Raw genomic sequence first — 57,671 nt, forward strand, 5'->3', positions numbered from 1 at the left:
TGGTCGAATGAAAATAGGAATGATTGGTATTGGTGATATTGCAAAGAAAGCTTATCTGCCTGTACTAACAGCAACAAAATCTATTGAGCTTCATGTATGTACTCGAAATAAACAAACGTTAAAAGAATTGAAAAATACCTATGGTATAGCACATACATATTCACAAATGGATGAATGGATTGCGAGTGGAATAGAGGCAGCGTTTGTTCATTCTTCAACAGATTCACATGAATATATTATCGACAAATTACTAGATAATCATATTCACGTCTATGTGGATAAGCCTATCACTTATTACGCGGACTCATCGAAACGACTAATGGCAAAAGCTAAAAGTAAGGGTTTAATTTTAATGGTCGGTTTTAATCGTCGACATGCTCCACCCTACCAAAAATTAAGGGAAATAACGGAACCAAACATGGTTATCATGCAAAAAAATCGAGGAAACCAGGCTGCTAAAGCTAGAACCTTTATCTTCGATGATTTTATCCATGTGATTGACACATTACTTTACTTATTTCCTTACTCAATTGAAAATGTTCACATTAATGGTAAACAACAGGATGGTAATCTACAACACGTAACTCTTCAGTTAGAAGCGAAACAAGGAACAGCTATCGCTATTATGAACCGTGAAGCAGGTACAACTGAGGAAAAGGTAGAAGTTTTTAGTCAAGAAGAGACACGCAGGGCTACTAATGTTAATGAGGTGACTTCTCACAAAGATAGGAATGTCTTGATTTTCGGTAACAATGACTGGGAACCAATGCTTCAAAAACGAGGGTTTACTGGAGTCGTTTTAGCCTTCTTGGAATCAGTCAAAAATGGATCTATTTCAGATGAGAATTACAATCGGGATTTAGAAGGACACCTCATTGCAGAAAAAATTGTCCAACATTTAGAATAATTATCAGGGGGACGGTTCTTTTGATGATAAAAATACACAAAAGAACCGTCCCCGTGTTTACGGGGGTCTTATACATATGAAAAAGAAAATGATGATTATTTTAACTATAGTGATTGTCGTCTTGGTCGCAGGCTACGGGGCTGTTGGCAATTACTTTTATAACTTCGCTTTAGATGCAAACGATGAAAAAGAATTTTTGGATGATAACCCTCATTTAGAGGAAAGTGAAGCTGTTATGGCTATGGCTGATGTAACTGAAGCCGCAGAACTAGCTGATAGTGAATTTAAAGAGAAATATCCTCCTTCAAGCTTATCGGTTGTTTCAGATGATGAATTACAATTAAAATTACATGCAGACGTCTACGAACATCATGAGGACAACCCTAAATGGGCCGTCGTAGCACACGGGTACACAAGTAATGCAGCTGGGATGACTAGATATGTTCGTAATTTTCATGAACAAGGCTACAATGTGCTTGCCCCTGATCTTCGCGGTCATGGAAAAAGTGAAGGAGATTATATTGGCATGGGATGGCATGACCGGATGGACATGCTGCTATGGATTGATGAAATCGTCAAAATGGATCCAGATGCACAAATTGTATTATTCGGTGTCTCCATGGGTGCTGCTACCGTGATGATGACTTCGGGGGAAGAACTACCGTCAAATGTACAGGTTATTGTAGAAGATTGCGGTTATTCTTCTGTCAGTGATGTATTCATTTATCAGTTAGACGATTTGTTCGGATTACCGGAGTTTCCGGTATTAAGTGCAGCTAATACAGTTACAAAAATGCGTGCAGGTTATGATTTATATGAGGCCTCGGCTGTAGATCAACTTGCAAAAAGTGAAACCCCAATGCTGTTTATCCATGGCAAGGAGGATACTTTTGTGCAATATGAAATGTTGGATGTAGTCTTTGAAGCAGCACCAGTGGAAAAAAATAGGATTGTGATTGATGGTGCTGGACATGGCGAAGCAGAAAAGGTAAATCCAGAATTATATTGGAGTACGATTTGGAGTTTTGTGGGGAAATATATTGAGTAGGATCTACTGAATCTTTATATACTGTAATTGTTTTTGGCTAAGACTTTTTAAATAGGTAAAAGTTGAAAAAGAAAAAGGCACATCGAACAGAAATTAACTGTTTGTCGTGCCTTTTTGGGTACATAACTTTCGATTGTTTTTTTCGGGCTTCCAATCACATTTTCCCTTGATACTCAAAGATTTCTAATGAAAATAGAAGCATTAGAACCGTCCCTTACACTTTTAAACGAATACGATTTCCAGAGGGATCTGTAGTCAACGTGTTACCATTTTCTTCAGTTATCGGAGCACCTATGTCCTTTAACTGTGCAACTATTAATTTTTTCTTTTCCTCATTTGGAAGCATTAAATCAAATGATTTAAGTCCAACACTATTAGATGGAGGTGTAGGTGCTCCTACCCCATTCCAAGTGTTTAAACCAATGTGATGATGGTATTTGCCATCTGAAATAAAAAGTGCTTGAGCTCCATACCGTTTTACTACATCGAATCCTAGCCCTTTAGTGTAAAACTCTTCAGTATTTTCTAACTCGGATACATGTAAATGAATATGTCCCATAACAGTGCCAGCTGGTAGACCTTTCCATGGTTGATGATTCCAAGTAGATAGGAGATCAGGAAAATTTAAGGGATCAACGGACATATCAACTTCACTGTTATTCCAATACCACTCGGAAGGGTCTCGGTCAGTATAGACTTCAATGCCGTTACCATCTGGGTCTGATAAATATAAAGCCTCACTGACAAGATGGTCTGAGGAACCTAACTGAACCCCATTTTCTATAAAATGTTGGACGATTTGAGCTAAATCAGATCTTTCAGGTAAAAGTAGGGCAAAGTGATATAAACCTGTTGTTCTTCCTTGCTTTGGAATAATGCTATTGGGCTGCTCAATTGATAACAAAACTGTCTTTCCATCCGCAGTTAGATTAGCTTTTCGCTCAGTTTGCTCTAAAACTTTAAATCCGATTATTTCTTGGTAGAATGCTATTGAACGTTCTAAGTTTTGTACCTTTAAGTTTACTACGCCTACGAATGTAATAGGTTCACGATGAAAATTCATTTTGGCTACCTCCTGATTTATACTTAACACTAATTATTTTTAGTAGGTTACTTTATGTAAGTTAGTATAAAATAATAAGTAATGTTAGTCAAGCTGGGGCATGGGGTTTTTGGTCTCATATTTTATTAACGTTTGCAAACTAATAAACTCCACAAGAAAAAAGACAGAAAATTAAGAAAGTAGAAAATGTAGGAAAGGATTTAATCGTTTATTGTCGAATTAGTGAAAGAAACTTCTTTAAATTGGAAGGGGATGTTATTGAAAAAGAAAAAAATTTGTAATGATCTTGGCAGTGATTGGAGTAATACTTTCTTTTTCACCAGCAGTAACTGCTCATGAAGGTCATATTGGAATTCATTTAGTTGAAGGAGCCGAAAAAAATTAGCTAGTTGCCGATCTAGTACTGATGAATTTAAGGAAATGAGAGAGGAATTGGAATCTCTTGGTTATCATTGGAATGGAGTTAATGGTGTTGAGGTGGAGTATAATGACTTTGTTGGTGAAACCCCATATTTGAGGCAATTCCATTATTAACTTCCGATCACTCTGAAGAACGCTTCATGATCTATATAGTTGGTTTTGGTTTTGTAACAAATGAGCCAATTTCACGTTTTCATTAATTGTCTCTTAATTAAGTAACCTTGAAACGTCACACTTTGAAAATGATTAACCGGCATCCGATAATGGATGTCTTTTTATTGCGGACAGTTCAGTCGGATAGCGGTTAACTCAAATACTAAGTGGTGGAATCACAAGAAAACAAATATTTATTTTTGTGCGGAGTAAATATAGGATTTAATACTCATCTCACCGAAAAAAAAAACAAAAGAACCGTCCCCCTGATTCTAAAAAAACTATTGTACGTGTAACTTTTGTTGAAGTCATCTGTCTATATGGATAGAGAGGGGAAAATGACATGTCGGATCCAAGGATAGAGATATATGAAAAATATAAAAATGCGATTTATTTATATCTATATCGATCTACTCTAAATCAGCATATTGCCGAAGATCTAACTCAGGATACCTTTCTCCGGGCTTTCCAATCTTTATCCAGCTTCCGAGGCGAGTCATCACTGAAAACTTGGCTATTTAAAATTGCGAGAAATACATATATAAATTTTAATCGAAAAAAACAAAAACAATTAGAAATACATACAGATGCTGTCGATCAGGAATTTGTTGTTCAACAGGATCCCTTTAAACGTTTTGATGACAAAATTTTAATCCAACAGGTACTAGTAAAACTTCCGGAAAATTATCGAACTTATATTATTTTACGTGATGGAAATGGGCTAACCTATGAAGAAATTGCAGTAATTACAAATCAATCAATCGGCCAGGTAAAGGTGGGGTTATATCGGGCAAGGAAGAAATTCAGAAATCATTATAAGCAGGAAGTGGGGGAGGAAAGATGAAATTAGATCATGCGGTGGTAAAGGATTTATATCCAGTATATATAGAAAATGAATTAAGTCCTGAAGTGAAACAGGCAGTTGAGGAGCATTTACAAATTTGTGAAGGATGCAGAAATAGTTATGAAACGGGTGAAGGTTTCTTTGACCAACTAAAAGAAATCGTAGAACCTGAAGCACCTATTTCAATGGATGAAAAATTATTGTTGAAGGTAAAATTAAATCGGTTAAAATGGGTAGCTTTTTTACTAATTGGCATTATTCTTTCTATGGTGATAACGGATTATAAAAATGACCGAGAAAAACTATTCTTGGCATTAACTGATTACTATAGCACGCAAAGACACTTGCCAGACCTATTCGAGGTTGTAAAAAATGAGGAATATAGTGACTTAGATGATGTTCATGCAGTTGTTCATCAGTTTTTTGAAAATAAGATTGCCCTTGAAGAGCATTTTAATTTTATTGAAAAACGTTCTCTGAATAATACAACGTACTATTTAAGCATGAACACCTCTAGATTTACCAACATGCTAGAGGTTATGAAATACCGTTATGATCATGGATTGTGGTCTGAAACAGATGAAGCGGCATACCAACAAGTCCAACAATATTTTAATCATTTAAACCAAGTAATGACAGAGGAGTATAAAGAAATGCACCATGGGTATAGCTCTTACTTTGAGACACTAAATGTTAAGGAAATGGATGAATTTTACGAGAGCATAAATGAATTAAGTGATAGCTACACCCGTTTTCATAAGCTATCAGAACAATTACACCCTTTAGAAAAAATGGAACTAAATCAAAAAGTAGCTAATATTATAGAAACTGATATGAAGGCCATCACATTAGAAAAAGAAAGTCCCTTAAACGAAGATCCTTACACGTATAATTATAGATCGAAAGGGGATTATTCAGGTTTAATTGATGGGATAACTGGTCAAATTCTTGAACTTCATGGCAATCATGAGCTTACATCTGGTCCAATAATGAGTGAAGAAGAAGCAGAGGAGACAGCTAAGGATCATCTTGAAAAAATTTATGGAGATGAAGTGCAATTTGATTTAGTATCGCTAGGATTTAATTATAACTATAGTGCCAATGACTCGCGTTTTAAGGTGTACAGCTATAGACTAGTTCCTTATGCAGGAGAATATAGGCTCTATTCACCATTTGAACGTGGAACAATCCTACACTTAGATGCGCGTACTGGTGATTTAAATATGTTCCATCATAATCCGCATGTACCGAACTTTGATGAGTTGAACCAAACTGAACTCGATATAGAGGTATCAAAAAAAACACTGCAGGAAAAGGGATTGAACGTATCAGAAACGGTGATCATTTATTCAGCCCTATCTGGTGAATTTGAACTTGTCCATATGGATTCAACCCTAGAAGACTTTGAGGAAGGTAAATATTATTCAGCAGAGACCGGAAACGAGGAGTGGATTTATTTTAATGATAGGTAGAAATTAGAGGAGTGAAATTTGGTAAAGCACTGGACTTAGCCACTTTAAACACCAAAAAAATAACTAAATGTGGTCTAACGATCCATATCGTAGATAAACAAGTAAAATTTTTCGCGAAATTTACACATATATTCCAATAATCAACTCGATTGTAGTAAAAAAGGTAGATTTGAAAGTTCCTAAGCAAATAGTAAACTAATAGATAAGAGAGAGCTACGACGGGTGACTCCCCTGTAGCTCTTTTTGATCGTACTTTTCTGTCAAAAAAATATTGAATTAGGATAATCGACAATCGAAGCGGCCTTTAATGATTTAGGGTGATTTAGTTAAACTCTTTCATAGTTAATGAAGGATAAAATAGATTATTAAAGAATAGTAGTGATATATGATTTTATATTTATAGTCAAAAATTGATTGGATTTGAGGTATAATATGGCGAAAGGAATCATTTTAAGTATATTGCTGGAAGTGCTTCCAAGCCAAAATCCTGTCCGGCGAATACTATAGCGATTCCATAACTATTCTATATTAACCAACTGCTTATGAATGGAAACATAAGAACCGTCCCTATGGGTCACCAAACCGTCCCCATGAAGCGCTTGAAAGGAGCAACATGTTATGAGGAAGATCGCCACTTTTGTAATCGCTATCATTTGTGTTGTGCTATTTTATTTTACATTCGATTCGGCGTTTGATGTGTATCGTGCTAATTGGCAATTGCCGAAAGAATCAGACCAAGAATCTTTAGATAATCGTCTGGTGTTAATTACTCAAGAACTGGACACTCCTTTTTGGGACAAGGTTAGTGCCGGGGCGAGGAAGCAAGCTGAAAAAGAAGGGGCAACAATTGAAATATGGGGCAGCTACGGGAACAATCAGGAAAACTTTTTAGAGCAAATTGAACTAGCTATCTATTCAAAAATGGACGGCATTATTGTGCAAGGGTTGGACACAGATGAATTCAAGGAATTAACGAAAGTGAAGGCGGCTTCTTACGGAATCCCTATTATCACCGTCGCAAATGATGTTCCCTCAGCAGAAAGCCTTCGTAAAACCTATGTTGGTTCTAACCAATATTTAGCAGGGGAATTAATCGCGGAGCAACTTATAGCGGATATGGGAGCATCAGGGGAAGTTATTCTTATGCTGGACAGCAAACAAGAATTTTATCAGAAGCAACGATTGAAGGGTATTCAAGATTATCTAAAGGATTATCCGAACATCGAGATGATAGAAGCAACAACGGAAGATGCTGGAGAGCATGGGATCGCTCTGACAAAAGACTTACTGAATCGCTATCCTAATGTTGATGCTTTTATTGCAGTTAACTCAAATTTTACAGAAGATATTATTGAGGAAATAGAGAGGCGCTCAAAAGTAATACCATATCATATTTATTCCTTTGATGACAATCGTGCATCACTTTCTCTACTAAAACAAGGGAAGCTTGATGGGATGATTGAACAATCTCCTCAAAAAATGGGGGAGCGGAGCGTAAAGCTAATGATGGAATGGTTGAATAATGATACGGTTCCATTAAATCTGGATGGGTATCTTACTGATATTCGGATGGTGAAAGCGACGGACCTACAATGAATATACAAAAGAAAATCTGGTTACTTGCTGTAGTTGTATTACTGATTATGGCTACGATATGGATGTCGCTCACCTTTTACAATCAAAAAATGCAAGACCAATATAATAACATTCTCGAACGCTATTTAGTAATGAACGAATTAACGAGTACAAGTCAGCAAATGGTAACAGCATTAAACAATTATTTGCTTATCCCTGTTGCCGAAAATCTAGAAACAATTGACAATAGTAAAATGCAAATTCAAGAGATGAAAGAAGAGGTTGCTGATTTTAAAAATACAGAGAATGAGTTAGCATTAACTAGCTATATTAACTTAATCGATAGTCTTATAGAAACAACAGATCGTTCCCTTGTGTTTCATTCAGAAGCTGGAACTGAGAATGCAAGGAGGGCACTTAATGAAGCGACGTATATTTCTAATTATATTTCTGAAATGACACTTACTTTAATTGATACAGAACTAAAGACATATGATCGATTTTATCGGGGGATTATTAACCAATCGGAAGAGCTGAATCAGCTTGGAATTTGGGTATTGTTGTTAATCACATTTCTCTTATTGCTTTATACCTACTGGTTTTCCTTAAGAATTACGAAGCCAGTCGAACAACTGACACGAGCAGCAAGTGAATTGTCTAAGGGAAGGTTTGATTTAAAAATTGAGGTTGATTCGAAAGACGAAATAGCCTTTTTGGGAAAGATGTTTGAACATATGAGAAATAATATTAATAACTTGATTTCAGAAATTCAACAGAAGGCACAGCTTGAAAACGAGCTTCAGCAAAGTAAGCTTCTTTTAAAAGAGAGCCAGCTTCGCAGTTTGCAGAGTCAAATCAATCCGCATTTCTTGTTTAATACACTTAATACTGTTTCGAAAAAGGCATATCTGGAAGGTTCTGAGGAAACAAGTGATTTACTTGTCAGTGTTGCTGGTTTATTGAGATACAACTTAAAGCATTTAGACAAGTCTATGACACTTTATGATGAAGTCAACGTTTTAAAACAGTATATTAATATTCAGAAAGCTAGATTTACAGATCGGTTAACCTTTCATACAGAGATTGACCAAACTTGCCTCCATATTGAAATACCTGGCCTAACTCTACAGCCGATTGTAGAAAATGCGATGATACATGCGATTGAACCAAATGAAGATGGTGGTGTTATCTGGTTTCGTGTAAAAGATGAAGGAGACCGGGTCACAGTTGAGGTAGAAGATGATGGTCCTGGAATGCCTAAAGACAAAATTCAGCAAATCATCGATGAGGAACAACAACATGACACAATGGCTGGTCACGCATCTGGAATTGGGTTAAGTAACGTGGTGAAACGCCTTCGTCTTTTCAATGGTTGTGAAGATGTAATTAAGATTGAAGGTAACAAGGGAAATGGGACAAAAGTAATCCTACATATTTTTAAGGAGAGGGGAGTCGATAGAGATGATAAAGTTACTACTGGTTGATGATGAGCAAATCGAACGAGATGCACTACAAGTAATTTTGGAGAAAAATTTCGCTAATCTCGAAATCAGGCAAGCGAAGAATGGTAGAGTTGCCATTGAGGTAGCGGCAGAGTTTCAACCGGATTTAGTGTTAATGGATATCCAAATGCCAGGCATTGGTGGTTTTGAAGCAGTAGAAAAAATCAAACTCGACTATCCTCATACTAAATTCATTATGGTTACGGCTTATGCAACGTTTGACTATGCGCGATTAGCAATGAAGCAAGGTGTTGTTGATTATATGGTGAAACCGAGTAAGGTTGCAGACATCGTAGATATAATTGGTAGGGTCTTCAACCAGATTGAAGCAGAAAGGAAGACGCAGGAGAAAGATAAATACCAACAGGACACATTGCAAAAAGCGTTGTCTGTCTTTGAAACAGACGTCGTTACACAGCTGTTGTTCGATCATGTCCATGAAGTGCATTTAAATGAGTTGGTTGAGATGTTAGACATGGAGATAACGGAAGAAAAATTCGTTATGAGTCTTTTGCTTCCAATCGGTTCGGAAGTCTATTATCCTGCAATCAGAGAAAAGGTTAGGAAAGCAGGAAGTGGGTGGATTGGCGCTTTATACGGTCGCCAGCTACCAATCATTGTTTTCAGAAACAAAGACTTATCGTTCCGCTCACAGGCTATCTTTTTAGCGAGAGAGATCTTGACACTGGCAAAATCGAATGATGATGCCGGATGGTTTATTGGGATTGGTAACGTTTATAGTTCATTAGATCAAATTCGTCAGTCCTATCAAGAATCGTTACTAGCAACTCGGGATACGATGCTACCGGTTAAATATCGTTTTTATTCTGATTTGCCTACACTTGTTCCCGGTATTGATAACCAAACATCAAAGCAATATGAACAACAATTTTTTGAACATATACGTAGTGGACAATGGGGAGAAATTAATGCAACTGTGACTGACTTAATTAATCGTTATGAAAAGGAAGGAACCAATTTACTGCAAACACAGCAACATTTGATGGAGCTCCTTTGGCTTGTATCCCAAGTACTTAATGAAATGGGAGTAGAAATAGAATCACCAATCTATCCTTTTCAATCTACTGATTATCGACAACTACGATCTGAAACAAATCATTTACTAGAAAGGTTACAGCAGTCGTATGAGGAGCGTCATGCTAATCTCGAAACAGACACAATTGAACAAATCAAACAATATATCATAGAAAACGCTCATCAGGATATATCACTAGATGAAATTGGTAGGGTCGTAGGCCTTAGTCCAATTTATATTAGCAAAATTTTTAAAGAGCAGCTCGGAGTAAATTACATCAACTTTTTGACGGAGTGTCGGATTGAAAAAGCAAAGAAGCTGATGCGAGATCCAGAGAAAAGCTTAAAGGAAATCACTTTTGAGGTTGGTTACCATGATCCAAACTATTTCAGTAAGGTGTTCAAAAAAATGTGTCATGCCTCACCAACAGAGTATCGAAGGAACATCCATGCATAGATAGAATGCCGAAGCCTTGTTATTAGTTAGGAGTATAAAATGTGCTATGAGGTCTAGCTCCAGAGAAAGTAATTCTCCGTTGAATTTACTTCGAAGCTTGCCAAGTATTACATTAAAAAAAGCTGCTTAGAATTGTCATCGCGCAGAAACAAATGGTTTTCTTGTTTCGATTGGCTTTTCTTATAGGAAGGAAGCGAGACAAATGAAACGGTGTTTTTTCCAAGCTAGTTTTGTGCTAATCATACTCGTGTTGGTGCCGATTATCTCTGCCTGTGAGGAACAGGAAAGTGCTAGTATAAAAGGACCATTAGGAAATGTCACCTATACGCCTGCCGAAACCGGAACTACTGATGACACAATTAAAATCGGCTTTGCAATGGGTACGTTACTCGAGGAGCGTTGGCTAAAGGACCGGGATCTGTTCAAAAAAGCAGCCGAACAGCTTGGTGCAGAGGTGGAAGTAATGTCTGCTGATGGTGACGACGCATTACAAATATGGCAAGCAGAAACGTTAATTAGCAACGGTATTGACCTACTTGTTGTTACACCACATAATGCCGAGTCAACGGCTGCAATCGTGGAAAAGGCTCATTCAGCTGGGATCAAGGTATTATCTTATGACCGGTTAATTAATAATGCTGAAGTGGACATGTACGTTTCCTACGATAATGAGAAGGTCGGCGAACTACAAGCGATGGCGATTACAAGCTTAGTTCCTAAAGGTAAATATGTTTATATCGGAGGTGCAGAGACCGATAATAATGCGCACTTGGTTAAAAAAGGTGTGTTTAAGGTGCTACAGCCACTGATTGATAAAGAGGATATCACTGTTGTATTTGATCAATGGACAAAGGATTGGTTACCATCAAATGCAAAAGCAAATATTGAAATAGCTCTAGATGCAAATGATAATCAGATTGATGCAGTTATTGCCGCCAACGATGCGACGGCAGGTGCTGTTATTGAGGTGCTTGAAGAACGAGGCCTTACCGGAAAAGTCGCAGTCACGGGTCAGGACGCCGATCTTGCAGCAGCTCAGAGAATTGTTGCTGGGCTCCAGACAATGACCGTATATAAGCCAATCAATGAGTTAGCAGAAAAAGCGGCTGAACTTGCCGTTAAACTTGCCAAAGGAGAAGATGTTGATAATAATCTGAAAGTAAATAACGGTAAGGTTGAAGTTCCATCAGTTCTCCTTACGCCAGTTGCCGTCGATAAAACTAATATCGACGAGACTATTATTGCAGACGGCTTCCATACCAAAGAAGAAGTGTACCAGTGGGACACTAACTAGTTTTATTCGTTATTTCGTGAAGGAATCACATCTGTTCTTCAACTATATAGGGGGTCAGGTTTATAAAGATAAGGGAAGAGATAGATGACAGATAGTAACAAAATACTCATATGGATACTGCTTCCTCTTATCTATGGATTTATATCGAACACCTTTATGCTGATATTTCCTCCATTTTTGAGCCAACTAGTCTTAGCAGTTTTTTGGTTCTGGATAGGAATCAAGTTTTCCAGTTTTAGTGGTAACAAAGTGAAGAGTTTCTTTATTGGTAATAGTATTTGGTTACTGACATTTATATTATATTTAATGCAATTTGTTCTTTTGGATGATGAAAGCAGAAATATGACTATAGCAATTATTAGTCAATATTACATGCTTTCATTTATTTGGTCGGGTACAAAATTGGCATTATTATTTACAGACGCATTGAATGGAACAACTATTATAATCATTTCATATCTTTTTATGTTATTGATATTTACGATTGGTTTTTTAGTTGGATGGACAAAAAAACATAATAATTAATTATGAAAAATTGTTGTACTATAGGATGGATAGTGTGGTTAGGTAAGAACTGACTGTACCAAATTCAAGTGGTTGTCCTCTCCTTGTAGGATGAGGAATGGCATAGGTGACTGTTCAAGCCCAAAGAGGCATAGCATATATATAAGGAGCGTGATACCTTGCAGATTAAATTACTATTGTTGGCTTTCATTATTTTCATAGTTATATCGACCCTGCAATCACATCCGCACGAGGAAACCTTAGCCAAAGTTAAGAACCAAGAGGATGAAACGTCCAGTGATCACCTTCACGAAAACAGAAAAAATAGTTCTCCTTAAAAATGGTTTATTGCCATTACCTAATGGAGAACCAATAGTAATCACACCTATCCTCTTCCAAAAAACACACCTCATTTTCCAGAACCGATGCCAAATAAGAAAGTAAACTTAGATGAACAAGCTAAACATAAATAAAGTTTGTTAGAGTTAACAAAAGGATTGACAATATGGCGATCTTTTTTTCTTTCTTTAAAAGATAAATTGGGATTTTATGTTAAAATTTACATAATCTTAAACTCTATCCGTGGAAGAGTTGAAAAAGAAATATTAAATTAACTGTTTGTAAGATTTAACTAAATAACTAGAAAGGAAAAAATATGAGACAATTTAAAATTCCGTTACTACTTGTAATATTTTTGTTAACTGGTTGCCAGTTGTCTGAAACTCTTTCGTTTGTTGGGGAGAGCCAGAGTTGGTCAGCACAAGTAATATTACATCAAGCATCTGGAAAGGAAAGCGAGGATGTAGTATTAAAGTATAAGGGGGACAATCTGGAGGATGTTGGGATTTTTAAGTATTATATAGATGGACCTCAATGGGGAACTGGGCTAGATGGAGTTGAACTAAATGAAGCAGGGGTTTTTAAAGAAGTAGGAGCTAGTATTAATGAGAAAAAGACACCTGAAAATGCAGAGTTGGCTATTAAAATTGAATGGAATAATAAGTCAGAAACTATTTTACTAAAAAGAGAATGATGTTTTTAAGTATTAACTGATACGAGAGCATTCGATCTTAATGGTTCACTTATTTACTAACAACGCAGTTTTAAGGTATTCTCATAAAGAGATTTTGGAGAACCATCCAATAAAAATGAGATTAAATGATAGTGAAATTTTTATAGACCGTTGTAAAGCTAACGTAAGTAAGTGGATGGAAGAGGAGGAGTTGTGTGTTCTGGATAAAATTTGGTTTGATCTCGGCAATTGTTTTAGTGACTGTGTTAATTATTAAGTTTTTTCTGAGAAAGATTCTTAAAATAGAGAAGGTTGAAAAAGAATTTTTTTCCTTTAATTATATAAACGAACTCCATCGGAAGGTTGACAACCGGATAAGAAATATTTCTGCAATCACTCTATTCATTCTACTTTTTGTTTTGTTGTATTATTATGAAGGTGTAATCTACCTATTTTCACTTGCACTAATCTTTTTTCTGGCATTGGAAACTGTAGTAAGAGCTTTTTTCGAGTGGAATTATTCATCATACCCGAAACAAGCTATTTTAACGATAGCTGAAATGTTTTTAATTTTAATTGCAATAACAATTGTTGTTCAATTTGAATTACTTGGTTCTTATTAAAACCTTGTTAAAATAAAGCAACAAGCTATTCCTATGGAAATTATTATAGGTTATAGTTTAGGTTTTATCGTCTTAATCCTATTCTTGATTTCGTTATTCAAAGGAATATCAACAAGAATTAAAAGTTCATGCAATGTATTAAGTGATAGGATAGCTAAACTAGAGAAACGCGTTAAAGATTTGGAAAAGAACAGTAAAATACTTCAACTTTTGTATGGACTGCAATTGTGGTTTTCAAAGTAGTTTAATTACTAAACCTGCGATGAGTGAGAAAGGCAAGCTAAATACAGATCTACCAGATGGATTTGTTAATTCTGCTCAATAGTTATTTTACTAAAGAGGTGAAAGATTAAAGATGAGGACATTTCTAGAACTACTACGAATTATTATAATTTTCGCGCTACTTGGTGGGTTTGGATGGGCAATTTTAGGCAACATTTATACGACAAATGAAATAACTCAAACTTATTCTTGGCTCGGTGCTGTCGCTATTTTATTGTTACTTTTTGTTTTGTATAGAAACAAGTTGCAATTTTCAGGGTGGTATAAAGGAAAAGGTAAATTAAAACTTCCAAATTCAGTAACCTTAGCACTAATTTTGAGTTCTATATTGCTAATCATATTGCCCTTTATATTAGGTTCTTTGTTAGGATAATAGGTGTTTAAGAGATGTAATTTTGTTAGATGAAGTATTACTGAAGGAAGTAGTTAGTATTAGAGTATAGGAGTGAGTGCTATTACTAAATCACTTTCTTTAACATCACTTGCATTTTTAGTTTTATTCTTGATTGCAGGTTGTGGGGTAGCTGACGGTGGTAAAATAACTGCCAGAGACATATTAAAACAAAATAAAGATGCAGACATTATTCAGTATGACGGACATATTTTTAGCAATGTGACAAATCTAGAATGGTTTGAAGATGATAAGGAGGAAATTTCATTTTCTAAAAACAACTTCCAAGCCGAAATAAAAAAACAGACAACTAGTACCTGGTTTTTTAATGACCTTAGTGCAACCAAATTACCGAAAGGCACAAAGGTTTATTCACTTGATAGAACACGTAGAGGGATGTTGATTGTAGAATACGAAGGAGAAATACTATATTATATGGAGCTTCTTAAAGGATAGTAAAACTACTAAGCTGCTAATCTTGATTAAGAAAGTATTTGATTTACAATTTTCTATCTGTGACGTTAAAAGTGTAAGGGAAAAGTACAGAAAACTAACGAGGTGATAATATGTATTGGGAAACACTTCCTAGCTGGGTTTGGTTAATATATTATCTGTTGATTTTTACAACATTGGGAGCTGCAATTATAAGTGTAATACAAAAGAAGATTGTAAGTCTATCAATTGTTACGATTGTTTTAACAATCACTGTTCCTATTACCGCTATAAATAATAGTATTGGGAGATTAGTGGATGTAAATGAATTTGAACATTTAATTAGTCAGTTACAACAAGGTTCAATTTGGTCTATTTATGTAGTGTTAGGTTATCTATACTTACTAATTTACTTGGTTATTTTTATAAAGAATAAACTGAATACTGAGATAGCTTAATAAGCTAAAGGCTGTTCAACGATCAAACATGGCATTTGGTAATGTAAAGTTATTTATAATCTTGTGTGAAATGTTAGCACCTGAAACAACCATTTCATTTTACTGTTATTAGATTGATCAATCTAATAGGTGCTTCTGATAAAACTACTATAAATTTTGATAGAGTTGTCCTATTTTTCTACTTGAATTCATAGAGTAGAAGTAGGAGGTGTTTTTAATGGTGGCATATGGTAAAGAATTGTTTTTGGATAACGTTAACCAACTGACAACGATTATTGTTAGTTTAGCTTTAGCTATTTGTGCACAAAAAATTGCTGGAGATATAGCAAACATGTCTTTAATAAGTTTTATAATGGATGGTGGGTATAGTTTAATGTCAACAAGTGAACATTTTAGTATGTTCCGTAATGTTTTGTTACCTTTCATCATGTATTTACTAGCTTGTTCATTTCTACTTTGGATGGGGATAACCAATTTAGCTACATATGACGAAAAGGGTGACCAATCCGTTATGTTTTTAAAAATCCTTTTAGGTTTTTTTCAACTAATGCTATTTGGACTTATATTTGTTGGAGCAAAATTATTTTCTTATTTTTTACTATTAGTTTTCACTGTAATAATTTTGATTGAGATTCTCAACTATGCATCATCTTTTGATGAGATGCGTAGAGAAACATAAATTGTTCTGTTAACAAGAACAAACTAATGCAAGGCTTAGAGATAAAATTTCTTTAAGCCTTTTTTGATGCTATTAGTAGCGTGGATGGTGATATGAAAACTCAATGAAGCATTGTCCAAAAAATTGCCAATATTAAAAAAGTACAGACGAATAATAAAAAAATGCTATAAGAAAGCGTTTTCAATGTCTGCCTCCGATGATATATTTGGCTTGTAAGTAAATAAAAAAGGTTTTGAGAGGGGTTACAAAGTTGAAAAAAATTATTCAGGTTTTATTAGTTGCCATTATGTTCGTCCTAGTTGCTGCAGGTTGTAGTAGCGGTGCTGGAGGAAGTGGCGATCTTAGCGTAGGTATCGTATTACCAACTAAAGATGAGCAAAGATGGGTACAAGATGAAGAAAGATTTAAAGATGCAATTGCTGAATCTGATTACTCAGCAGAAATTTTATTCAGTCAAGGATCTTCCGCTAAAGAAAAAGAAAATGTTGACACTTTAATCAGTAAAGGTATCGATGTGTTAATTATTACTCCTGTTGATGGTGATTCAGCTGGTGGTACAGTAGAAGCTGCTAAAGAAGAAGGAATTACAGTTATTTCTTATGACCGTCTAATTACCAATACAGATGCTGTTGATTATTATGTGACATTTGACAGTATTGCAGTAGGTGCAGCACAAGCGCAATACTTAGTTGATCATTCAGAAGGATCTGGAGTGCCGTTATTCTTATATGCTGGTGCAGCAACCGATAACAACGCATTTTTATTCTTTGAAGGTGCATGGAATGTACTTCAACCGAAAATTGCAGATGGAACGTTTGTCATTGCAAACTCAAGTGAGGCAGAAACATTACAAGATAAAGCAGAATTAACTCGTGAGGAAATGAGTGCAATCATTAGTCAGCTAACTACTGGTTGGGATCCAGCCGAAGCTAAAAATAAGGCTGAAACACACTTAACTGCAGCAGGTGCTGACATGAAAGGTGATGTAGCTATCCTTGGACCAAACGATGATACCGCTCGTGCAATTGCTGACGTATTCTCAGGAGACCCAGCAATTACAAGCTATGTTATATCAGGTCAAGATGCAACAACCGCTTCTATACAGTACATCATTGATGGTAAGCAATCAATGACTGTGTTTAAAGATGTTCGTACTCTAGTAAAAGATGCTATGGATATGGCACTAACAATCCTTGACGGAGAAACACCTGAAACAACTGGTTCTTACGATAATGGATCAATTGAAGTACCAGCAAAACAATCAGATGTTATTAGTGTTGATGCAGACAATGTAAAAGTAGAAATAGTTGACTCTGGATACTATGAAGCTAGTGAATTTACTGGATTGGAATAAAGAATAGTTTGAGGTGGAATAGTGATAGATTTTCTATCACTATTCCGTGATTGTTAAGTGGTCTGGTTAAGGGAGGCATAACATGAGCGATTATATTTTAGAGATGAACCAGATATCAAAAGAGTTTACAGGTGTGAAGGCGCTCTCTAATGTAAATTTTAAGGTGCAAAGAGGAGAAATTCATTGTCTCGTAGGAGAAAATGGTGCCGGAAAGTCTACATTGATGAAGGTACTTAGCGGCGTCTATCCTTTTGGAAATTATGATGGTGATATCGTATTTAATGGCGAGGTGCAAAAGTTTAATAAAATACCTGATAGCGTTGATGTTGGTATCGCAATTATTTATCAAGAGCTAGCCTTATTTCCTGATCTCGCTGTTTATGAAAATATATTTATAAACAATGAAATACAGAAAGGTGGTATTTTAGACTGGAACGAAGCAATCGTTCAATCAAAGGATCTTCTTGAAAAGGTTAAATTAAAAGTAAATCCCGAAACATTAATAAAGGAATTAGGAGTAGGTAAACAACAATTAATTGAAATTGCCAAGGCATTGAGTAAGGAAGTAAAACTACTCATTTTGGACGAGCCGACAGCAGCACTAAACGAGGACGATAGTGAGAATCTATTGAATTTGTTGCGAGCCTTAAAAGAGCAAGGAATCACAAGCATTATGATTTCCCACAAACTTAAAGAAGTAATCGCCATTGCAGACAAAGCAACGGTACTCCGGGACGGGGAAACAATGTGTACATTGGATGCATCCAAAGGAGAAATTACCGAAGCTGCCATTATCAAAAACATGGTTGGTCGAGATATCGGAAATATATATCCTAAAAGATCTAACAAAGAGTTTGGCGAGAAAATATTAGAACTAATTAACTGGTCTGCCTATGACTCTACTTTAGGCCGTAATGTGGCCAAAGATGTTAATATTCATGTTAATCGCGGTGAAATTATCGGCCTTGCAGGCCTTATGGGTGCTGGGAGAACGGAGCTCGCACAGAGTATTTTTGGAAATGCAAAAAATTATAAGTTGCAAGGTGATTTGTTTGTTGAAGGTATGATTGCCTACTATAAACACACTAGTGATGCGATTAAGGCTGGAATTGCCTATGTTACTGAAGATAGAAAAGGCAATGGGCTGTTTTTACTTCAGGATATTAAACAAAATATTTCTGCAGGGAATTTAAAGGGTATCTCCTCTAATGGAATAGTAAATGAAAACGAAGAAATCAAAGTTGCTGAAGAATATAGAGCATCATTAGGAATTAAAACACCATCGATCTTACAGATGGCTGGTAACTTGAGTGGTGGTAATCAACAGAAGGTTTCCTTAGGAAAGTGGCTTTTTGTGAGTCCGAAACTATTGATTCTGGATGAACCGACACGCGGTATTGATGTTGGTGCTAAATTTGAAATTTACTCTGTCATGAATGAACTGATTGATAAAGGAATGAGCATTATCATGATTTCATCGGAGCTTGGTGAAATTTTGGGAATGAGCGATCGTGTTTATGTAATGGCTGAAGGCGAAATAAAAGGTGAGATGTCAGCAGAGGAAGCAAGTCAAGAAAAGATTATGCAGCTTGCGACGCAATAGGAGGTAAAACACGTGAATTTGTTAAAAGAAGCAAAGCAAGTCATTAAACATAATATTCGTGATTATGGGATGTATATTGCCTTATTTGTCATTATGATCACTTTTTCTATTTTGACAGATGGGTTATTTATGTCCTCACGAAATATAAGTAATCTATTAGATTCAGCAGGTTATATTGCTGTGCTTGCTGTCGGTGTAATGCTTGTAATTGTTATACGCCATATTGACTTATCGATTGGATTTTTAGCTGGTTTTCTTGGTGCGATTTCAGCAATTTTACTTTTGAATGGGATTCCAGTATATATTGTCTTTCCAATTGTACTAATACTAGGTATTGTTGCTGGTTCCATTACAGGCTTTTTGGTAGCAAAAGTTGGAATTCCTGCCTTTGTTGCGACATTAGCTGGATGGCTTATCTATCGAGGTGCAATCCTATCAGTAACAGAACGATCTGGAACTATCAATGTGGATAACGATGTTTTTAATGCAATAGGTAATGGATATATTCCTTCAATCATGGAAATCGGTGGATTACATTTACTATCGTTGCTTGTTGGTTTGGTTGGAATCCTACTTTATATTTATAGTGCCATATCTAATCGAAGAAATAAAATGAAATATAATTTTGAAGTGGTTTCAAAACAGATGTTTATTCTGCAGATAGCTTTTGTTTCAACGATTATAGCTTATTTCACTTGGCTTTTAGCCGGTTATAATGGTATCTCTTGGACGGTTGTTATTATCCTATTAGTGGTAATTGTTTATCATTTCGTTACTACGAAGACAGTAATAGGACGCCATATTTATGCTGTTGGTAGTAATCCTGAAGCAGCCCACCTTAGTGGTATCAATGTTAGTAAAATAACCTTTCTGGTATTTGGTTCAATGGGTATGCTTTCAGCCTTGTCAGGTATTTTGTTCACAGCACGTTTGCAAGCCGCAACAACAACTGCTGGAACCCTATTCGAACTTGATGCAATTGCAGCAGCGTTTGTTGGTGGTGTATCCGCTGCAGGTGGAGTTGGTAAAGTAACAGGAGCCGTTATCGGTGCGATAGTTATGGCTACCCTAACAAACGGAATGAACTTGATGGGAGTGGGAATTGCCCCGCAATATATGATCCGCGGTGGCGTATTAGCCTTAGCAGTAATATTTGACGTAATGACTCGAAGACAAAAAGCATAATCATGGGGACGGTTCTTTTGTTTCCTTTTCATGATGCGTAATAAAGAAGTTAAAGTGTCAGGCACTACTTATGGACAGAGGTCCATTTTAGTGCCTGACACTTTTTTGTATTGGGAATTGATTGACGCAAAAGAACCGTCCCTTATACTATAAAAAAGAGGAGGTAGTTAAATGAAACAGCGGTTCCGTGTCGGGGAAGTGGCAAAATTATTTCAGCTTTCCGCATCGACACTTCGTTATTATGATGAGGTCGGAATTTTCCAACCTAAATTCACAGATCCTGACAGTCGATATCGGTACTATAGCATTGAACAATTTTTTGTACTCGACACAATTATTTTCCTTAAGAAAAATGGATTTACTATTAACGATATTAAACAGCAGTTAAAGCAGCGAACCCCTGAGAACACGAAAGATCTTCTAGAAAGAAAACTAGAAGAAGTGGAGGAAGAAAGGGAAAGGTTGAAGAAGGTTTCTGAAAAAATCCAAAGCAAAATTGCCACAATTGAAGAGGGGCTTTCCCTCCGTGTCAATCCTTCATTGGTGTATCGCTGGTTTACGGAACGTGCGATTGATTATATTTATAATGATGAACCGATTGATTTAGGGATAGAATCAGATGCATTGTATTTAAAGGACTTAGAGGATCTCTCTCTAGCAGGAGTCGATTATGATGGATTTTTTACAGGTGATTTTGGAACTATAGTTGATATAGATAGTCTCACAAAAGAAGGTCCTGTGAAATATCGAGCTGTCTTTGAATTACTACATAATATGGAAGCTATTGAAACATCTAGTTTAAATGCGGGTTTATATGCATGCTATCCTCATCTTGGACCGTATGAAAAAATTAAAACTAGTTACTCCTTTGTCTTAAAACAATTGGAACATGATGGTTACTTTGTGGCCGGAGATCCGCTTGAAATAGCAATGCTTGATGAGTCGGTCACACAGGATAAAACAGCATATATAACCTTGATTCAGATTCCAGTGAATAAAAAAGATTGACCTTCAAGTAACTTGAAGGTTTATACTTTCTCTTGTAAGAAGTTACTGGAGGAATAAAAGATGACTGAAACACATGAAATCTTAAAACATCAATCAGTTAAAAAGGTTTTTTTAAAATATTTTTTCCCATCGTTATTAGGGATGATGCTGATGTCGGTAAACATTCTTATTGATGGAGTATTTGTTGGTAACGGGGTAGGATCGGAAGGGCTTGCTGGTGTTAACCTTGCCATGCCAGTATTCTCACTAATATTTTCGATTGCACTTTGGATTGGTATTGGTGGAGGCACTATTTATTCGCACTATATTGGAGGCGATGATCCTGCCCAAGCTAGAAGTGTGTTTTCACTGTCTGTTGCTAGTTCGTTGCTACTCTTGTTTATTGTTGGGGTCGTTGGTTATTTTAACGTAGAGATTGTAGCAAATCTGTTAGGAGCAAACGCTGACACACTTTTTTATACAGTCGAATATTTGAGGATTCTATTTCCGCTTGGTTGGCTGATTGCTTTGCAGCAGCTACTCAGCATATTTGTTCGAAATGATGGTAGTCCGACTTTATCGATGGTAGCCCTTGGTGTTACTGCAATTGTAAATATTGGCTTGAATTACTATATGATTTTTGTCCTGGAGTTAGGTGTATTTGGTGCAGCACTTGCCACTGTCCTCGCAAGCTTCGTTGGGCTACTTGTTTTATTGCTCCATTTTTTAAAAAAGCAATCGAATTTACGGAAGGCTTCTTTCCAATGGACATGGGGTATGCTGGGAACTATTTTTTTGATCGGATTTCCAAGTTTTCTTGCAGAAGCAGGAGTCCTTGTGTTTGTTGCTGGCTACAACTTAGCGATTGTCAGTTTACTTGGCACAGAAGGAGTTGCTGCCTTTGCAGTGATTAATTATTTGCATGGTTTCATGTTCTTATCATTCTTTGGCATTGAATCAGCACTGCAGCCGATGATTAGCTACTATCACGGTGCAAAAGAAAAAGTCCGTGTCGAAGAAAGTTTGAAAATTGGTGAGAAAGCTTCATTCATGCTTGGCGGAATCCTACTAATCATCGGACTGTTTGCTGCTCCTTTACTCGTCTCACTTTTTGGACTAGAAACAGAGGAAGTTCGTAAGTTGGCGGTTCAGGGGATTCGATTCTTTTTCATCGGTTACCTATTTTTAGGGTTTAATTTCGTTTACATGACTTATTTTCAGTCCATTGGTCAAATTCGTCAATCAATCACTATTATTCTCCTAAGAAGTTTTGTTTTTATTCTGGTCCTATTATGGGTGCTGCCAAAATTCTTTGGTATCGTTGGTATCTGGCTTGCATTACCGATGTCGGAAATGATAGTTGCTTTACTGCTCGTCTTCTTCACCAGAAAACATGTAATAAGATCAACTTGATGACGGTAATCAAGGGGACGGTTCTTGTGCATCCTTTCAATCATTTATTATAAAAACATTGAAGATTTTTATGAAAATGAGGAGGTTGGTTTGAATTTTGTAATCTTGAATCTTATAGTTATCAATAATGATCAGAAACAGGGTTATCAGTTCTATTGTCATATTTTGAACGATTAAATTCAGATATGCTTCTGTTCAATCTTCCTAGTTGGAGATGAACAAAGGTGGAAAAATAATTTTGCCAGATTAGACAGGAAGGAAGCAGGATAACCGTCCCTACGCTTCCTAGATTGGAGTTAATATTATGAATGATCCTATTATAATTGTGGGGGCTGGTTTAAGTGGTCTTCGCGCGGCGTCATTACTTAGTTCACAGGGCATCGAGTGTCGCGTTTTAGAGGCTCGAGGCCGAATTGGAGGTAGAGTTTTAAGTAGATCGGCCGTGGACAGTCCTGACCTCGGAAAATATGACCTGGGACCAACATGGTTCTGGCCACAACATGAGCGGGTTATCTCAGGTCTCGTCCAAGAATTTGGTTTACAAACCTTCGAACAGTACACAGAAGGAGCAATGCTTTTCGAGCAAGCTTCATCTATCCAGCGACATGTGCTACCAGAAGGAGCTATTCAGAAGTCGGTTCGGCTTGGTGGGGGTATGCAATCCTTGATTGATGCTGTTGCGGCCACTCTTCCTAGTAGGACAGTTGAACTAGACATGCGTGTCACATCAATCCTTATGGATGAAAAAGGGACGATTACTCTTGAAGCAGACCGCCTTGATGGCAAAAAGAAAACTATACGCGCGGAAGCAGTAATCTTAGCATTACCACCCCGAATTGTGGCTAAGAGCATAGCGCTTTCGCCTTCTCTTCCTACTAATCTTATGAAAAGCTTGGAGGACAAGTCGACATGGATGGCAGGACAGGCTAAGGTAGTTGCGATTTACGATCGTCCCTTTTGGCGAGAAGATGGACTTTCAGGTCAAGTAACGAGCTGGAGTGGACCTTTGCAGGAAATCCATGATGCATCACCCGGTACAGGTAGCGGTGCACTGTTTGGTTTCTTCGGGATACCTGCAAAGACGCGCCGAGACCTTGGTGAGGAAAGAGTTCTTAAACTTGTCATGGAGCAGCTGACACGTCTTTTTGGTCCGTCAGCTGAAATAACAACCTCTCTCTTATACAAGGATTGGTCGATTGATTCTAACACCTCGGTTGAAGCTGATTCCATACCATTAAGTGATTTTCCCAACTACGGTCCACTTACAGGTACAAGTGATGACTGGGAAAAGAAGATCATTTTTGCCGGTACAGAAACCTCTTCAGAATATGGAGGACACCTTGAAGGAGCGCTTCGATCAGCTGAACGAGCGGTTTTAGAAGTGATGGATTTATACAAAAATAAATGAATTATAGGTGTCAGGAATACAAAGTATTTAACCCTGTTCCGCGCAATCACTGTATGAAGGGAAATTAGTATTAGTAAGAGGATGGAAGCAGAAGAACCGTCCCCTAAAGGAGAGAATAAATATGCCAGACTTAAAAAATCATGTGATACTTATTACTGGAGCTAATCGGGGGCAGGGACAAGCTATTGCTCAGCACCTTGCCACTTTAGGAGCAATGGTAGGTATTGGTGCTCGGAATTATGATGAAGCAAAAGAAGTAGCTAAGGCAATTGGAGAAGACCACGCCTTTCCGGTTCAGTTAGATGTCACAAAGGAACTCGAGTGGAAATCGGCAGTAGATAAGATTGTAAGTAAATTCAACAAGATTGATGCACTAGTGAATAATGCAGGCATTCTAATCCGGAAACCATTTACAGAGATAACGCTAAATGATTACCAACAGCTGATTAATGTCAATCAACTTGGAGTGTTTTTGGGGATGCAAGCAGTTATTCCGCAGATGGAAAAGCAACAAAAAGGCTCGATTGTAAACAATGTATCTATATCTGCATTTGCTCCTATTAGTAAATCTTCTGCTTATGCGGCAACAAAAGCATCTGTGGTTGCAATGTCCAAAGCTGCAGCTATTGAACTTGGACAAAAAGGAATTCGAGTGAACATGGTTCATCCTGGTGGAATTGAAACAGAAATGGCAACTCAAGGCAACGGTGTTCCAGCATACTACGATTCAGTGCCACTAGGACGTATAGGACAACCAATTGAAATTGCTCGGGCGGTAGCATTCCTTGCCTCTGATGAAAGTTCATATTGCACAGGCACAGAAATTGTCGTTGATGGAGGAATGACTTTAGGTACTACGGATGAGTGAACCAATCACGGGGACGGTTCTTTTGTTTCCACTGATGTGTAATCAATAGAAATTAATTAAAGTGTCAGGCACTATATCTGGACAGTTGTCCATTTTAGTACTTGACACTTTTTTGTATTCAATATGGGATGAGTTTTAGTGATATTAGTGATTTAACACTGTTAAATTTACTATAAAAAGCTATTAGTAACCTAACCCACATTGGGCAATTATAGGTTAAGTTATTGTGTTAAATACATTTAATGGAAAAAGAAACAAAAGAACCGTCCCTGTGATTTGAAATTGTGTTAATATGATTACATACCAACTGGTTAGTATGTGAATTCGAGGGGGAGTTTGGTTGGATTTTTCTTATTCGGATAAGGTGAAAGGATTGCAGCAGAGAGTATCAGATTTTATGGGGAAAGTGGTATATCCAAATGAATCTGTTTACAGGAGTCAGTTGCTAGAGTCCAAGAACGGGCGTTTTTCTCGAGTCCCGCCGGTTATGGAGGAAATGAAGCAGCAAGCGAAGCAAGCAGGACTGTGGAATTTATTTTTACCTGACAGTAATTATGGGGCAGGTTTATCAAACTTAGAATATGCACCGTTGTGTGAAGTCATGGGACGCTCCCTAATCGCACCTGAGGTATTTAATTGCAATGCGCCTGACACTGGGAACATGGAATTGTTAGCGAGATATGGAACACAGGAGCAGAAGCAGCAATGGTTGATGCCGCTTTTAAATGGAGAAATTCGCTCTTCCTTTTGTATGACGGAGCCAGACGTTGCGTCATCCGATGCAACCAATATAGAAAGTGAGATAATACACGATGGGGATGAATATATAATAAGTGGAACGAAATGGTGGTCATCTGGTGCAGGAGATCCTCGTTGCAAGCTACTTATTTTCATGGGGAAAACAGACCCTGACGCAGAGAAACACCGACAACAATCAATGATTTTAGTACCTATCGAAACAACAGGAATAAAAATCCAAAGAATGTTACCGGTTTTCGGCTATGATGATGCACCCCATGGGCATGCGGAAATAACCTTTGATCATGTTAGGGTGCCAAAGGATAATCTCATGGTTGGTGAAGGAGAGGGATTTGCGATTGCTCAGGGCAGGCTTGGTCCTGGAAGAATTCATCATTGTATGCGTATGATTGGAGCGGCGGAACGGGCCCTCGAAATTATGTGTAAAAGGGTCGAGAGTCGCGTAGCTTTTGGAATGCCCCTGTCCAAACAAGGGGTGATTAGGGAGTGGATTGCTGATTCTCGGATCGAAATTGAGCAAGCAAGATTACTAGTGTTAAAGGCAGCAGATATGATGGATAAAGTAGGTAACAAACAAGCTAGAAAGGAAATTGCCATGATTAAGGTGGTGGCACCTAACATGGCATTAAAAGTGATTGATCGTGCCATTCAAGCAATGGGTGCTGCTGGAGTAAGTGAGGATTTCCCGCTTGCAAGCCTGTATGCAGGTATTCGGACATTAAGAATTGCAGACGGACCGGATGAGGTTCACCGTCAATCGGTGGCAAAACTAGAATTGAAAGAGCAGGCAAAAAAATTTTAAACAATCTTGTAAGCGCTAACATATATATCATAAAAAGAGGGGGAACTTTTTTGAGTATTGTTGATCAACTTTTTCAATTGAAAGGAAAGGTAGCGATTGTAACAGGAGGGGGTAGAGGACTCGGTAAGTACATGGCACTGGCATTTGCGGATGCCGGGGCAAAAGTTATGGTCTGTTCTCGTAAGGTAACGGCTTGCGAGGAAACGGTCAAAGAAATTCAAGCCATGGGCGGAGAGGCATTAGCACTTTCGTGTGATGTTACCGATCCACAGCAGGTTCAGCAAGCGGCTGAAAAAACGTTAGAAACCTTTGGAAAAATTGATATTTTAGTCAATAATAGTGGCGCTACCTGGGGAGCAGATGTGTTAGAGATGCCGTTAGAGGCTTGGTATAAAGTACTGAATGTAAATGTGACAGGGACTTTTCTCATGTCTCAAGCGGTTGGCAAACATATGGTTGAGCAAAAATATGGGAAAATTATTAATCTATCATCTGTTGCAGGTTTAAATGGGGTAGATCCTCGTGTGATGGACGCAGTTGGATATAACACGAGTAAAGGCGCACTTATTACGCTGACAAAGGATCTCGCTGCAAAATGGGGGAGGCATAACATCAATGTTAATGCGATTGCACCAGGATTTTTCCCTACAAAAATGTCTAAAGGAGTCTTAGAGATGGGTGGTGATAGAATACTAGAGCAAACTCCACTAGGCCGCTTTGGAGAGGATAAAGATATTCAAGGGGTTGCTTTATTCCTTGCATCAAAAGCATCGGATTATGTTACCGGTGAAATCGTGGTAGTTGACGGTGGTATGAATGCAATGTAAATAAAATTATGGGAGGTACCACAGGTCGTCGAATTTAGACCGGAGCTTCCAAAAACGAATGTAGGTAAAATATTACGTAGAAAAATTAAGGAAGAACTGGTGTAATTTAAGGAACTACTTTGCTGTTGCCCCCAAACAGGTATGGGAAAACGGTGTGATATACTTGTGGAAAAACGCTAAATTAACCAATACTAGGGGGCTTATTCTAATCATGAAAGAAAAAATATTAGTAACATGTATTCAATTATTTGAACATAAAGGATTTAGCGAAACCTCGATCCAGGACATCGTGGATTCATTAGCAGTAACAAAAGGGACCTTTTACTATTACTTCAAGAGTAAAGAGGAAGTGTTAATGGTAATCCACCGGATGTATATCGATACATTACTCGAACAACAGAACAAACTATTAGAAGACGGAGCGTTAACTAATAAAGATAGACTCCGCGGATTAGTAGAAATGTTAGTAACAAATATTACCCCACTTGGAAAAAGCGCCAGGGTGTTTCACCGTGAGCTCCGTCATTTAAGTGAAGACCACATGAAGGAAGCTCGGGCCAAACGTGATCAGGTTCGGGTTGCGATTGAAAAAGTAATTGTAGCCGGGATGGAGAATGGTGAGTTTAGGCCAGACGTAAAAGCAGATATTGTTACGCTAGGTATTTTAGGGGCGTGTAATTGGAGCTATCAATGGTTTAAACCTGAAGGAAAGTACTCAGATTTAGAGGTTTCTGAAGTTTTTATCGACATGGTTTGTCAGGGGATCACCCCTAAATAGGCGAGGAATACACATCCTCCCTTTTGTTGTAAAATTAACATACTAACCGGTTAGTAAATAGGAGGTAAGGTAGATGGAATCAACCGATGTAAAGAATGTGGCCGTAATTGGCGCCGGATCAATGGGACACCAAATCGCGATGCTTTCTGCTTTAGGAGGCTATCAAACAACACTTCAAGATATTGAGCAATCCTCACTTGATCATGCATTAGAAAAACTAGCAGCGATAATGAACAAATGGGTCAAAAAGGGCAAAATTACTGAAGAAGCAAAAGCTAAGGCGTTTCAATACCTTCATACGACAACAAGCTTGGAAGAAGCTGCAATTAAGGCAGATATTGTGATTGAAGCAGTCGTTGAAAAATTAGACGTCAAGCAAGAGGTTTTTACACAATTAGATGATATGGTGCAGGAACACACGATTCTAGCAACAAATAGTTCCACAATTGTCAATTCAAAGATTGCTAGTGTGACCAACCGAGCCGATCGAATATGCAATATGCATTTCTTTTTCCCGCCACTTGTGATGGATTGTGTTGAGGTTGTCAAAAGTGAACAAACATCAGATCATACCATCCAAGTAGCAACAGATTTTTGTAAAAGGATTAATCGGACGGCGGTCTTGATGGAGAAGGAGATTTACGGTTTTATTGCCAACCGCTTATTGTTTGCCTTATCTAAAGAAGCGTTTCACTTATATGAAGAAGGCTATGCCGATTTTAAGGATATCGATTTAGTAGCAAAAAAGGCACTCGCACACCCACTTGGGCCATTCGAGATAGCTGATTTATCCGGCATTGATGTCGGGTATTACGCAAATCTTCAACTATATAACGAAACAGGTGACCCAGCAGATAAACCACCAAAATCGGTCGAAGAAAAAATAAAAGCAGGTCATCTAGGCAGAAAAACAGGCAAAGGTTGGTACAACTACTCGGAGGTGAAAGTATAATGAGCGAATTAATAACAGTGAAAATAGAGGATGGGGTTGCCATCATTACGATTGATCATCCACCATTAAATGTACTGAATAAAAAAGTGCAACAAGAGTTGGTGGAGACTTTTAGCATGTTAAAGGAAGACAAGGAAGTTGTTTGTGTGATTTTGGAAACAGCTGGCGATAAAGCTTTTATTGCTGGGGCTGATATCAAGGAATTTCCAAGTATGTTTGGTGACTCAAATATGTTAGAAAATGTGATGGAAATGCATGATTTAATGAATGAAATCGATCAGTTTCCTAAGCCAACAATCGTCGTGTTGGACGGAGTAACTTTTGGGGGAGGCTGTGAATTGGCCTTAGCTTTTGATATCCGGATTGCCGAAGAACAGGCTACTATTGCATTGCCGGAAGTAAAGCTTGGAATTTTCCCAGGAGCAGGAGGCACCCAACGTTTGCCTAGGCTGATTGGTGAAGCCAGGGCAAAGGAAATGATGTTTACAGGAGAAGCAGTAGGTGCGACTGAAGCGGAGCGAATCGGATTGGTCAATCGAGTGACCCCAACGGGTGAAGGATTAGCAAGCGCCAGGACTCTAGCAGCCCAAATCACGAATAAATCACTGCAATCTTTATCTCGAATTAAAAAAGCAGTCGATGAAGGAATGGATACAACACTGGAGGTTGGAATCCAACGAGAAGCCGAGTTGTTCACCGAAATTTTTCAAACTGAGGATGTATTAGAAGGAATTTCAGCTTTTATCGAAAAAAGAAAGCCCGTATTTAAGCACAAGTAGATTAATAGATGAATTGGTAAGCTTGGACAACTTTACAATCTAGGAGGGATTTTTTTGACGATTAAGCATCAAAAGGATACCATTCCAGTTCGGCACGGAGAAGAACTGGATACTCTGAAACTAGAAAAATATTTACGTGCAAAATTATCTGATTTACCAGAGGGAGAGCTACATATCGAACAATTTCCCTCTGGTCATTCTAATTTAACTTATCAATTAACGATCGGGGATTGGGAGGCGGTTTTACGAAGACCACCTCTAGGTCCTGTTGCTGCTAAAGCTCATGACATGGAAAGGGAATATACTATTTTAAAGACGTTACATCCACATTTTAAGCTAGCGCCGAAGCCATTTTTATACGAAGATGATGAGTCGATTGTCGGGAGTCCTTTTTTTGTTATGGAACGAAGACACGGAATCGTCGTTGATACACATTTTCCAGAGGAAATGGAAAATACAGGGCAGAGTGCGAAAATCATCTCTGAAACAATGGTTCAAACTTTGGCGAGGCTCCATGATATTGACTATAAGAAAACAGAAATGGCTACCATCACAAAGCCAGAGGGATTTATGGAAAGGCAGGTTCACGGTTGGATTAAAAGATATCAACAGGCAAAAACTGACGAGATCCCTAAAGTGGAAGAATTGATGAACTGGTTAAGAAGCAACATTCCTACTTCTTCTGATGCCACCATCATTCACTATGATTTTAAATGTAACAATACGATGTTCAACCCTAACGATTTGTCCGAGATAACGGGTTTGTTTGATTGGGAAATGACTACCGTTGGTGATCCGTTAGCAGATTTAGGCGTAACCCTAAGTTACTGGATGGAAGATAGCGATCCTGACTTTTTAAAATATGGATTTGGTAAACCGCCAATTACAACGAAGGAAGGTTTTTATTCGCGCAGACAGTTTGCTGAAAGGTACGCCGAGCTAACAGGGCGAGATGTTAGCAATCTCGATTTTTATTTAACGTTTGCCTATTTCAAGCTAGCGGTTATTGTCCAACAAATTTACTACAGATATAAAAAAGGTCAGACAAGTGATGCCCGTTTTTCCCAATTTAATCAGGCAACAGCTGCCTTAATTACTTATGCCTACGCTATTTCTCAGAAAGGTTTTTGAGGAATTGATGGGGACCAACGAATGGAGGGAACGATTGTGAGCCATCTTAAATCACGTGTAAGTGGTGGGTCCTACTTAGTGGATCAAATTTCCGCAAACGATGCCTTTTTCCCAGAAGCTTTAACGGATGAACATAAAATGATTCAGAAAACCGCCAAGCAATTTGTCACGAAAGACGTATTGACTAAAAGGAAAGAAATTGAATCTCAAGATTTTGATGTAGTAGTAGATTTATTGAAAAAAGCGGGTGACCTTGGATTATTAGCCCATAGTGTACCAGAAAAATACGGTGGGCTGGGGTTAGATAAAATAAGCAAAGGCATCGTCGGGGAACAGGTAGGTCGAAGTGGTAGCTATGGCGTTGCCCACTCAAATCATACTTGTATAGCTACTCTGCCTATTACATATTACGGGACAGAGGAGCAAAAACAGAAATACTTGCCAAAGCTTGCAAGTGGTGAATATATTGGAGCGTATTGTTTAACAGAACCAGAGGCAGGATCAGATGCGATGTCTGGAAAAACGACCGCTGTTTTGAATGAAGCAGGAACACATTACTTACTCAATGGAACAAAAATTTATATAACAAATGCCGTATTCTCTGATACCTTTATCGTCTATGCAAAGGTTGAGGGCAAACATTTCACTACTTTTATTGTCGAAAAGGATTTTCCGGGTTTGTCGCTAGGGCCAGAAGAGAAGAAGATGGGAATCAAAGGCTCATCGACCAGGTCTGTAATCCTTGAGAATTGTGAAGTGCCAATCGAAAACGTACTTGGGGAAATAGGGAAGGGGCATATCATTGCTTTTACCGTGTTAAACTTAGGCAGATTTAATCTAGGCTCTGCATGTACTGGTGGTGCGATGGGTGTTTTAGAATTAGCGGTTAGCCACGTTTTAGCAAGAAAGCAGTTCGGACAAACCCTGTCCTCGTTTGGAGTCACGAAAGAAAAAATCGCCAAAATGACAGCAAGGATTTATGCATCCGAATCGTTGCAATATCGGACCTCTTATTTGCTTGAAAATGCATTACATGGTTTGGATGATGTTGCTGATTCACGGATAGTTGCCGCGGGAATGTCCGAGTTCGCTCTAGAATGTGCTGCGTGTAAAGTGTATGGTTCGGAAACCTTAGATGGTGTCGTAGACGAAGCAGTTCAGTTACACGGTGGAGCAGGTTTTATCAGTGAATATCCAGTCGAGCAGATGTACCGAGATTCTCGAATCAATCGCATTTTTGAAGGCACGAATGAAATTAATCGTCTGTTATTGACTGGCCAATTTTTGAAGAAATGTCTGAAGGGTGAGCTCCCCTATGCCGATGCAGTCAAGCAAGCTTTCGAAAATCTGAGCAGTAGCCATTGTAGTGGGGATAGGGTATTTGAAGAAGTGATTGAAAGTATTCGCTCCACCTATCTAGTGTTAGTAGAATATGCCCGAAGAAAGTTTGGTCAGGATTTAGAAACACAGCAAGAAGTATTAATAAAGCTATCGGACATTGCTATCCATCTCTATGCGGCAGAGTCTGTGGTGTTAAGACATCAAAAAATAAACAGCGACTCAGAAGTGCGAAAGTATGTTGTGGAAACGGTGCTCGAAGAATCAATTAATCAAGTATTGCTGAACGTAAGACAATTAGAACAAGTTTTAATACCTCCAGAAGATAAAATGAAAAAACTTGTCTATGCTGCCCTGATGAATCACGGCTTTAGCGATCCAATTCATCGAAACCGTAGAATTGCCGAGCGTGTTTATAGGGACGGTTCTTTTGCTTCCTTTTAGGCGTAACCAAAGAAATAAATAAAAAGTGTCAGGCACTACAAATGGACAGATAACCATTTTAGTGCCTGACACTTTTTTGAATTGTAGATTGACGCAAAAGAACCGTCCCTATATCACCTTTAAAATGAAACTTATGGTATATTTAAATCGTATATTATAAGAGGATTATAATTAGGAGTCGATTGATGATGTACAAGTTTCTCACAGTGATAACTGGAACAATGATTTCAATCCCGGTAATGACTACTGCCTGGTTAGTTAGCTTTTTTGCATTTAATCAGCCGTTTTTATCTTCAGCAGTAATGGCTATTGCAGGAGCCTTCCTAACATATGGTATTGTTTCTGCTGTTATTTTTNTTTTTCCCGGTTTTTAAAAAAACATCAATTATCAATGAAAGAATATCGATATATTCGAAAATCTTTAGCTGAAGCCAAACCGAAAATTAAACGAATGCAAAAGGCACTATTATCGGTACGGCGAATGTTAATCTTAAAAGATATGTTTGAGCTAGTAAAAATCACTAGGAGGATATATTCAGTTACGAAAAGTGAACCAAAAAGGTTTTATCAGGCAAACCAGTTTTATTTTTCTCATCTAGATTCAGCAGTACATATGATTGAAAAGTATGCACTCTTATCTTCACAACTTAAGAAAAATGTCGAGGTTGAACAAGTTTTGAAAAAGACATCCAGAACCATTAAGGAGTTAAAAATTTTAATAGACAATGACTTACATCATATTCTTTCTAATGATATAGAACAGCTAGATTATGAATTAGATGTTGCGAAGTTTTCGATAAAAATGAATAATGAATCTTTGAAGAAAGGAAGGATAAATGATGAAAGAAAGCAACAAAACCCTCCAAGAAAATGAAAATAACTTTGCAGATGACTTGTTGTCAAATCCATTTGGTGAACTTTCAAATGAATCAAACTCTCAAATAAATGAAGACAAGTCACTTCGTCTAATCGATGTGATCCCTGAAGAAGATAAGGTAAAGGCGTACACACTTGCAAAACAAATTGATCCTAAGAACCATAAAGCAATGATTTCATATGGAACACAGGCACAAGACAAATTATTGGCATTTTCACATTCAATGCTTGACCACGTCCAGAAAAAAGATACTGGTGAGGTTGGCGAGATTATCAGTGATTTAATGAAGAAGTTTAATGGGATGAACCCAGATGAGCTGAAGCCAGAAAAGAAAAATGTCTTGAAACGGATATTTGGAAACGTGTCAGGTTCCATGCAAGAGATAATGTCTAAATACCAAAAAACAGGAGCTCAGATTGACCGTATCAGTGTTAAGTTAGATCGAACCAAATCGAACCTATTATCTGATATTGATATGCTAGAAAAACTCTACGAAAATAATAAGGAGTATTTTAAAGCATTGAATGTGTACATTGCAGCAGGGGAATTAAAACTTGAAGAATTGAATAAAAATGACATTCCGGCCTTAAAGAAAACCGCTGAAGCTACAAATGATCAAATGAAGTTTCAGGAAGTTAATGATATGATTCAATTTGCGGAGCGATTGGAAAAACGGACTTATGATTTAAAATTAAGTCGGGAAATTACCATTCAAAGTGCACCACAAATTCGACTGATTCAAAATACAAACCAAGTACTCGTTGAAAAAATTCAATCTTCTATTTTAACGGCAATACCACTTTGGAAAAACCAAGTTGCGATTGCCCTTACAATGTTTAGACAACACAATGCTGTTGAGGCTCAAAAGCAAGTCTCAAAAACAACCAATGACCTTTTATTAAAAAATGCTGAAATGCTAAAAACAAACACAATCGAAACAGCAAAAATTAATGAGCAAGGCATTGTAGATATTGAGACATTAAAGAAAACACAAGAGAGCTTAGTTTCTACACTTGAGGAAACATTAAAAATTCAAGATGAAGGACGCAAAAAACGACAGGAAGCAGAACAAGAATTAAGTAAGATGGAAAGAGATTTAAAACATAAACTGCTACAGATAAAAGAATAAATTCATAGGGACGGTTCTTTTGCTTCCTTTCATGAACAATCAAAGTTAAAGTATCAGGCCCTACAAATGACCATTTGTAGGGCCTGATACTTTTTTGTAGTGGAGATTGACCCAAAAGAACCGTCCCTATATTTCACAAAAAGTGGGACTTTTATTTTATTTGAATCGTCTAAAGAGAAAGTTGGAAAGTTGGTGAGGAACATTGGACCAGAGGAATATGGAAAATGTAATTTTAACTAAATCAAAAGATGAAATTATCGATTACGTTATTGATCAATATGGCGAGCAAATTAAACGAGTGATTTTCACGTATGTAAAAAGCTATACGCAAACGGATGATCTATTTCAGGAATTTTTAATTAACGTCTATCAGCGATTGGAACAGTTTGAAGCGAATTCTTCATTGAAAACATGGTTGTATCGAATTGCGATTAACAAGTGCAAAGATTATCTACGCTCACCGATTCATCGACTTTTCAAATATAACGAGGAAGTAAAATCGATTCATGTTGCCAAATCCGCAGAACAGCTTGCCATGGAAAATGAACAAGAAATGATAATAGTAGAAGCCATTTTATCCTTACCGACCAAGTATCGAGAAATTTTTGTACTACGATTCTATCAGTCTTTTAGTGTCAGGCAAGTCAGTGATGCTTTACGGATTAATGAATCGACGCTCAAGACACGGATTATGCGTGGGAAAAAGAAACTGCAGCAAAAACTAGGAGGTGAATATCTTGAGCAATACGAATAAAAACCTCAATAAAGCGTTTAATGACTATATTGGTTCTGCAAGTCTGGTGACGAACGAAGATAGAAAAAGGTTTTTCAGGCGGATGAATAAAAACAATAAAAAATCACATTGGATGCCAAAAGTAATCACCGCCCTAGTAGCTGCCCTTTTAATAACTGGAGCATACATTGGCTATCAATCTTCGCTAGTTGATATTGTTGAGGAGCCTGAAGATATAACAATAGAAGAAAAAACGGCAGATTACCCTGAAAAAGTAAAAGCAAAAATAGCTGATTTGCCTGAGGATGTTCAAAACCGGTTAATCGTCCCGACTGAATTTCCAGACGAGCCAAAGAGTTTTACCTTTCGAGTGGACCTTGTAGATCCAATGCAAGAGGAAAGTCGGATTTTATCTACTGAATTCGCTTATGGTGGAGCAGAAGTTGGCTGGGGGCTCTTCGTTACTACTTGGCATACGGAAGTCATCAGAGATAATGTTGATCCTACTGAAACAGTCACCCTAGATAATGGAAAAGAAGCAATTATCTTTGGGAATGATAGTTCCAAATCCATCGAATGGAAAGGTGAAGAAGGAATGTACCATAATATTATGTTAATGCAATTAGAGTCACAATTTACTGTAGATGATTTAGTAAAGATAGCAAATTCAATGGAATAATTGTAAAAAATAATGGTTCTCCGTCAAAGGTGGTGTGTAATTTTCACACCACTGCAATGGAGGGAGAACCAGTTTTTTTGTCGCATCAAGGCTATAATTTCAAACAGCATTCAGTCAAGAAGATGGATTTCATCGTTTACATGAATGTCACCGGTTTTTATTACAGAAGCATAAACACCAAAATTATTATTTCTTTCTTTTATAAGGGCTGTATGCAAACTCTTATCTCGTTCTGCGTTGTCAGGATTAACGGTAATAATCATACACCTCTCAGAATGACCAACTAATTGGACTTCTACTTCATTTCCTATCTTTATTCGTTTCCCTATCCATTCTTCTTCTACAAACGGTTTTTTTTCCTTTAATTCAATAAATAAGTTAGGACGAAAACGCCGAAAATCGACCTCTTCTTTCCCCCATATTTCTTCTAACTTATCTAGTGAAGCATCTGTTACAAGTAAAATGTGCTCTACTGCAATTGGCCCAATAGGTACAAGTGAGGGAGTGTATTTCTTAGTGGAAATTTTTCGTTTTGATTTGTTTTCCATTTCTTTAATTAATTCTTCATCTTTCCAATCAAACACATTACCCTCAGGCGTGATCACTTCCACTTTAGGATATTCGTCCATCGACTCTTCCCCTACAAACCTTGCTTTATATCGAACCATTTCTTGGAATTGAGTTATGGTTAAAAAATTTCCCTTTTTTGTTTCATCTAGATAAGCGTGGCTACGATCTCCATACAACCCATAGTCCATGATTTTAGATTTTTGTACGAATTCTCCGTCTAAAGATTTTACAGGATGACGAACAAGTTCCTTGATATGACCGATTAACATTCTCATTCACTCCAATATAAACTTTACCTAACTATATGTGTATCATGCTAAATTTTCAACTTTTGGGCCGATAAACTAGTAACTGTTTCATTAAGTTGAAGTTAGTGGTCAGTATTGTACAGTTAGCCTATTAGATTTCACAATCGAAATTTATGCTATTTCACAACTAGATAACGGGGCCTGCAAACCTAATATAATCTTTGTGCAAAGGATTAAACATGAATCCTCTACAGGCATTATTTACTTGCGAAAGTATGTTGAGTGTAGGATAGAGCGATTATTAAGAAAAAAGATCCCCATAATTCCATGGCAAAAGAGCCTATTTCATAACATCATCAGGAATGGAATTTTTAATTTTTTTTGCAACTTTGGGTTTTCTCGAAATATAGAGAGGGGAGTGGGACAAGGAGCCTGTCCCTCTGTCCCAGGCTACCAAAATAGCCAATAACTAATGTCTATCCAAAAGTTCGACCTTAGATAAGTTGACAAAGTTAAATTTTTTGATAAAATGAACGTGTTCACTAAAAAAACTTGTTCATCAAACGAACGTGTTAACAAACATAAATTTATAGTTAATTTTTAATGAGATATTTTGAACGATTAGAAATGTAGTTGTCACTAGAAAGGGAATGAACTGATGAAAAGTGGAAGAAAAGAAATTCAGCGTGCGCGGATGTGGCGTTACTTTTTAGACGCTGCAACCGAGGTCATAGAAGAGGAGGGTCTTGACCAAGTAACGATTCGGAAAATCGCAGACCGTGCTGGTTACACTAGTTCAACTGCCTACAACTATTTTAAGGATCTTTCCCACTTAAAATTTTTTGCAGCAATGCGTTTTACTACTGATTATATAAATGAATTGCCGCTTTATTTGGAAAAAGGCACGAATACGATTGATAGCTGGTTATACTCATGGGAATGTTTTTGTAAGCATTCATTTGATCGACCAGAAATATATGCAATTATATTTATGGATGATCTTGGCGGAGCTGTTGATGAGCTTTTAGCTGATTATTATAACGTTTATGAAGAAGATTTAATAAGACTCCCAGAGGAAATTAGGTCAATTGTTTCGGAGCTCAATTTTTCCAAACGAAGCATGCTTTATATCAAAAAAGCAGTAGACGAAGGTTTTATTAAAGAGGAAGAAGTTGACTTACTAGCCGATACGACTTTGATGTTATGGAAGGGTATGATGAACACAGTTTTAAATCATCGCCGTAATTATACGAAGGAACAAGCAGTGCAACAAACGCTGTACTATGTGTATGAAACAGTTCGACGCGTTATTATTCCAGGTAAAGAAAATGAGTTAACTTTCTCCATTAAAAAATAGTACAACATAGTGATACAGAGAGAGGTTGAGAGGTTTGGTTTTTAATATTAAGGATTCAGCACAACGAAGCATTAAAACAGAATATCCAAGAGAAGTGAAAAAAATGGAGCATGTGTGGATTCCGATGTCTGATGGGGCAAAATTAGCTGCAACCATCTGGCTACCGGTTGATGCAGGAGATAAACCAGTTCCAGCCATCTTGGAATATATTCCATACAGAAAGAATGATTTTACAGCAATTCGCGACTCTGCAAGACATCCTTATTTTGCTGGCCATGGCTATGCAAGTATCCGGGTAGATATTCGTGGTTCCGGTGATTCGGATGGCATCTTAGTCGATGAGTACTTAAAGCAAGAGCAAGATGATGCATTAGAAGTTTTCAATTGGATTGTTCAACAGCCATGGGCATCTGGTTCGATTGGAATGATTGGAAAATCTTGGGGTGGTTTCAACGGCCTTCAAGTTGCTGCTCGCCAACACCCAGCATTAAAAACAATCATAACGATTGATTCAACCGATGATCGTTATGCAGATGATGTTCATTATCGAGGTGGTACAGTAATGGCATCGGATATGCTTTGGTGGTCATCAACAATGTTTGTCTACAATGCAAGACCTCAGGATCCAGAGATAGTAGGGGAGTCTTGGAAAGAAAATTGGCTTGATCGTCTAGAAAACACCCCGCCATTAGTAGAAGAATGGATGCGACATCAACGTCGGGATGATTATTGGAAGCATGGATCGATTTGTGAAGATTATTCAGATATTAAAATTCCAGTATTTGCTGTCAGTGGCTGGCAGGATGGTTACACCAATGCTGTTTTTCGCTTACTAGAACATCTACCAAAGGAAAGTAAGGGTTTGATTGGTCCGTGGGCACACGATTATCCAGAAGTGGCAACACCCGAACCGGCAATTGGCTTTCTACAAGAATGTGTCCGTTGGTGGGACCATTGGTTAAAAGGAATCGATACAGGAATAATGGAAGAACCAAAATTAACTTCGTGGATTCAAGACAGTGAACTGCCGAAAGTTACGTATGACGAACGCCCAGGTAAGTGGGTCGGGGATGCATCATGGCCCTCTGAAAATGTACAAGAAAAAGCTTTATGGCTAGCAAACAATAAATTAACAGAAACAAGAGTAAACGAAGGAACTACTTCTATTCCTAGTGTGCAGGAGCATGGTTTTTACACTGGTGTATTTTGTCCATTTGGCCAACCGGGTGATTTACCGGGCGATCAACGATTAGAAAATGGCAAGGCAGTTGTATTTACTTCTGAGACATTTGAGGAGTCAACGGTTTTATTGGGACAACCTGTACTCTATGCTGAGGTATCTTCAGATCAAGAAAATGCATTAATAGCCGTTCGACTATGTGATAAAGCACCAACCGGTGAATCAACGTTAATTAGTTGGGGTATGTTGAATTTGACCCATCGTAATTCTCATGAACATCCGGAAACACTAGTACCGGGTGAAAAATACAAAGTAGCTGTTGAGCTTGACGTATTAGGTCAACAAATTGAAGAAGGACATCAGCTAGAAGTAGCCATTGCACCAACTACATGGCCACAAGCATGGCCTTCAGCAAAGCCGGTGACACTTACTTTACATGCAGGGCAAGACACAAAGCTTGTTTTACCAGTTAGAACGCCACAACAAGAAGATGAAGATTGTGGGAAGTTTGGTCCACCAGAGACAGCACCAGTCATGGAGATAGAGGTTCTTCGAGAAGAAAAACGTACACGTGAAATTAGACATGATCTAATTAACGGCGTATGGAAACTAGAAGATTTTTCTGATGAAGGAGAAAGAAAACTACTTCATAACGGGGTAGAGCATGGAAGTATTAATTATAATACGTTCAAGATAAAAGAAAATGAACCGTTATCAGCCCATGTTCAATGTGAATGGGAATTAAAAGTTGGACGTGGTGATTGGCAAACGAAGTTAGTAAGTGTCAGTGAGATGACTAGTGATGAGTCGTTGTTTTATTTAATAAACACACTAACTGCTTATGAAGGTGAACAGGAAATATTCCATAAAACGTGGAAAACGGAAATTCCAAGAGACTTTATATAAGAACTAAAAAAGCAAGTCGCATTAGTGACTTTCGCGACTTGCTTACTTTTATTTTTCTACTCTCTTAGGAACATGGTTAAATATTTCATTTGATTCAAAGAATTCAACTAGGCGGTCAATCCAATCAAAGTACTCCAAGGACTTGTCAGATTGTTTCATAAATATAGCTGCTTTTTCTTTTTCCTCGTCACTACTATTATTATCTTCAAGAATCGAGGTTAACTCAGCTACATTCTTTTTTTCAATTTTTTTGTTTCGCTCAACAACATTTTTCCAATTAGAAGTAAACAAGGAAATAAAGTTTTGATAATAGTCTCTGTCAATATGGTAAAAATCTTTACGTGAACCTTTTACAAACACTTTTTCTGCAAGATTTATTTGGGCCATTTCACGCAAGACTTGACTCATTCTCGTTTTACTCATTCCTGTCTTTTCGGAAAGGGTATCGAGGTCTAGCGGTTTTCCTTCAAAATAAATGATTGCATAAACACGACCAATTGTACCGGGAAAGCCATAGGATTTCATATTTTCAGCAATCTGTTCAATAATACGATTATTTACCTGTTCTAATTTATTTTCACTGTTCATAGCATCAACTCTTTTTTTAAAATTATAACGATCTTAATTAAACCACCTAACCATTATTAACACTACACATCAGGCTAATTCTAATAAGTAAGACAACCATATCACAAGTGGAATAATTTAGGAAGCTTGAATATTGTGAGCATTTCCGCGGAATATGTCGAAATTCTACGTATGTAAACATTATAAACTTCGTAAACTTATTATTTCATAAAGTTTGTGCAATTAATAGTTTATATAGAGTTTTATTATTTGAATAGAGCAGGATACAATAGTAGATGTGAACAAGACCGCAGCCATTAAGAAGTTTAGGAGGAAGGCTTTTGATTGAATTAAAAAAGATAAACAAAGTTTATGATGATGGTTTTCAAGCGTTAAAAAATATTGATCTTACATTTGAAGAAGGACAAATTAACGTACTAATTGGGCCAAGTGGTTGTGGAAAAACTACAACAATGAAATTATTAAATCGGTTAACAGATTATACCGATGGCCAATTATTAATAGATGGAAAAGACATTAAAGAAATAAATCCAATTGAGCTTCGCCGTCGAATGGGATATGTCATCCAAAGCATCGGGTTATTCCCGCATATGACTATTTATGATAATGTCGCTACGGTTCCGAAACTTTTGAAATGGGAGAAATTAAAAATTAAGGAACGCGTTAAAGAGTTATTAACGATGGTGAACTTATCACCAGAAACATACATGACCCGTTACCCTTCAGAACTAAGTGGGGGACAGCAACAACGAATTGGAGTTATTCGTGCTCTTGCTGCAGAACCATCTACCATTCTTATGGACGAACCATTCAGTGCCCTAGATCCTATTAGTAGAGAGCAACTACAGGATGAACTCGTTCGCCTTCAAAAAGAAATCAAAAAAACAATCGTGTTCGTTACACATGACATGGATGAAGCAATCAAAATTGCCGATCAAATTATTTTAATGAAAGATGGCCACATCGTTCAAAAGGGATCTCCAAACGAAATTCTTGCAAATCCTGTCAATGATTTTGTAAGAGAATTTATCGGAGAGGAAAGATTAGGTACTACCGTTTCGCTTCCACCAATAGGTGAATTAATGCGAAAAAACTATCTATCTATTTCTACTAATCTATCGAAGCAAGAGACAATCGATTTTATGGTTGCTAATCAAGTATCTGAGCTACCTTTGGTTGATGAACAAGGTGGGTACAAAGGTGTGATTAGTCTTTACAAAGCATTAAAGAGTAAACAAACTAATTTAGTTGAACTGGCTGATCAATCTGTAGTAACAGTCGAAGAAACGACAGATGTTAACAGTATAATGGAACAATTTCTTCAGACGAATCCAATTATTCCTGTTGTTTCTGAACAAAACAAGCTTGTAGGAGTTTTAGAGACTTCTAAACTATTAGATGCGTTCCACCAAATTTTTAAGAATAAGAGTGGTGTGGCGTAAATGGAAATAATCTTAGATTATATGGAGTTTTGGCAGAGGAAATACGATTCCATCCTAGGTTATACCTATGAACATATGGTTATATCATTCGTTGCTATTTTTCTTGCTGTCGTAGTAACTGTGCCATTGGCAATCTACATGACGAAAATGAAAAACGAAAAAATCAAAAATTCTATTTTTAATATAGCCAATGTATTTCAAACGATTCCTACCATTGCCTTATTGGCAATTATGATTCCAATTCTTGGGATAGGCTTTAAGCCAGCTGTTGCAGCATTATTCTTATATTCATTATTACCTCTATTAAGAAATACCTATGCTGGTGTAGAGTCAATTGATCCAGGAATTGTTGAGGCTGCTAAGGGTATGGGATATAACACATTTCAACGTTTGTTTATGGTAGAATTGCCGGTTGCTCTTCCTTATATTATGTCAGGCATTCGGGTGACAACCGTCTATGTTATTAGCTGGACAACACTAGCAGCTGTTATTGGGGCTGGTGGTCTAGGAGGGTTAGTCCTAGCTGGTATTGGATTTAATGACAAACACATGATTTTCACAGGAACGATTCTAGCAATTGCAATAGCCTTATCGTTAGATTTTGTCTTTGGAAAAATTGAAAAACATCTATCCAGAGCTTAAATATATAAAATAAAAATAAAAGGGGACATTCTTTATTATGAAAAAATTATTATTTGCAAGTTTATTCGCAGTACTAGTATTAGCTTTAGCAGGTTGTGGTAACAGTGGATCAGCAGATGGTGGAGAAACATTTGAATTTGGAGCACAATCTTATACAGATCCAAAGATTATGTCACAAATCGTTAAGGCATTAGTGGAAGACCAAACAGATCATGAAGTAAATATTACAGAAGACATACAAGCTAGTCCGCAAATTATGGCTGCTTTAGATCGTGAAGAGTTCGATATTGCAACATTATATTCTGGTGAAGTTTACAACAACCACTTTGATGAAGGTGAAGTAGAGTATTCAACAGATCCACAACAAACAATTGACCAAGCACAAGAGCTTTTTGGTGCAAAGTATGACATGAAATGGTATGACTCTATCGGATTTAGTAACCAATACGGTATCGCAATCCAAGGTGATTTTGCTGAAGAAAATAACATTACAACCATGTCTGAACTTGGTGAATATGCAGAAGATCTTGTAGTAGGAACAGATAGTTCATGGGTAGAAAGAGCAAATGATGGATATGAAGGATACCAAGCAGCATATGGATACAGCTTTGGTGATGTCCGTGGAATGGAAGTTTCATTAATGTACGAAGGAATTAATAGTAATGATTTAGATGTAGTAACAGCTTATACAGTTGACCCTCAAATTTTAGAGTATGATTTAACGCTATTGGAAGATGATCAGGCATTCTTCCCACCATATGATGCATCATTAGTTGCTAGAAATGAAGTTATCAATGAATACCCAGAAATTAGTGATATTCTTGACAGCATTGTTGGTTTAATCAGCACAGAAGAAATGACACAATTAATCCACGAAGTTGATATTAATCAACGCCCAGCAGAAGAAGTTGCTGTTGAATTTCTACAAGAAAAAGGAATGCTAGAGTAATAGACAGGCACTCACGTAATTTATTAAGCTTTATTGTTGGAGCTAGTTAACTGGATGTGGCCTAAGAAACCACATCCAATTTTCATCATATCCTAAATAAATTTAAGAAGGTGATTTGACATGAGCTTTATCACTGAACTAGGCCTATACATGGCTGAAAACTATTCAACATTATTATCGTTAACTTTAGAACACATACTGATGGTTGTCTATGGGCTTGGGATGGCTCTTCTTGTTGGTGTTCCATTAGGAATTATAGCGGCAAGATATGAAAAAGTTGCTCCTCTTATCCTTTCATTAACAAACATATTGCAATTAATCCCAAGTTTGGCTATGCTTGCAATCTTAATGATATATTTCGGATTAGGCTTTGAAACAATGGTCATTGGATTATTCTTTTATTCCTTACTTCCAATTGTAAGAAATACGTATGTTGGAATTAGAGAGGTTGATCCGAGCATTACTGAAGCGGGTGTGGGTGTTGGGATGACTGCTTTACAGCTACTATACAAAGTACAGTTTCCACTATCTATTCCATTTTTAATGGCAGGGCTTAGAGTTGCTTCAGTTATTGCCGTTGCGGTTGCATGTATTGGACCCTATATCGGTGCAGGCGGATTAGGAAAAGAGATAATTTCAGGTATTAGTCTGCAATCGGATGTAAAAATCTATGCTGGTGCTATTCCGGCCGCATTACTAGCCATTACAGCAGATTTAATTCTAGGTAAAATAGAGAAAAATAAAAAACAACGGATAGCGTAAACAATCGCACATGCACATAGAAGGAGCGATGGTTTGATTTGAAACAGAAAGTATTTTCTAAGCTGAACGAATTATATGAGGAAATGGTAGAAATACGAAGACACTTGCATATGCATCCGGAACTATCGTTTGAAGAACATCAGACAGCCAAGTTTATTGCAGAATACCAATCTAAGCTTGGTTTAGAAGTTCGAAAAGGTGTTGGAGGCATGGGTGTTATTGCTACCTTACATGGTGGAAAACCTGGCAAAACGGTTGCCATTCGAGCCGATTTTGATGCGTTACCAATTAGTGAAGAAAATGATGTACCTTATAAATCAAAAAATCCAGGTGTCATGCATGCCTGTGGTCATGATGCACATACAGCTATAGCATTAGGGATGGCCAAAGCATTAGTAGAATATAAAGAAGAGTTAGAAGGTACAATTGTATTTATTCACCAGCATGCAGAAGAACAAGACCCAGGTGGAGCAATAGCGATGATTGAAGACGGTGCATTAGACGGAGTAGATGTTATATTCGCTACACACATGGAAAACTACATTCCCGTTAACACCATCTCTCATAGTAATGAATACATTTTCGGCTCATCAGATGATTTCGTGATTGACATTAAAGGTGTTGGAGGGCATGCAGCATTTCCACATGACACAACTGACGTCATTGCTATTGGAAGTCAATTAGTAAATAACTTGCACCAAATAGTTAGTCGTAAAGTAGATCCATTAAAGTCTGCTGTATTAACAATTGGTTCTTTCCGTGCAGGAAGTAAAGCAAATGTGATTTCAGGTATGGGAAGATTAGAAGGTACAGTACGAACTTTTGATAAGGATGTTCGACAGCAAATGCATGATTGGATACAGCAAATAACCGAACATACATGTAAGGCATTTGGTGCTGACTTTGATGTTAATTATCAATTTGGATATCCAGCAACGTTAAACGATAGAACCATGAACCAGTTGCTCGTAAATGCTGCAATGGATGTTTTACCAGAAGATAATATCAAAGAAGAGCCACCGACAATGGGGGCGGAGGATTTCTCCTATTTTCTTGAACATAGACCGGGAACTTATTTCTTTACTGGTTCAGCCAATGAAGACAAAGGATTCATTTATCCCTATCATCATCCGAAGTTTGATATAGATGAAAGAGCACTATTAAATGGATCAAAAGTAATGAGTTCAGCAATTTTTGACTACTGGAAACAATACAACATAAAATAAATGATTGGGGTCAGACCTACATAGCCATTTGACTATATAGGTCTGGCCCTTTTTCGTAAAGTGGAATGGATCAACTATTCATTTTATTTAAATCTGAAGTAAAGGATTCATAAGTACTACAATTATAGATCAAGTAAAAGAATAAAAACATCTTTTTTCGTATGTGGTAGTGGCTTTTCCAAGGAGTGTCTACCTTATCATGGTATTTTCCCAACAACTAGTTACTTACGGTCAAGTTTTATTGAAACCTCCCTTTTGTTACTTATCATCGATATGTTATTTTTGTTTCAAGGAAGTTTTAACCATAGCAGACAAATTTCTAGCCATGGTTAGAATTATTATGGACACTAGATTTATGCCAATGTTTTATTAAGAAAATAAGTAGATTTTGTTACGAATGCATATCTCATAATTGTTTGTGTTATACTTTTAAATCATGGAAAGAGAGGTTATCGATGAAAGAGCTTATAAAAACTGGAATAAAAGGTTTAGATATGGTTCTTAGTGGCGGTATTCCTAAGGGCAATGGTGTTGTGATAACCGGCGCACCAGGGACAGGTAAAACTACGATAGGAATTCAATTTTTACACCAGGGAACCATGATAGGTGAGCCTGGTTTATATATAACGTTTGAGGAATTACCTGAACAAATTTATAGTGATATGTTAAATTACAGAATTGATCTTGAAAAACTGGAAGGTGAAAACCTTTTAAAAGTTATTACTCTTTCACCTGAGATCTTGCTTAGAGAGATGCTTCAGCCATCCGGTTTATTTGAGGAATTGGTTCAATCGATAAACTGCCAAAGGATTGTTATAGACAGCTTAAGTTTAATTAAGTATTTTGAGCAAGATGATCGAGAAATGAGGAAATCAATTTATTCTTTAAAAAACTCACTTGTAAGAAATCGGTTGACGTCTCTTTTGATTGTAGAACAATCTACTCGTCAAAACGAAATTCCGTTTGAAGATTTTGTTTTTGATGGTGTGATTCAATTAGATTTTATCGAAAAGTTTAACGATTATAAGGAAAGAACATTGGAAGTTTTAAAGATGAGAGGAACTAAAGTATTTGAGGGAACGCATACCTATCGATTTATAGACGAGGGAATATACCTTGTTCCTTCTCACATACCTGTAAATAGGTTTATTGCTCCAAATGATTCAGCCGTTACCACCGGCGATAAATTGCTTGATAAATCATTAAATGGTGGAATTCAAAAAGGGCTAATTTATTTATTCGAAGTAGATAGCATCGCTGGGTATAAGTACATTCTAATTTCCATTGTGACCGAGCTCTTAAAGAAAGATAGAAAGTTTGCCTATCTTTTATCAAATACTATAACAATCAATGAATTATTTATGCTTTTTAAAAGGTACAATATTGATTTAGAGGAATATATCTTAAATAAAAAGGGTGTTTTTACTGAACAATATAATAGGGCCATAGATCCTAAGATTGCTTCACATGTTTATAACATAGCAAACGTTGATGACGAGGATTTTAAGGCATTTGTATTTGAGAAACTAGTAGCATCTATAAAAAATGATATAGATAGTAAAGATGGAGAATGGTTTTGGATATACAATATAAACTCGATTCTGGAAAACAGAGGGATAGATTTTGTAAAAGATATCTACGTCGAGTTAGTAGCAGCAGAAAAAGAAATTGGAATTACTTCATTTGTAATTTGTAATGCTGATAAAACGGATAGGGAAACGTTGGCATTGCTTCAACAAAAGTCGGACGTTATTATAAAAACGTGGGTGTATAACAAATATCAATACCTACAGGTCACAAAATCTCAGTCAGGTATAGTTTCAGCTCCATATATAGTTGAAACCATAAATGAAATACCTTTTTTTCGATTACTATAATAGGAGCCAATTGAATGGACGGATATAAACAACTAGTAGAAACAGAATGCGTACATTTTTTTTCTAAAAATAAAAATAGCTTTGAAACGCAACATAGCCTTGCAACACGTTTAGGTAGAACAGAAGAACACATAACTGCAACTTTGGAGCACCTTGTTAACACTTCTTTCTTAGAGATCCGTATAACCGGAACACAGAAGCTTTTTTACTTAAAAAAAGATGGAAACTATGTTCCTAATAACGAAATTAGCCGTGATGAGATGGAGTTTCAAACCATAATACATGAGTTGGATAGCCTTACTAAAAGGGAAAAAGAAATTGCCTTTAACGTAATTAACGGATTGGATAACCAAACCATCGCAGAAAATTTATCTATAAGTTTTCATACTGTCAAAAACCATATTACCAGTATTTATGAGAAGTTAGGAGTTAAGGATCGGATACAATTTACAAAGAAGATCTACGATAAAAGAAGGTAAGTCTTACTTTATCCTTTACTATATATAAAACTATAAAAAAGTGACCGTTTGCATTTTAAACGGTCACTTTTTATTATCATTACATTTTTATAGGAAATGATTCCTGTTTTTAAAATCTTAGTGAAGTAATAAAAGGAACTGTAGTGGATAGTATAAAAAGAGTATTTATGAGAAGGTGAAGAATAAGCAAAATAACATCTTGAATCTATGAAACATAGTTTTATAAATTTTTAAATTTGGAGGGGGACCACATCAAAAATAGTATAACAAGGCAATTCATAATAGGGATGACAGTATTATTTATTGCCGTACTTATAGGAAGTATCGCCCTTTTTGTGATACAAGTCAATTTTAATGAAAATCGAGCTTTAATTCAAATAGGTTTTATTTTCTACCTAGTAGTCGTGTTGTTGACTATCATGCTAATAGGGAGGTCAATGGTAATACGAATAGTGATTCCACTGAAGGAATTGGCTACAATAGCTAGTCGAGTAAGCGCTGGTGAAAGAAATTTAAGGATTACAGAATTAAAGCGGACGGATGAACTAGGCGTTTTATCAAATACTTTTCAAAAGATGATCACGGATATTGATGCATCTAATAGGTTAGTGAACGATCTAAATGAGGAACTTACAGAGAAAAATAAAGATTTGGAACAAATTGTTTATATTTCTTCTCACGATTTACGTTCCCCATTAATAAATATCCAAGGTTTTAATAAAGAAATTCTAAATGAGCTGAAAGAAATTCGGGAAATATTGGATCAATCATCAGATTTGTCTGAAGCACGGGAAAAGATTATCCATTTATTGGACGAGGACATTCCAGAAGCATTTACTTACATTTTATCCAGTACACAGAAAATGGACTTACTACTTAATGCATTGCTTAAACTATCCCGAGTAGGAAGAAGCTCATTAAGTTTAGGCCCAGTTGATATGAATCAGTTGGTTGCTAAAATTGTCCGTACTTTTGAATATCAAATAGAAGAGGCAGCCATTTCCATACAAATTGACGATTTACCCAGCTGTATGGGTGACGAATCCATGATCGATCAAGTGTTTTCTAATTTTCTAAGTAATTCAATAAAGCATATGACCAATGATAGACCAGGAAAAGTGAGAATTCATGGTTACATCAAAGAGGATGAAACAATTTATTGCGTCGAAGATAATGGGATAGGAATTGATAAGAAGTATCAGGAACGGATTTTTAATCTATTTGAAAAAGTGGATATTGATAAAGCAGGGGAAGGATTGGGTCTAACTATCATTCGAAAAATCATTGAAAAACATAAAGGTTCAGTATGGCTTGATTCGAGCCCTAATAAGGGGAGTAAGTTTTTTATTTCAATTCCAAGTCCTAAATAATATAAGAATACGATTTTAAGGAGAGACGCTTAATGAATGAAGATATTATAGTAATTGTCGCTGAGGATGATGATGGTCATGCAACTTTAATCCAAAAAAACTTAAAACGAGCGGGTATTATGAATGATATGCTTCGTTTTCGTAATGGAGAAGAGGTATTGGATTTTTTATATGATCGAAAAGAGGAAAAGAGAAATCCCGAGCTTTATTATTTATTATTACTGGATATACGTATGCCAAGAGTTGATGGGATTGAAGTCCTAAGGCAATTAAAGGGAGATGAAAGGCTTAAGTCATTGCCAGTCATTATGCTAACGACTACAGATGATCCAGTAGAAATTAACAAGTGTCATCAATTAGGCTGTAACAGCTATGTTGTAAAACCATTAAACTATGAAAGTTTCATTGAGGTTATCAATAGACTAGGGCTCTTTATGAAGATAGTGAAAATCCCCAACCAACTAAACGAGGGATTTTAGTATGCTTCAATCATTAAAGGATTATCCTGCTATTCAGGATTCCTATAAAGTAGTTGTAGCAGAAGATGACGCTGGACTAAATGTATTAATCCAAAAGAAACTTAAAGAAAATGGGTTTTCAGTAGTAAGTGCAAAGAACGGTTTGGAAACAATCAATCTTGTTGAGACAAATGATCATATAATTATATTGTTAGATTATTTACTACCAGACATGAACGGGAAAGATATCATACTGAAGCTAAAAGAAAAGGAACTGAATGTTCCCTTTGTAATGATGACAGGTATTTCAGACATTGAAACGGTTCTTGAAATGATGAAACTAGGTGCAAAGGATTACTTAGTAAAGGATTTAGATTTTCTAGATCTTATCCCTCTCACAATGCAAAAGATTGCCACTGAACTTGAAAACGAAAGGATATTAAATAGAAGTAAAGAGAACAATTTGCTTCTTACTCGTGCTATCGAAGAAATTACCACCGGAGTCATTATGACGGATCCTAACCAGTCAGATAATCCCATTGTTTATGCTAATCCTTTTTTTTATAAACTTACAGGCTATTCGAAAGAAGAGGTTATTGGTTTAAATTGCAGACTTTTGCAGGGAGAAGGGACAGACCCAATTGCACTGAAAAAAATCCGGGAAGCAATTGAGAAAGTGGAATCTATCTCTATAGAGATAAAAAATTATTCTAAGGATGGATCAGAATTTTGGAATGAGCTTTTGATTACCCCTGTCTTTAACCAGGAACATCAATTAATTCGGTTTATCGGACTTCAAAAAGACATCACTGAGCGTAAGCGTGCAGCTGAGCAAATTGAAACGATGGCCTACCATGATTTTTTGACCGGCCTTCCAAATAGAAGGAAGTTTGAAAAAGAATTGAGCGATCATTTAATTAACTCCAAGGGAGGACACAATAAAACGGCGGTCATTTTGTTAGATTTGGATCATTTTAAGATAATTAATGATACGTTAGGTCATCTTGCTGGAGATACATTGTTAAAACAACTTGCTGAAAAGGTCAAACAGAATTTTGGCGGACAACATTCACTATATAGGATCAGTGGAGATGAATTTTGTATTATAATGCCCCACGTAGAAGATAAATATGAAGCTAGAATTCTAATGGAAAAGGTTTTATATCAAATAAGAGAAGAAATAATCATCGATGGTCACGAGATTAATATAACTGCCAGTGCCGGTTTATGCTTGTCACCAGAAAATGGGGACACTGTAGAGGAACTACTTAAAAATGCTGATTCTGCCCTTTATTATTCTAAATCTAGAGGGAGGGACCAGGGGGAAATTTACTTCTCCACCTTAAATGCTAAATCATTTAAACATTTTACTTTAAGAAATGATTTAAGGAAAGCCATAGATAAAAAACAATTATTTATTCAATATATGCCTAGGGTAGATGCTCAGACGCAACAAATCGTTGGAGTAGAAGCACTATTAAGATGGGATCATCCCGACTGGGGGCTTGTATCCCCTTCTGAATTTATCCCCATCGCAGAAGAAACGGGTATGATTGTACCAATAGGAAATTGGGTACTAAGAGAAGCATGTTTGCAAAGCAAGCAATGGATTAAAAAAGGGTATCCTCCTATTGTATTATCTGTCAATTTCTCAGTTCAACAACTGTTGAGAAACGATGTGCTACAAACGATTGAGGAAATTCTTGAGGATACAGGTGTCTCGCCGGATCATTTGGAAATTGAAGTCACAGAAAGCTCCTTTATATCAAATGAAAAGGAAGTCACCCAGGTGTTGGGAGAGCTGAAAAAACGTAGGATTAAAGTAGCGCTAGATGATTTCGGAACTGGATATTCGTCATTATACTTACTTATGCGATTACCTTTAGATACAATAAAAATGGATAAGTCATTTGTAGAAGAAATTCTTTTAAATCCAATAAATAAGAGTATTGTTATTAGTATTTTAGATTTAGCCAAGTCACTCAATATGCGACTGGTAGCAGAAGGCGTTGAAACACCTGATCAGTACACCTTTCTTAAAGAACGTCGCTGTGACGAGATACAGGGTTTTTACTTCAGCCCTCCAGTGAGTCCAGGACAGTTTGAAAAACTTTTAGAAAATAAGAAGTGGCAGTTGGAAATGACTAGTGAAAAGAAGGATAAACAAGAAAATCGTAGAGAACACTTCCGAATTTCACTAGTTAATCCGCTAATAATGCAGATGACCATTTCTATGTTCAAAGGAAAAGAAGTGAATATGGGCAGTACAGAGGTTTTTGTTACAGATATAGGCCCAGGAGGTCTAAGAATTATGATGGGACTCAAACTGCCAGTAAACAATGATATACAATTAACTTTGACCGGCGATATCTTAGATGACACCTTTCATTTCCAGGGTAACATTAGATGGATTAGAGAAATAAAAGATGGTATTGTCTTTGAGTTTGGGTTCCAATTCAGAATCGATGAAAATGAAAGAATAAGATTAACTAGGACATTGAATCAACTAGCAATCAAGTTACGAAATAATAAGCCACCGACTAAACAGTTATTTATGGGAGATCCAGTTAAAGAAATAGTTAAAAAACACAATAATACAAAATTGATTCAAAAATAGTTAATATTTGAGTCCGTGTTTTGGTTGATTGAGTTTGGCCAAAAGGGATGTGGAAAAGAATACTAAATTAAATCATTTCAGACTAAAGTAACAGGCACATCAAAGAGTAAATAAATGTCTTTTGGTGTGTCAGTTACTTTTTTTATTAAGGCATAATGTAAGACAACCAGGTTTAGGATAATGTCTCATTTACTAAAGAACAAGTAAAGATTACGATGTAGTACTTGGGAACGAATACGACTATAGTACAACTAAAAATCTTAATAAAGTTCAAATGAATCGCATAATCCTGCGAAACCTTTTGAAAATAATTGAAAAAACATAGGGTATCTCTTTGATACCTTGACACTGAAAGAAGATTTACAAGTTGAGTCACTATATTTCTCTAACGCACTATGAAAAGAAGTAAGGTGTTTTTTTATCGGGATTTATCAAAAATATGCCTCCAAAACCTTTTCCGTAACCCTCGTCATATTTTTAGGTAAATCATTATGGTCAAAAAACTTTACCCGACTAATTTCATTATTGTCCACTTGAAAATCCCCTGAAATTTTAGCTTCAAAGAGTGCGATGATACTATAGACTTTATCCCCGTTTGGATATTCATGATAATATTCCTTGCCAGAAAAAACATCATAAATCTTTAAATGAACGACCTCAACAGCAAGCTCTTCCATAAGCTCGCGATTTATCGTTTCTTCAAAGGATTCGCCAGGCTCCATATACCCACCAGGGATTCCCCAATTTTCGGTATCTTTTCTATACTCAAACAAAATTTGTTCATCTGAGTTATTGATGATTGCACCAGCAGAATTTAAAATTAGCGGATAGTTTCCTACTTTATCTCTTATTTTTTCTATGTATCCGATATTGAACACTCCAGTTTTTAGATTAGTATTCCCGAATCACTGGGGATTTACTAAGAATAGTGTTTCTTTTTCTGCCTGTATAGGATGGAAACAAAAGAACCGTCCCTGTGTTTCTTCTCATTGATATCAATTTGATAGATGTCGGAAGGTAAATGGATAATAATGGATGTGAATACTCTATGAAAATATAAGGAGTTGTAGATATCAACCCTACAACCCCTTAATGCTTATTGAAGTAACCACCAGTTTACTTAATAAAAAGTCAATTAAAATCACAAGATGACTAGATTAAATAGAAGAATCTGTATTTACTATAGTAGAAACAGTTCTAGTTGGTAAGTGCCATCCAAACCTATGAGATATAACACGTAATAGTAAGATAATACTAAAAAGGGTGTAGAGTTGATAGGGTTCCTCAGCCCATCCAATTCCGATGATGAAACCAGCAATAATAGCCCATAAAAGATATATCTCTTGGCAAAAGACACTTGGCTTTTTTTGTGCCAATACATCACGAATGATTCCTCCACCTGCACCAGTTATTGCTGCTGAAAACATAACTGCTAGAAAAGGTAGATGAATAGAATGTGCATACATAGCTCCTTGAATTGCAAATGCAGACAAGCCAATTGCATCAAATACATTCCATTCTCTAATGATAGAAATTGCTTTTTGTGGTATTAGGAATAAAACGGTAATGGTAATAATTGCTATAACAAAAAGTGTTGTTTGTTGCCATAATTCTATTATAGGGATCCCGATAAATAAGTTTCTAACAGCCCCGCCACCAAACGCAGTGATCATTCCTAAAATATAAATGCCCATAATATCATATTTCACTTCCATAGCAATGATGGCACCACTGGCGGCAAAGGCAATAGTACCGATGACATTTAATACATCCCAAACCATAAAACCTCTCTCTCCTAACATTAATTGAATTTGAAAAAATCACTTTCTCTGTCATTTGAACCTGAGAGTTTTCATCTAATGTTAGAAATTTTCCCCTTTGGTGGCGTACAGCGCTTTCCAGAGAATTATATCCTGTAACGGTCCTTTTACCTGAGAGATTCATCATTCTTCAATGATTTGCCCCTTCGGTGACGTATCGATACGTTCTCTCCCGTAACATTCTTATATGTATTCAGTTTTTATAATAACTAATAATACAGTAGAAGACGATCGCTTGTCTCGTCAAGCATGTTATAAAGTGGGTGATAATGAATAGATACATTATTGAAATAATCTGTTTTAGGTTATTCTAGTAAATTCAACGTGGTACAGGTTGAGACAGGGAAGGTGTTGGAAAAGGAAAAAGTATTGAGGTCAACTAGTAGAGTTGTTTATATGGGGTAGTGGTTGAACCAAACGAATAATTGAGGGAGAGAGTAATTTCTAGCTAGCCAGTAGCAATTCTCCTTACTTGTTGGTAGTATCATAGTCCCTTAATTAAAATTTTGTATTATTGAATTGCGGTAAAGATCTTTAGTCTGATGAACTTAGTTTAAGCTAAGTTCATTTTTTGTTCTAAGGAAACTTTGTGATAGATTGTTGCTTTAAAATTTCTGAAAATAGGGATAAAATAATAAATCTTATTATTAAATTTTGAAGATGCTTTTTGAATGTTTGAAAAGCCAATTGGGCTGAAACAGAAAAAAAGTTAGTCTGACATTAGCAATTTCTTCAGTAAAGAATTAGTAATTAATATAATTAAATTTGAAAATTCTGATTTTTTAATTGACACAAAAAAAACTCAGCCTTATAATGAAAATGCAACCAGTAACACGTGTTATTAGTTGTAACATATGTTACGCGATAATTCTAATTAGTTGATAAGTTTGAAATAGTAGTAATTCAACATGGAAAAGGGGAATGATGATGTCTATCTATCAAAAGCTGTTAGAAAGAGAGAAAGAATCACAGCCAATAAGAGTTGGGATAATAGGTGCAGGTCAAATGGGCTTTGGATTAATATCCCAGATTACAAGAATTCCAGGTATGTCTGTAACAGGCATTTGTGATGTGGATGAAGCTAACGCAAAAAGAGCAAGAGATTATTATCAGTCCCAAGAACGGAGAAAAGTCACTACTATTACATCCACTGACTATCGTGAAGTCATTCAATCTCCACATGTAGAGGTAATAGTGGATGCAACGGGTGTACCTGAGGTTGGTGCAAATATTTCGTTAGAAGCACTGCGATCTAAGAAACATATAGTTTTACTTAATGTTGAGGTTGATATAACAATTGGTTCTGCAATGAATCAATTGTTTACATCGGCGGGGTTAGTGTACTCAGGCTCTGCTGGGGATGAACCTGCTGCTATAGTGGAACTTTATGAATTTTCTAAGACAATGGGGATGGAAGTGGTTGTTGCGGGTAAAGGCAAGAATAATCCCCTTATACCAAATTCAAATCCCGACACTTGTGCACTGGAGGCGAAAAAGAAAAATATGAGCCCCCACATGCTTACTGCTTTCCAAGATGGAACAAAAACGATGGCAGAAATGAATCTCTTGAGCAATGCTATCGGTTTAATTCCTGATAAAGTAGGGATGCACGGAGTAACCGCAAACTTAGATAATGTTGCTGATAAGCTGAACCTAAAAGAAAATGGTGGAGTTTTAGATAAGTTAGGTGTAGTTGAATATGTCGACGGATTGGCGCCTGGTGTGTTTGTTATTGTTAAGAGTGAATTGGAACCAGTGAATGAGGAGATTCGTTATCTTCTTAAGGTAGATGATAATCATGGAGCACATTACACGTTATACAGACCTTACCATCTTGCTAGTCTTGAAACACCAGTAACTATTGCCAAAGCTGTTCTTGAACATGATACTTCCATCCACCCACTTGGAGCCCCTATTTCTGAAACTGTTACAGTTGCGAAAAAGGATATAAAAGCTGGTGAAACTCTTGACGGCATTGGTGGTTATTGTATTCGTGGTGTACTGGAAACGCATAAGGATATGAAAAATAATGGTCACATTCCAATTGGACTTATCAGTGGTGACGTTGTTGCAAAAAAGGATATTAAAGAAGGTCAATTTTTAACTGAAGATGATGTTGAGTTAGACCCATCAACGACTGTTTGGAAACTAAGAAAACTACAAGATCAATTGTTTCCTGTTCCTGTGTAAGGGTTTTATGGAACCTTCCTATGTTATCTTAACTATTATAAGTTAATTTATAGTATATTGACTATATATTACAAAAGATAGGATGGTTCCAATGGCTTATTTAGAAGACAAAAGATTACTAGTAAAAGTAGCTCATATGTATTATGAAAAAGGAGAAAAACAATCTGAAATCGCAGAGACTATTGGAGTAAGTAGGTCTTTGATTTCTAAATATCTTACAAAAGCAAAAGAACTGGGTATTGTGGAAATAATTATTCATGATGCAGATACTCATCCTCTAATGCCACTAGAGTTACTGGTCGAACAAAAGTACAATCTTAGAGAAGTGATTTGTGTTCCAAGTATTGAAGAGGAAGATTCAAAAGGTCGGTTAGGTCTGGCTGCAAGTAAGTACCTATTGAGAATGATAAAAGGCAACGAGACAATTGGTGTTTCTTCTGGTACAACTTTATATCAGTTTGCAGAATCAATGAACACCGCCCAACCATATAAAAATTTAAAATTCGTTCCACTTGTTGGTGGTGTGGGGGACGAAAGAGTTGATATTCATGCCAATCATATTGTTGCAAAATCAGCTGAAAGTTTAGGGGCTCAATATCATCTTTTACATGTACCGGTGATGGTGGACTCAAAGGAAGCAAAGGAAATTATTATTAATCAGTCATCTATTAAAAATATTTTTCAGATGGGAAGTCAAGCGGACATTGCTGTAGTAGGTATTGGTGGTACACCAAAACACTCTACAATGGTCAAGTCTTACTTAAGCCAAGGAAATCAAGTAGAGTTCGACGAT

At 36.8% G+C, this 57,671-nt stretch carries 52 protein-coding genes and 1 riboswitch (1 of these 53 cut by a window edge); of the genes, 47 read left to right on the forward strand and 5 right to left on the reverse strand.

The features are described 5' to 3' along the window. Positions 1-7: 7 nt before the first annotated feature. Positions 8-907, forward strand: a complete 900-nt coding sequence (locus tag GH741_RS02110; RefSeq protein ID WP_153735122.1) for a Gfo/Idh/MocA family protein — start codon at positions 8-10, stop codon at positions 905-907. Positions 908-995: 88 nt separating this feature from the next. After that, positions 996-1,955, forward strand: a complete 960-nt coding sequence (locus GH741_RS02115; RefSeq protein WP_240795394.1) for an alpha/beta hydrolase — start codon at positions 996-998, stop codon at positions 1,953-1,955. Positions 1,956-2,169: 214 nt separating this feature from the next. On the opposite strand, the gene GH741_RS02120 is transcribed toward GH741_RS02115, so the two are convergent. Further along, a complete protein-coding gene (locus GH741_RS02120; protein WP_153735124.1) occupies positions 2,170-3,018 on the reverse strand; it encodes a VOC family protein in 849 nt (282 codons plus the stop codon). Positions 3,019-3,934: 916 nt separating this feature from the next. On the opposite strand from GH741_RS02120, the gene GH741_RS02125 reads away from it, so the two are divergent. From GH741_RS02125 to GH741_RS02280, 31 genes are all read left to right on the forward strand, one after another. Beyond that, positions 3,935-4,435 (forward strand): RNA polymerase sigma factor, encoded by a 501-nt coding sequence (locus tag GH741_RS02125; protein ID WP_153735125.1) that lies wholly within the window; start codon positions 3,935-3,937, stop codon positions 4,433-4,435. Beyond that, positions 4,432-5,907 (forward strand): zf-HC2 domain-containing protein, encoded by a 1,476-nt coding sequence (locus GH741_RS02130; RefSeq protein WP_153735126.1) that lies wholly within the window; start codon positions 4,432-4,434, stop codon positions 5,905-5,907. Before GH741_RS02125 ends, GH741_RS02130 begins: the two co-directional genes overlap by 4 nt. A gap of 618 nt (positions 5,908-6,525) precedes the next feature. Next, entirely contained in the window at positions 6,526-7,503 is a 978-nt protein-coding gene (locus GH741_RS02135) for a substrate-binding domain-containing protein (protein ID WP_153735127.1), read from the forward strand. Then, the gene (locus GH741_RS02140; protein ID WP_153735128.1) at positions 7,500-8,966 is read left to right on the forward strand and encodes a sensor histidine kinase; all 1,467 of its coding nucleotides are present in this window, start codon (positions 7,500-7,502) and stop codon (positions 8,964-8,966) included. Before GH741_RS02135 ends, GH741_RS02140 begins: the two co-directional genes overlap by 4 nt. Then, positions 8,944-10,476, forward strand: a complete 1,533-nt coding sequence (locus tag GH741_RS02145; protein ID WP_153735129.1) for a response regulator — start codon at positions 8,944-8,946, stop codon at positions 10,474-10,476. Before GH741_RS02140 ends, GH741_RS02145 begins: the two co-directional genes overlap by 23 nt. 202 nt (positions 10,477-10,678) lie before the next feature. Next, positions 10,679-11,770 carry a sugar ABC transporter substrate-binding protein gene (locus GH741_RS02150; protein ID WP_153735130.1) on the forward strand — a complete coding sequence of 364 codons (1,092 nt, stop codon included), beginning with the start codon at positions 10,679-10,681 and terminating at the stop codon, positions 11,768-11,770. Between the two features lie 84 nt (positions 11,771-11,854). Continuing rightward, a complete protein-coding gene (locus tag GH741_RS21735) occupies positions 11,855-12,295 on the forward strand; it encodes a hypothetical protein (protein ID WP_153735131.1) in 441 nt (146 codons plus the stop codon). 634 nt (positions 12,296-12,929) lie between these two features. After that, on the forward strand, positions 12,930-13,307 hold the full coding sequence (locus tag GH741_RS02160; RefSeq protein ID WP_153735132.1) for a hypothetical protein: 378 nt from the start codon (positions 12,930-12,932) through the stop codon (positions 13,305-13,307). A 194-nt stretch (positions 13,308-13,501) separates the two neighbouring features. Next, positions 13,502-13,909, forward strand: a complete 408-nt coding sequence (locus tag GH741_RS02165) for a DUF4181 domain-containing protein (protein WP_338079200.1) — start codon at positions 13,502-13,504, stop codon at positions 13,907-13,909. A 355-nt stretch (positions 13,910-14,264) separates the two neighbouring features. Next, positions 14,265-14,564 carry a hypothetical protein gene (locus GH741_RS02170; protein ID WP_153735133.1) on the forward strand — a complete coding sequence of 100 codons (300 nt, stop codon included), beginning with the start codon at positions 14,265-14,267 and terminating at the stop codon, positions 14,562-14,564. Between the two features lie 72 nt (positions 14,565-14,636). Further along, entirely contained in the window at positions 14,637-15,038 is a 402-nt protein-coding gene (locus GH741_RS02175; RefSeq protein WP_153735134.1) for a hypothetical protein, read from the forward strand. A 110-nt stretch (positions 15,039-15,148) separates the two neighbouring features. Continuing rightward, positions 15,149-15,472, forward strand: a complete 324-nt coding sequence (locus tag GH741_RS02180; RefSeq protein ID WP_153735135.1) for a hypothetical protein — start codon at positions 15,149-15,151, stop codon at positions 15,470-15,472. Between the two features lie 217 nt (positions 15,473-15,689). Next, positions 15,690-16,151 carry a hypothetical protein gene (locus tag GH741_RS02185; RefSeq protein WP_153735136.1) on the forward strand — a complete coding sequence of 154 codons (462 nt, stop codon included), beginning with the start codon at positions 15,690-15,692 and terminating at the stop codon, positions 16,149-16,151. A 286-nt stretch (positions 16,152-16,437) separates the two neighbouring features. Further along, positions 16,438-17,505, forward strand: a complete 1,068-nt coding sequence (locus GH741_RS02190) for a sugar ABC transporter substrate-binding protein (protein WP_153735543.1) — start codon at positions 16,438-16,440, stop codon at positions 17,503-17,505. 82 nt (positions 17,506-17,587) lie between these two features. Beyond that, a complete protein-coding gene (locus GH741_RS02195; RefSeq protein WP_153735137.1) occupies positions 17,588-19,108 on the forward strand; it encodes a sugar ABC transporter ATP-binding protein in 1,521 nt (506 codons plus the stop codon). A gap of 69 nt (positions 19,109-19,177) precedes the next feature. Then, positions 19,178-20,293: a sugar ABC transporter permease gene (locus GH741_RS02200; protein WP_153735544.1), complete on the forward strand. Its 1,116-nt coding sequence runs from the start codon at positions 19,178-19,180 to the stop codon at positions 20,291-20,293. A gap of 171 nt (positions 20,294-20,464) precedes the next feature. Beyond that, a complete protein-coding gene (locus GH741_RS02205) occupies positions 20,465-21,301 on the forward strand; it encodes a MerR family transcriptional regulator (RefSeq protein ID WP_153735138.1) in 837 nt (278 codons plus the stop codon). A 60-nt stretch (positions 21,302-21,361) separates the two neighbouring features. Beyond that, positions 21,362-22,693, forward strand: coding sequence for an MATE family efflux transporter (locus tag GH741_RS02210; RefSeq protein ID WP_153735139.1), 1,332 nt, complete (start codon positions 21,362-21,364; stop codon positions 22,691-22,693). Positions 22,694-22,997: 304 nt separating this feature from the next. Further along, on the forward strand, positions 22,998-24,101 hold the full coding sequence (locus GH741_RS02215; protein WP_153735140.1) for a flavin monoamine oxidase family protein: 1,104 nt from the start codon (positions 22,998-23,000) through the stop codon (positions 24,099-24,101). Between the two features lie 121 nt (positions 24,102-24,222). Then, complete coding sequence (locus tag GH741_RS02220) at positions 24,223-24,969, forward strand: SDR family NAD(P)-dependent oxidoreductase (protein WP_153735141.1); 747 nt, start codon at positions 24,223-24,225, stop codon at positions 24,967-24,969. Between the two features lie 340 nt (positions 24,970-25,309). Continuing rightward, entirely contained in the window at positions 25,310-26,530 is a 1,221-nt protein-coding gene (locus GH741_RS02225; protein WP_153735142.1) for an acyl-CoA dehydrogenase family protein, read from the forward strand. A 50-nt stretch (positions 26,531-26,580) separates the two neighbouring features. Further along, the gene (locus GH741_RS02230) at positions 26,581-27,357 is read left to right on the forward strand and encodes an SDR family oxidoreductase (RefSeq protein WP_153735143.1); all 777 of its coding nucleotides are present in this window, start codon (positions 26,581-26,583) and stop codon (positions 27,355-27,357) included. 211 nt (positions 27,358-27,568) lie between these two features. Beyond that, positions 27,569-28,135, forward strand: a complete 567-nt coding sequence (locus tag GH741_RS02235) for a TetR/AcrR family transcriptional regulator (RefSeq protein WP_153735144.1) — start codon at positions 27,569-27,571, stop codon at positions 28,133-28,135. Between the two features lie 73 nt (positions 28,136-28,208). Beyond that, complete coding sequence (locus tag GH741_RS02240) at positions 28,209-29,087, forward strand: 3-hydroxyacyl-CoA dehydrogenase family protein (RefSeq protein ID WP_153735145.1); 879 nt, start codon at positions 28,209-28,211, stop codon at positions 29,085-29,087. After that, the gene (locus GH741_RS02245) at positions 29,087-29,866 is read left to right on the forward strand and encodes an enoyl-CoA hydratase (protein WP_153735146.1); all 780 of its coding nucleotides are present in this window, start codon (positions 29,087-29,089) and stop codon (positions 29,864-29,866) included. The genes GH741_RS02240 and GH741_RS02245 overlap by 1 nt, the downstream gene beginning before the upstream one ends. Before the next feature lie 60 nt (positions 29,867-29,926). Further along, positions 29,927-30,997: a phosphotransferase family protein gene (locus tag GH741_RS02250; protein WP_420809382.1), complete on the forward strand. Its 1,071-nt coding sequence runs from the start codon at positions 29,927-29,929 to the stop codon at positions 30,995-30,997. 36 nt (positions 30,998-31,033) lie between these two features. Next, complete coding sequence (locus GH741_RS02255) at positions 31,034-32,779, forward strand: acyl-CoA dehydrogenase family protein (RefSeq protein ID WP_338079203.1); 1,746 nt, start codon at positions 31,034-31,036, stop codon at positions 32,777-32,779. A gap of 391 nt (positions 32,780-33,170) precedes the next feature. Continuing rightward, on the forward strand, positions 33,171-33,653 hold the full coding sequence (locus GH741_RS02265) for a 5-bromo-4-chloroindolyl phosphate hydrolysis family protein (protein WP_153735150.1): 483 nt from the start codon (positions 33,171-33,173) through the stop codon (positions 33,651-33,653). Next, entirely contained in the window at positions 33,619-34,785 is a 1,167-nt protein-coding gene (locus GH741_RS02270; RefSeq protein WP_153735151.1) for a toxic anion resistance protein, read from the forward strand. Before GH741_RS02265 ends, GH741_RS02270 begins: the two co-directional genes overlap by 35 nt. Before the next feature lie 217 nt (positions 34,786-35,002). After that, the gene (locus GH741_RS02275; protein WP_153735152.1) at positions 35,003-35,539 is read left to right on the forward strand and encodes a sigma-70 family RNA polymerase sigma factor; all 537 of its coding nucleotides are present in this window, start codon (positions 35,003-35,005) and stop codon (positions 35,537-35,539) included. Beyond that, on the forward strand, positions 35,523-36,197 hold the full coding sequence (locus GH741_RS02280) for a hypothetical protein (protein WP_153735153.1): 675 nt from the start codon (positions 35,523-35,525) through the stop codon (positions 36,195-36,197). The genes GH741_RS02275 and GH741_RS02280 overlap by 17 nt, the downstream gene beginning before the upstream one ends. A 110-nt stretch (positions 36,198-36,307) precedes the next feature. Here GH741_RS02280 and GH741_RS02285 read toward each other — a convergent pair whose 3' ends face one another. Beyond that, positions 36,308-37,036: an MOSC domain-containing protein gene (locus GH741_RS02285; RefSeq protein ID WP_153735154.1), complete on the reverse strand. Its 729-nt coding sequence runs from the start codon at positions 37,034-37,036 to the stop codon at positions 36,308-36,310. A 637-nt stretch (positions 37,037-37,673) separates the two neighbouring features. Here GH741_RS02285 and GH741_RS02290 point away from each other — a divergent pair. After that, positions 37,674-38,372, forward strand: a complete 699-nt coding sequence (locus tag GH741_RS02290; RefSeq protein WP_153735155.1) for a TetR/AcrR family transcriptional regulator — start codon at positions 37,674-37,676, stop codon at positions 38,370-38,372. A gap of 34 nt (positions 38,373-38,406) precedes the next feature. Next, entirely contained in the window at positions 38,407-40,458 is a 2,052-nt protein-coding gene (locus GH741_RS02295) for a CocE/NonD family hydrolase (RefSeq protein ID WP_205677303.1), read from the forward strand. A 48-nt stretch (positions 40,459-40,506) separates the two neighbouring features. Here the strand turns inward: GH741_RS02295 and GH741_RS02300 are convergent, their stop codons facing one another. Then, complete coding sequence (locus tag GH741_RS02300) at positions 40,507-41,046, reverse strand: GbsR/MarR family transcriptional regulator (RefSeq protein ID WP_153735156.1); 540 nt, start codon at positions 41,044-41,046, stop codon at positions 40,507-40,509. A 320-nt stretch (positions 41,047-41,366) separates the two neighbouring features. On the opposite strand from GH741_RS02300, the gene GH741_RS02305 reads away from it, so the two are divergent. From GH741_RS02305 to GH741_RS02350, 10 genes are all read left to right on the forward strand, one after another. Continuing rightward, entirely contained in the window at positions 41,367-42,488 is a 1,122-nt protein-coding gene (locus GH741_RS02305) for a betaine/proline/choline family ABC transporter ATP-binding protein (protein WP_153735157.1), read from the forward strand. After that, the gene (locus GH741_RS02310; RefSeq protein ID WP_153735158.1) at positions 42,489-43,130 is read left to right on the forward strand and encodes an ABC transporter permease; all 642 of its coding nucleotides are present in this window, start codon (positions 42,489-42,491) and stop codon (positions 43,128-43,130) included. It abuts the gene before it with no gap. A 37-nt stretch (positions 43,131-43,167) separates the two neighbouring features. Then, positions 43,168-44,079, forward strand: coding sequence for an ABC transporter substrate-binding protein (locus tag GH741_RS02315; protein ID WP_153735159.1), 912 nt, complete (start codon positions 43,168-43,170; stop codon positions 44,077-44,079). 120 nt (positions 44,080-44,199) lie between these two features. Continuing rightward, a complete protein-coding gene (locus GH741_RS02320; protein ID WP_153735160.1) occupies positions 44,200-44,841 on the forward strand; it encodes an ABC transporter permease in 642 nt (213 codons plus the stop codon). A gap of 38 nt (positions 44,842-44,879) precedes the next feature. Continuing rightward, positions 44,880-46,067 carry a M20 metallopeptidase family protein gene (locus tag GH741_RS02325; RefSeq protein ID WP_153735161.1) on the forward strand — a complete coding sequence of 396 codons (1,188 nt, stop codon included), beginning with the start codon at positions 44,880-44,882 and terminating at the stop codon, positions 46,065-46,067. Between the two features lie 455 nt (positions 46,068-46,522). After that, entirely contained in the window at positions 46,523-47,944 is a 1,422-nt protein-coding gene (locus GH741_RS02330; RefSeq protein ID WP_153735162.1) for an ATPase domain-containing protein, read from the forward strand. A 14-nt stretch (positions 47,945-47,958) separates the two neighbouring features. Next, the gene (locus GH741_RS02335; protein WP_153735163.1) at positions 47,959-48,423 is read left to right on the forward strand and encodes a response regulator transcription factor; all 465 of its coding nucleotides are present in this window, start codon (positions 47,959-47,961) and stop codon (positions 48,421-48,423) included. Between the two features lie 287 nt (positions 48,424-48,710). Next, positions 48,711-49,793 carry a sensor histidine kinase gene (locus GH741_RS02340; RefSeq protein ID WP_153735164.1) on the forward strand — a complete coding sequence of 361 codons (1,083 nt, stop codon included), beginning with the start codon at positions 48,711-48,713 and terminating at the stop codon, positions 49,791-49,793. A gap of 32 nt (positions 49,794-49,825) precedes the next feature. After that, positions 49,826-50,272, forward strand: coding sequence for a response regulator (locus GH741_RS02345; RefSeq protein ID WP_153735165.1), 447 nt, complete (start codon positions 49,826-49,828; stop codon positions 50,270-50,272). A gap of 1 nt (position 50,273) precedes the next feature. After that, on the forward strand, positions 50,274-52,868 hold the full coding sequence (locus tag GH741_RS02350) for an EAL domain-containing protein (protein WP_153735166.1): 2,595 nt from the start codon (positions 50,274-50,276) through the stop codon (positions 52,866-52,868). A 431-nt stretch (positions 52,869-53,299) separates the two neighbouring features. Here the strand turns inward: GH741_RS02350 and GH741_RS02355 are convergent, their stop codons facing one another. Both GH741_RS02355 and GH741_RS02360 read right to left on the reverse strand, forming a co-directional pair. Next, positions 53,300-53,746 (reverse strand): NUDIX domain-containing protein, encoded by a 447-nt coding sequence (locus GH741_RS02355; RefSeq protein WP_153735167.1) that lies wholly within the window; start codon positions 53,744-53,746, stop codon positions 53,300-53,302. A gap of 279 nt (positions 53,747-54,025) precedes the next feature. Then, positions 54,026-54,649 carry a trimeric intracellular cation channel family protein gene (locus tag GH741_RS02360; RefSeq protein WP_153735168.1) on the reverse strand — a complete coding sequence of 208 codons (624 nt, stop codon included), beginning with the start codon at positions 54,647-54,649 and terminating at the stop codon, positions 54,026-54,028. A 128-nt stretch (positions 54,650-54,777) separates the two neighbouring features. Further along, positions 54,778-54,873, reverse strand: a riboswitch (glycine riboswitch). 742 nt (positions 54,874-55,615) lie between these two features. On the opposite strand from GH741_RS02360, the gene GH741_RS02365 reads away from it, so the two are divergent. Together GH741_RS02365 and GH741_RS02370 are read left to right on the forward strand one after the other, a co-directional pair. Further along, the gene (locus GH741_RS02365) at positions 55,616-56,878 is read left to right on the forward strand and encodes an NAD(P)H-dependent oxidoreductase (RefSeq protein WP_153735169.1); all 1,263 of its coding nucleotides are present in this window, start codon (positions 55,616-55,618) and stop codon (positions 56,876-56,878) included. Positions 56,879-56,969: 91 nt separating this feature from the next. Further along, on the forward strand, positions 56,970-57,671 hold the 5' portion of the coding sequence (locus GH741_RS02370; protein WP_153735170.1) for a sugar-binding transcriptional regulator. The gene runs 240 nt beyond the window's last position; only the first 702 of its 942 coding nucleotides appear in the window; its start codon is at positions 56,970-56,972; its stop codon lies off the right edge, out of view.

This window comes from Aquibacillus halophilus, assembly GCF_009649745.1.
Classification (GTDB): Bacteria; Bacillota; Bacilli; order Bacillales; family Amphibacillaceae; genus Aquibacillus; species Aquibacillus halophilus.

Excerpts from the sequence above, each read along its gene's own strand:
- GH741_RS02110 (WP_153735122.1), top strand. The coding sequence starts at position 8 with ATGAAAATAGGAATGATTGGTATTGGTGATATTGCAAAGAAAGCTTAT.
- GH741_RS02115 (WP_240795394.1), top strand. The coding sequence starts at position 996 with ATGATGATTATTTTAACTATAGTGATTGTCGTCTTGGTCGCAGGCTAC.
- GH741_RS02120 (WP_153735124.1), bottom strand. The coding sequence starts at position 3,018 with ATGAATTTTCATCGTGAACCTATTACATTCGTAGGCGTAGTAAACTTA.
- GH741_RS02125 (WP_153735125.1), top strand. The coding sequence starts at position 3,935 with ATGTCGGATCCAAGGATAGAGATATATGAAAAATATAAAAATGCGATT.
- GH741_RS02130 (WP_153735126.1), top strand. The coding sequence starts at position 4,432 with ATGAAATTAGATCATGCGGTGGTAAAGGATTTATATCCAGTATATATA.
- GH741_RS02135 (WP_153735127.1), top strand. The coding sequence starts at position 6,526 with ATGAGGAAGATCGCCACTTTTGTAATCGCTATCATTTGTGTTGTGCTA.
- GH741_RS02140 (WP_153735128.1), top strand. The coding sequence starts at position 7,500 with ATGAATATACAAAAGAAAATCTGGTTACTTGCTGTAGTTGTATTACTG.
- GH741_RS02145 (WP_153735129.1), top strand. The coding sequence starts at position 8,944 with ATGATAAAGTTACTACTGGTTGATGATGAGCAAATCGAACGAGATGCA.
- GH741_RS02150 (WP_153735130.1), top strand. The coding sequence starts at position 10,679 with ATGAAACGGTGTTTTTTCCAAGCTAGTTTTGTGCTAATCATACTCGTG.
- GH741_RS21735 (WP_153735131.1), top strand. The coding sequence starts at position 11,855 with ATGACAGATAGTAACAAAATACTCATATGGATACTGCTTCCTCTTATC.
- GH741_RS02160 (WP_153735132.1), top strand. The coding sequence starts at position 12,930 with ATGAGACAATTTAAAATTCCGTTACTACTTGTAATATTTTTGTTAACT.
- GH741_RS02170 (WP_153735133.1), top strand. The coding sequence starts at position 14,265 with ATGAGGACATTTCTAGAACTACTACGAATTATTATAATTTTCGCGCTA.
- GH741_RS02180 (WP_153735135.1), top strand. The coding sequence starts at position 15,149 with ATGTATTGGGAAACACTTCCTAGCTGGGTTTGGTTAATATATTATCTG.
- GH741_RS02185 (WP_153735136.1), top strand. The coding sequence starts at position 15,690 with ATGGTGGCATATGGTAAAGAATTGTTTTTGGATAACGTTAACCAACTG.
- GH741_RS02190 (WP_153735543.1), top strand. The coding sequence starts at position 16,438 with ATGTTCGTCCTAGTTGCTGCAGGTTGTAGTAGCGGTGCTGGAGGAAGT.
- GH741_RS02195 (WP_153735137.1), top strand. The coding sequence starts at position 17,588 with ATGAGCGATTATATTTTAGAGATGAACCAGATATCAAAAGAGTTTACA.
- GH741_RS02200 (WP_153735544.1), top strand. The coding sequence starts at position 19,178 with ATGTATATTGCCTTATTTGTCATTATGATCACTTTTTCTATTTTGACA.
- GH741_RS02205 (WP_153735138.1), top strand. The coding sequence starts at position 20,465 with ATGAAACAGCGGTTCCGTGTCGGGGAAGTGGCAAAATTATTTCAGCTT.
- GH741_RS02210 (WP_153735139.1), top strand. The coding sequence starts at position 21,362 with ATGACTGAAACACATGAAATCTTAAAACATCAATCAGTTAAAAAGGTT.
- GH741_RS02215 (WP_153735140.1), top strand. The coding sequence starts at position 22,998 with ATGAATGATCCTATTATAATTGTGGGGGCTGGTTTAAGTGGTCTTCGC.
- GH741_RS02220 (WP_153735141.1), top strand. The coding sequence starts at position 24,223 with ATGCCAGACTTAAAAAATCATGTGATACTTATTACTGGAGCTAATCGG.
- GH741_RS02235 (WP_153735144.1), top strand. The coding sequence starts at position 27,569 with ATGAAAGAAAAAATATTAGTAACATGTATTCAATTATTTGAACATAAA.
- GH741_RS02240 (WP_153735145.1), top strand. The coding sequence starts at position 28,209 with ATGGAATCAACCGATGTAAAGAATGTGGCCGTAATTGGCGCCGGATCA.
- GH741_RS02245 (WP_153735146.1), top strand. The coding sequence starts at position 29,087 with ATGAGCGAATTAATAACAGTGAAAATAGAGGATGGGGTTGCCATCATT.
- GH741_RS02265 (WP_153735150.1), top strand. The coding sequence starts at position 33,171 with ATGAAAGAATATCGATATATTCGAAAATCTTTAGCTGAAGCCAAACCG.
- GH741_RS02270 (WP_153735151.1), top strand. The coding sequence starts at position 33,619 with ATGAAAGAAAGCAACAAAACCCTCCAAGAAAATGAAAATAACTTTGCA.
- GH741_RS02275 (WP_153735152.1), top strand. The coding sequence starts at position 35,003 with ATGGAAAATGTAATTTTAACTAAATCAAAAGATGAAATTATCGATTAC.
- GH741_RS02285 (WP_153735154.1), bottom strand. The coding sequence starts at position 37,036 with ATGTTAATCGGTCATATCAAGGAACTTGTTCGTCATCCTGTAAAATCT.
- GH741_RS02290 (WP_153735155.1), top strand. The coding sequence starts at position 37,674 with ATGAAAAGTGGAAGAAAAGAAATTCAGCGTGCGCGGATGTGGCGTTAC.
- GH741_RS02300 (WP_153735156.1), bottom strand. The coding sequence starts at position 41,046 with ATGAACAGTGAAAATAAATTAGAACAGGTAAATAATCGTATTATTGAA.
- GH741_RS02310 (WP_153735158.1), top strand. The coding sequence starts at position 42,489 with ATGGAAATAATCTTAGATTATATGGAGTTTTGGCAGAGGAAATACGAT.
- GH741_RS02315 (WP_153735159.1), top strand. The coding sequence starts at position 43,168 with ATGAAAAAATTATTATTTGCAAGTTTATTCGCAGTACTAGTATTAGCT.
- GH741_RS02320 (WP_153735160.1), top strand. The coding sequence starts at position 44,200 with ATGAGCTTTATCACTGAACTAGGCCTATACATGGCTGAAAACTATTCA.
- GH741_RS02330 (WP_153735162.1), top strand. The coding sequence starts at position 46,523 with ATGAAAGAGCTTATAAAAACTGGAATAAAAGGTTTAGATATGGTTCTT.
- GH741_RS02335 (WP_153735163.1), top strand. The coding sequence starts at position 47,959 with ATGGACGGATATAAACAACTAGTAGAAACAGAATGCGTACATTTTTTT.
- GH741_RS02340 (WP_153735164.1), top strand. The coding sequence starts at position 48,711 with ATGACAGTATTATTTATTGCCGTACTTATAGGAAGTATCGCCCTTTTT.
- GH741_RS02345 (WP_153735165.1), top strand. The coding sequence starts at position 49,826 with ATGAATGAAGATATTATAGTAATTGTCGCTGAGGATGATGATGGTCAT.
- GH741_RS02350 (WP_153735166.1), top strand. The coding sequence starts at position 50,274 with ATGCTTCAATCATTAAAGGATTATCCTGCTATTCAGGATTCCTATAAA.
- GH741_RS02360 (WP_153735168.1), bottom strand. The coding sequence starts at position 54,649 with ATGGTTTGGGATGTATTAAATGTCATCGGTACTATTGCCTTTGCCGCC.
- GH741_RS02365 (WP_153735169.1), top strand. The coding sequence starts at position 55,616 with ATGTCTATCTATCAAAAGCTGTTAGAAAGAGAGAAAGAATCACAGCCA.